General features: G+C 65.2%; 57 protein-coding genes and 1 tRNA gene (2 of these 58 running past the window's edge). 36 read left to right on the forward strand and 22 right to left on the reverse strand.

Features of this window, described 5'->3' with window-relative positions; all coding sequences use genetic code 11:
• Positions 1 to 1631, forward strand: the 3' portion of a protein-coding gene (gene malQ, locus AC07YR_RS01215; RefSeq protein ID WP_494732825.1) for a 4-alpha-glucanotransferase. Its footprint begins 490 nt before the window's first position; the window shows 1631 of its 2121 coding nt (coding positions 491–2121); the start codon falls outside the window, past its left edge; its stop codon occupies positions 1629 to 1631.
• Between the two features lie 16 nt (positions 1632 to 1647).
• Here malQ and AC07YR_RS01220 read toward each other — a convergent pair whose 3' ends face one another.
• The 3 genes from AC07YR_RS01220 to AC07YR_RS01230 form a co-directional block, all read right to left on the reverse strand.
• A complete protein-coding gene (locus AC07YR_RS01220; RefSeq protein ID WP_494732826.1) occupies positions 1648 to 2544 on the reverse strand; it encodes an HNH endonuclease in 897 nt (298 codons plus the stop codon).
• Positions 2545 to 2602: 58 nt separating this feature from the next.
• Positions 2603 to 2974, reverse strand: a complete 372-nt coding sequence (locus AC07YR_RS01225) for a SpoIIAA family protein (RefSeq protein WP_494732827.1) — start codon at positions 2972 to 2974, stop codon at positions 2603 to 2605.
• A 397-nt stretch (positions 2975 to 3371) separates the two neighbouring features.
• Positions 3372 to 4673, reverse strand: coding sequence for a class I SAM-dependent methyltransferase (locus AC07YR_RS01230; protein WP_494732828.1), 1302 nt, complete (start codon positions 4671 to 4673; stop codon positions 3372 to 3374).
• A 226-nt stretch (positions 4674 to 4899) separates the two neighbouring features.
• On the opposite strand from AC07YR_RS01230, the gene AC07YR_RS01235 reads away from it, so the two are divergent.
• Entirely contained in the window at positions 4900 to 5082 is a 183-nt protein-coding gene (locus tag AC07YR_RS01235) for a hypothetical protein (RefSeq protein WP_028269234.1), read from the forward strand.
• A gap of 81 nt (positions 5083 to 5163) precedes the next feature.
• On the opposite strand, the gene AC07YR_RS01240 is transcribed toward AC07YR_RS01235, so the two are convergent.
• Both AC07YR_RS01240 and AC07YR_RS01245 read right to left on the reverse strand, forming a co-directional pair.
• A complete protein-coding gene (locus tag AC07YR_RS01240; protein WP_055805752.1) occupies positions 5164 to 5355 on the reverse strand; it encodes a hypothetical protein in 192 nt (63 codons plus the stop codon).
• Entirely contained in the window at positions 5352 to 5825 is a 474-nt protein-coding gene (locus AC07YR_RS01245; RefSeq protein WP_436057685.1) for a hypothetical protein, read from the reverse strand. Before AC07YR_RS01245 ends, AC07YR_RS01240 begins: the two co-directional genes overlap by 4 nt.
• A gap of 113 nt (positions 5826 to 5938) precedes the next feature.
• Here AC07YR_RS01245 and AC07YR_RS01250 point away from each other — a divergent pair, with 113 nt between their 5' ends.
• From AC07YR_RS01250 to AC07YR_RS01265, 4 genes are all read left to right on the forward strand, one after another.
• The gene (locus tag AC07YR_RS01250) at positions 5939 to 6442 is read left to right on the forward strand and encodes a hypothetical protein (RefSeq protein ID WP_436057686.1); all 504 of its coding nucleotides are present in this window, start codon (positions 5939 to 5941) and stop codon (positions 6440 to 6442) included.
• 124 nt (positions 6443 to 6566) lie between these two features.
• A complete protein-coding gene (locus AC07YR_RS01255) occupies positions 6567 to 7319 on the forward strand; it encodes an HNH endonuclease family protein (RefSeq protein ID WP_494732829.1) in 753 nt (250 codons plus the stop codon).
• A gap of 77 nt (positions 7320 to 7396) precedes the next feature.
• Positions 7397 to 7954, forward strand: coding sequence for a Pr6Pr family membrane protein (locus AC07YR_RS01260; RefSeq protein WP_494732830.1), 558 nt, complete (start codon positions 7397 to 7399; stop codon positions 7952 to 7954).
• Complete coding sequence (locus AC07YR_RS01265; protein WP_494732831.1) at positions 7947 to 8576, forward strand: hypothetical protein; 630 nt, start codon at positions 7947 to 7949, stop codon at positions 8574 to 8576. Before AC07YR_RS01260 ends, AC07YR_RS01265 begins: the two co-directional genes overlap by 8 nt.
• Before the next feature lie 130 nt (positions 8577 to 8706).
• Here AC07YR_RS01265 and AC07YR_RS01270 read toward each other — a convergent pair.
• Positions 8707 to 8789: transfer RNA gene (locus AC07YR_RS01270), tRNA-Leu, on the reverse strand.
• 165 nt (positions 8790 to 8954) lie between these two features.
• Here AC07YR_RS01270 and AC07YR_RS01275 point away from each other — a divergent pair.
• Positions 8955 to 10259 (forward strand): M20/M25/M40 family metallo-hydrolase, encoded by a 1305-nt coding sequence (locus tag AC07YR_RS01275; protein WP_494732832.1) that lies wholly within the window; start codon positions 8955 to 8957, stop codon positions 10257 to 10259.
• 46 nt (positions 10260 to 10305) lie between these two features.
• Entirely contained in the window at positions 10306 to 11469 is a 1164-nt protein-coding gene (locus AC07YR_RS01280; RefSeq protein WP_494732833.1) for an acyl-CoA dehydrogenase family protein, read from the forward strand.
• A gap of 49 nt (positions 11470 to 11518) precedes the next feature.
• On the opposite strand, the gene AC07YR_RS01285 is transcribed toward AC07YR_RS01280, so the two are convergent.
• Entirely contained in the window at positions 11519 to 11752 is a 234-nt protein-coding gene (locus AC07YR_RS01285) for a DUF5703 family protein (RefSeq protein ID WP_055805730.1), read from the reverse strand.
• A gap of 39 nt (positions 11753 to 11791) precedes the next feature.
• On the opposite strand from AC07YR_RS01285, the gene AC07YR_RS01290 reads away from it, so the two are divergent.
• A complete protein-coding gene (locus tag AC07YR_RS01290; RefSeq protein ID WP_055805727.1) occupies positions 11792 to 12055 on the forward strand; it encodes a hypothetical protein in 264 nt (87 codons plus the stop codon).
• 42 nt (positions 12056 to 12097) lie between these two features.
• On the opposite strand, the gene AC07YR_RS01295 is transcribed toward AC07YR_RS01290, so the two are convergent.
• On the reverse strand, positions 12098 to 13033 hold the full coding sequence (locus tag AC07YR_RS01295; protein WP_436057693.1) for an aldo/keto reductase: 936 nt from the start codon (positions 13031 to 13033) through the stop codon (positions 12098 to 12100).
• 52 nt (positions 13034 to 13085) lie between these two features.
• Here AC07YR_RS01295 and AC07YR_RS01300 point away from each other — a divergent pair, with 52 nt between their 5' ends.
• Complete coding sequence (locus tag AC07YR_RS01300) at positions 13086 to 13919, forward strand: undecaprenyl-diphosphate phosphatase (RefSeq protein WP_055805723.1); 834 nt, start codon at positions 13086 to 13088, stop codon at positions 13917 to 13919.
• A gap of 15 nt (positions 13920 to 13934) precedes the next feature.
• Positions 13935 to 15212, forward strand: a complete 1278-nt coding sequence (gene mshC, locus AC07YR_RS01305; protein WP_494732834.1) for a cysteine--1-D-myo-inosityl 2-amino-2-deoxy-alpha-D-glucopyranoside ligase — start codon at positions 13935 to 13937, stop codon at positions 15210 to 15212.
• A 13-nt stretch (positions 15213 to 15225) separates the two neighbouring features.
• On the opposite strand, the gene AC07YR_RS01310 is transcribed toward mshC, so the two are convergent.
• A complete protein-coding gene (locus AC07YR_RS01310) occupies positions 15226 to 16131 on the reverse strand; it encodes a PAC2 family protein (protein WP_028269220.1) in 906 nt (301 codons plus the stop codon).
• Positions 16132 to 16342: 211 nt separating this feature from the next.
• Between AC07YR_RS01310 and AC07YR_RS01315 the strand changes: the two genes are divergently transcribed.
• From AC07YR_RS01315 to AC07YR_RS01400, 18 genes are all read left to right on the forward strand, one after another.
• Entirely contained in the window at positions 16343 to 17044 is a 702-nt protein-coding gene (locus tag AC07YR_RS01315) for an HAD family hydrolase (protein WP_494732835.1), read from the forward strand.
• Complete coding sequence (locus tag AC07YR_RS01320) at positions 17013 to 18224, forward strand: site-2 protease family protein (protein ID WP_436057696.1); 1212 nt, start codon at positions 17013 to 17015, stop codon at positions 18222 to 18224. The genes AC07YR_RS01315 and AC07YR_RS01320 overlap by 32 nt, the downstream gene beginning before the upstream one ends.
• A 103-nt stretch (positions 18225 to 18327) precedes the next feature.
• Entirely contained in the window at positions 18328 to 19395 is a 1068-nt protein-coding gene (locus AC07YR_RS01325) for a tRNA (adenine-N1)-methyltransferase (protein WP_055805714.1), read from the forward strand.
• An 82-nt stretch (positions 19396 to 19477) separates the two neighbouring features.
• Positions 19478 to 21259, forward strand: a complete 1782-nt coding sequence (gene arc / locus AC07YR_RS01330; RefSeq protein WP_494733022.1) for a proteasome ATPase — start codon at positions 19478 to 19480, stop codon at positions 21257 to 21259.
• 50 nt (positions 21260 to 21309) lie between these two features.
• Positions 21310 to 22929, forward strand: coding sequence for a depupylase/deamidase Dop (gene dop / locus AC07YR_RS01335; protein ID WP_494732836.1), 1620 nt, complete (start codon positions 21310 to 21312; stop codon positions 22927 to 22929).
• A gap of 83 nt (positions 22930 to 23012) precedes the next feature.
• The gene (locus AC07YR_RS01340; protein WP_028269214.1) at positions 23013 to 23216 is read left to right on the forward strand and encodes a ubiquitin-like protein Pup; all 204 of its coding nucleotides are present in this window, start codon (positions 23013 to 23015) and stop codon (positions 23214 to 23216) included.
• Between the two features lie 87 nt (positions 23217 to 23303).
• Complete coding sequence (gene prcB / locus AC07YR_RS01345; RefSeq protein WP_494732837.1) at positions 23304 to 24125, forward strand: proteasome subunit beta; 822 nt, start codon at positions 23304 to 23306, stop codon at positions 24123 to 24125.
• Between the two features lies 1 nt (position 24126).
• Positions 24127 to 24834: a proteasome subunit alpha gene (gene prcA / locus AC07YR_RS01350; RefSeq protein ID WP_055805706.1), complete on the forward strand. Its 708-nt coding sequence runs from the start codon at positions 24127 to 24129 to the stop codon at positions 24832 to 24834.
• A 1-nt stretch (position 24835) separates the two neighbouring features.
• The gene (gene pafA / locus AC07YR_RS01355; RefSeq protein ID WP_028269211.1) at positions 24836 to 26200 is read left to right on the forward strand and encodes a Pup--protein ligase; all 1365 of its coding nucleotides are present in this window, start codon (positions 24836 to 24838) and stop codon (positions 26198 to 26200) included.
• Between the two features lie 111 nt (positions 26201 to 26311).
• Positions 26312 to 27241, forward strand: coding sequence for an FKBP-type peptidyl-prolyl cis-trans isomerase (locus AC07YR_RS01360; RefSeq protein ID WP_494732838.1), 930 nt, complete (start codon positions 26312 to 26314; stop codon positions 27239 to 27241).
• A gap of 43 nt (positions 27242 to 27284) precedes the next feature.
• Positions 27285 to 27680: an FKBP-type peptidyl-prolyl cis-trans isomerase gene (locus AC07YR_RS01365; RefSeq protein ID WP_028269209.1), complete on the forward strand. Its 396-nt coding sequence runs from the start codon at positions 27285 to 27287 to the stop codon at positions 27678 to 27680.
• Between the two features lie 123 nt (positions 27681 to 27803).
• The gene (locus AC07YR_RS01370; RefSeq protein WP_494732839.1) at positions 27804 to 29804 is read left to right on the forward strand and encodes a helix-turn-helix transcriptional regulator; all 2001 of its coding nucleotides are present in this window, start codon (positions 27804 to 27806) and stop codon (positions 29802 to 29804) included.
• Positions 29805 to 29814: 10 nt separating this feature from the next.
• Positions 29815 to 30192, forward strand: coding sequence for a hypothetical protein (locus tag AC07YR_RS01375; protein ID WP_436057699.1), 378 nt, complete (start codon positions 29815 to 29817; stop codon positions 30190 to 30192).
• 32 nt (positions 30193 to 30224) lie between these two features.
• Positions 30225 to 30521, forward strand: coding sequence for a Sec-independent protein translocase subunit TatA (gene tatA, locus AC07YR_RS01380; protein ID WP_055805697.1), 297 nt, complete (start codon positions 30225 to 30227; stop codon positions 30519 to 30521).
• A 48-nt stretch (positions 30522 to 30569) separates the two neighbouring features.
• Entirely contained in the window at positions 30570 to 31364 is a 795-nt protein-coding gene (gene tatC / locus AC07YR_RS01385; protein WP_055806611.1) for a twin-arginine translocase subunit TatC, read from the forward strand.
• Between the two features lie 24 nt (positions 31365 to 31388).
• Positions 31389 to 34289: a DEAD/DEAH box helicase gene (locus AC07YR_RS01390; RefSeq protein WP_494732840.1), complete on the forward strand. Its 2901-nt coding sequence runs from the start codon at positions 31389 to 31391 to the stop codon at positions 34287 to 34289.
• A gap of 63 nt (positions 34290 to 34352) precedes the next feature.
• The gene (locus AC07YR_RS01395; RefSeq protein WP_494732841.1) at positions 34353 to 36029 is read left to right on the forward strand and encodes an amidohydrolase; all 1677 of its coding nucleotides are present in this window, start codon (positions 34353 to 34355) and stop codon (positions 36027 to 36029) included.
• Between the two features lie 421 nt (positions 36030 to 36450).
• Entirely contained in the window at positions 36451 to 37191 is a 741-nt protein-coding gene (locus tag AC07YR_RS01400; RefSeq protein ID WP_436057702.1) for a polyprenol monophosphomannose synthase, read from the forward strand.
• A gap of 117 nt (positions 37192 to 37308) precedes the next feature.
• On the opposite strand, the gene AC07YR_RS01405 is transcribed toward AC07YR_RS01400, so the two are convergent.
• From AC07YR_RS01405 to AC07YR_RS01420, 4 genes are all read right to left on the reverse strand, one after another.
• On the reverse strand, positions 37309 to 37656 hold the full coding sequence (locus AC07YR_RS01405) for an RNA polymerase-binding protein RbpA (protein WP_026266329.1): 348 nt from the start codon (positions 37654 to 37656) through the stop codon (positions 37309 to 37311).
• 261 nt (positions 37657 to 37917) lie between these two features.
• The gene (locus AC07YR_RS01410) at positions 37918 to 38919 is read right to left on the reverse strand and encodes an SPFH domain-containing protein (RefSeq protein WP_436057703.1); all 1002 of its coding nucleotides are present in this window, start codon (positions 38917 to 38919) and stop codon (positions 37918 to 37920) included.
• Positions 38920 to 39033: 114 nt separating this feature from the next.
• Positions 39034 to 39495 (reverse strand): NfeD family protein, encoded by a 462-nt coding sequence (locus AC07YR_RS01415; RefSeq protein ID WP_055805686.1) that lies wholly within the window; start codon positions 39493 to 39495, stop codon positions 39034 to 39036.
• A gap of 122 nt (positions 39496 to 39617) precedes the next feature.
• Positions 39618 to 40469 (reverse strand): putative RNA methyltransferase, encoded by an 852-nt coding sequence (locus tag AC07YR_RS01420; RefSeq protein ID WP_494732842.1) that lies wholly within the window; start codon positions 40467 to 40469, stop codon positions 39618 to 39620.
• Between the two features lie 122 nt (positions 40470 to 40591).
• Here AC07YR_RS01420 and AC07YR_RS01425 point away from each other — a divergent pair, with 122 nt between their 5' ends.
• Positions 40592 to 42676, forward strand: a complete 2085-nt coding sequence (locus AC07YR_RS01425) for a S9 family peptidase (RefSeq protein ID WP_494732843.1) — start codon at positions 40592 to 40594, stop codon at positions 42674 to 42676.
• Here the strand turns inward: AC07YR_RS01425 and AC07YR_RS01430 are convergent.
• Entirely contained in the window at positions 42673 to 43344 is a 672-nt protein-coding gene (locus AC07YR_RS01430; RefSeq protein ID WP_494732844.1) for a peptide deformylase, read from the reverse strand. The two genes, AC07YR_RS01425 and AC07YR_RS01430, sit on opposite strands and share 4 nt — an antisense overlap.
• A gap of 9 nt (positions 43345 to 43353) precedes the next feature.
• Positions 43354 to 44265 carry a hypothetical protein gene (locus AC07YR_RS01435; protein WP_494732845.1) on the reverse strand — a complete coding sequence of 304 codons (912 nt, stop codon included), beginning with the start codon at positions 44263 to 44265 and terminating at the stop codon, positions 43354 to 43356.
• Positions 44266 to 44323: 58 nt separating this feature from the next.
• Between AC07YR_RS01435 and AC07YR_RS01440 the strand changes: the two genes are divergently transcribed.
• The gene (locus AC07YR_RS01440) at positions 44324 to 44752 is read left to right on the forward strand and encodes a nuclear transport factor 2 family protein (RefSeq protein WP_494732846.1); all 429 of its coding nucleotides are present in this window, start codon (positions 44324 to 44326) and stop codon (positions 44750 to 44752) included.
• Between the two features lie 20 nt (positions 44753 to 44772).
• On the opposite strand, the gene AC07YR_RS01445 is transcribed toward AC07YR_RS01440, so the two are convergent.
• Genes AC07YR_RS01445 through AC07YR_RS01455 form a run of 3 tightly spaced genes read right to left on the reverse strand, consistent with a single transcriptional unit; the run spans position 44773 to position 47856 of the window.
• Positions 44773 to 45927 carry an FAD-dependent oxidoreductase gene (locus AC07YR_RS01445; protein ID WP_494732847.1) on the reverse strand — a complete coding sequence of 385 codons (1155 nt, stop codon included), beginning with the start codon at positions 45925 to 45927 and terminating at the stop codon, positions 44773 to 44775.
• Complete coding sequence (locus AC07YR_RS01450; protein WP_055806601.1) at positions 45920 to 46630, reverse strand: class I SAM-dependent methyltransferase; 711 nt, start codon at positions 46628 to 46630, stop codon at positions 45920 to 45922. Before AC07YR_RS01450 ends, AC07YR_RS01445 begins: the two co-directional genes overlap by 8 nt.
• A 14-nt stretch (positions 46631 to 46644) precedes the next feature.
• Entirely contained in the window at positions 46645 to 47856 is a 1212-nt protein-coding gene (locus tag AC07YR_RS01455) for a type III polyketide synthase (RefSeq protein ID WP_494732848.1), read from the reverse strand.
• A 148-nt stretch (positions 47857 to 48004) separates the two neighbouring features.
• Between AC07YR_RS01455 and AC07YR_RS01460 the strand changes: the two genes are divergently transcribed.
• The 3 genes from AC07YR_RS01460 (at position 48005) to AC07YR_RS01470 (ending at position 51739) form a co-directional block, all read left to right on the forward strand.
• Complete coding sequence (locus AC07YR_RS01460; RefSeq protein WP_436057711.1) at positions 48005 to 50395, forward strand: ATP-binding cassette domain-containing protein; 2391 nt, start codon at positions 48005 to 48007, stop codon at positions 50393 to 50395.
• 305 nt (positions 50396 to 50700) lie between these two features.
• Entirely contained in the window at positions 50701 to 51111 is a 411-nt protein-coding gene (locus AC07YR_RS01465) for a site-specific integrase (RefSeq protein WP_436057712.1), read from the forward strand.
• Positions 51112 to 51151: 40 nt separating this feature from the next.
• On the forward strand, positions 51152 to 51739 hold the full coding sequence (locus AC07YR_RS01470; protein WP_436057713.1) for a hypothetical protein: 588 nt from the start codon (positions 51152 to 51154) through the stop codon (positions 51737 to 51739).
• A gap of 121 nt (positions 51740 to 51860) precedes the next feature.
• On the opposite strand, the gene AC07YR_RS01475 is transcribed toward AC07YR_RS01470, so the two are convergent.
• From AC07YR_RS01475 to AC07YR_RS01485, 3 genes are all read right to left on the reverse strand, one after another.
• Positions 51861 to 52199, reverse strand: coding sequence for a hypothetical protein (locus AC07YR_RS01475; RefSeq protein WP_436057714.1), 339 nt, complete (start codon positions 52197 to 52199; stop codon positions 51861 to 51863).
• Between the two features lie 44 nt (positions 52200 to 52243).
• Positions 52244 to 52540, reverse strand: coding sequence for an antibiotic biosynthesis monooxygenase family protein (locus tag AC07YR_RS01480; RefSeq protein ID WP_494732849.1), 297 nt, complete (start codon positions 52538 to 52540; stop codon positions 52244 to 52246).
• Positions 52541 to 52663: 123 nt separating this feature from the next.
• Positions 52664 to 53140: a VOC family protein gene (locus tag AC07YR_RS01485; RefSeq protein WP_494732850.1), complete on the reverse strand. Its 477-nt coding sequence runs from the start codon at positions 53138 to 53140 to the stop codon at positions 52664 to 52666.
• Positions 53141 to 53276: 136 nt separating this feature from the next.
• Between AC07YR_RS01485 and AC07YR_RS01490 the strand changes: the two genes are divergently transcribed.
• Positions 53277 to 53909 (forward strand): LysE family translocator, encoded by a 633-nt coding sequence (locus AC07YR_RS01490; RefSeq protein ID WP_494732851.1) that lies wholly within the window; start codon positions 53277 to 53279, stop codon positions 53907 to 53909.
• 21 nt (positions 53910 to 53930) lie between these two features.
• Here the strand turns inward: AC07YR_RS01490 and AC07YR_RS01495 are convergent, their stop codons facing one another.
• Positions 53931 to 54299, reverse strand: a complete 369-nt coding sequence (locus AC07YR_RS01495) for a VOC family protein (RefSeq protein ID WP_436057716.1) — start codon at positions 54297 to 54299, stop codon at positions 53931 to 53933.
• Positions 54300 to 54431: 132 nt separating this feature from the next.
• Between AC07YR_RS01495 and AC07YR_RS01500 the strand changes: the two genes are divergently transcribed.
• On the forward strand, positions 54432 to 54745 hold the 5' portion of the coding sequence (locus AC07YR_RS01500; RefSeq protein ID WP_436057717.1) for a DUF3054 domain-containing protein. Its footprint extends 106 nt past the window's final position; 314 of the gene's 420 nt are visible here — the first part of the coding sequence; its start codon is at positions 54432 to 54434; the stop codon falls past the right edge of the window.

The raw sequence follows: 54745 nt of genomic DNA on the forward strand, positions 1-54745 counted from the left end.
GGCGTCTGGCGTCTGACCGGCAGTGGGGGCTGACAGCCCAGCTATATTCGGTCCGGTCGTCCCGTTCATGGGGCATCGGCGATTTCTCCGACCTTGTGGACCTTGCTGCGATTGCAGGAAAGGACGGCGCGGGTTTCGTCCTGGTGAATCCCCTGCATGCGGGGGAACCCCGGCCTCCTATCGAGGATTCGCCGTATCTGCCCACCACCCGCCGTTTCTTCAACCCGCTCTATATCCGCGTTGAGGACGTGCCAGAGTACGGATACCTGGACCCTGAAGCCAGGGCAGGCATCGAGAAGAACGCGGCATTGCTCCACACCGCCAATACGGCGGACGGCCTGCTGGACAGAAACGCCAGCTACCAGGCCAAGCTCGAGGCACTTGAGCTCATTTTCAAGGTCCGCCGCAGTCCCGGCCGTGTCGGCATGTTTGAAAACTTCTGCGCAGCGGAAGGCAAGGGCCTGGATGACTTCGCACTGTGGTGCACGCTCGCAGAGCGACTGCCGCCGTCGGCGCCCGAGTGGTCCGGCGAGGCACTGTCACCGGAGACCCCGTACTGCGACAACGTGCGGCTTGAGCAGGCGGACCGGCTGGAGTTTTACCGCTGGATGCAGTGGATCTGCGACGAGCAGCTGGCTACCGCCCAGCGGACGGCCAAACAATGCGGGATGGCCATCGGCATCGTCCATGACCTGGCGGTGGGCGTCAAGACAACGGGAGCAGACGCGTGGATGCTTCGCGGGGTGCTCGCCCAGGGTGTGACTGTCGGTGCCCCGCCGGACGTCTTCAACCAGCAGGGACAGAACTGGACCCAGCCGCCGTGGCACCCCGGACGGCTGGCGGCGGCCGGGTATAAGCCGTACCGCGACATGCTGCGGACGGTACTCCGCCATGCAGGCGGCATCCGCGTCGACCACATCCTTGGACTCTTCCGCCTCTGGTGGATCCCGGAAGGAGCCGGTCCGGACGAGGGCACGTATGTGTACTACGACCATGAAGCCCTCATCGGGATCCTGGCCCTTGAAGCCCAGCGGGCTGGTGCGACCGTTGTCGGTGAGGACCTTGGCGTGTTCGAGCCGTGGGTACGGGATTACCTGACGGAGCGGGGGATCCTGGGCACGTCCATCCTGTGGTTCGAACACAATGAATCAGGTCCGCTGTCCCCGGAGGAATACCGTCAACAGTGCCTGACCAGCGTCAACACCCACGATCTGCCACCGACGGCGGGTTACCTTGCGGGTGAGCACGTGACACTCCGCGAATCATTGGGCCTGCTCCTGCGCCCGGTCGAAGAGGAGCGGGCAGAGGCAGCGGCCGAACAGGAGTCCGTGCTGGCCCTTGTCCGCGAACGCGGGCTGCTTCCTGATTCGTCGGCGGACGTTCAGCGCACCGTCGAGGCGCTGTACGCCTTCACCGCCCTGACGCCGTCTGCCCTGCTGGGTGTCGCCCTTGTGGACGCCGTCGGGGAAACCCGTACGCAGAACCAGCCGGGAACAGACGCGGAACACCCTAACTGGCGCATCCCGCTTGCGGGGCCGGACGGTCCGGTGCTCATCGACGATCTGCCGGAAAACGGCCGCTTCAATTCTTTGGTGGGTGTGGTCCGGAACGCGCTCAAGGCGTCCGGCTAAGCCCGCCAGGGCATTCCTAGCGTTCTGGTCCCGGCGGATGCCCGGGATCAGTCCTTGCCGGTCCCAGGATCCGCAGTGCCTCGTTTTGCGACTCAACTTCCGCGGGGCGGAGGGTCTGTCCGCGCATGAAGCCGGCACCGGCCAGCATCTGGCGCAATTCCGAAAGCGCCCGCGGCGTAGTCACACCGATGTGCGCCATGGCATGGCAGTTAGCGCAGAGCGGCACCAGATCCGTGACGGGATCCAGCCGGTAGTTGCTGTCGAGCATCGAAAACGGCACGGTGTGGTGGACGTCGATGAAGTCCCTGCCGGCTTCGCCGTACGCGATTTCAAAGGAAAAGCCGCAGGCGGCACAGCTGGTCCCGTAGTGGGCGATGCAGGCGCGCCGCGCCTCCGGATTCCGTTCGTACCGATTCACCACAACTGTGCTGACCGCCCACGCAGGGTAGCTCCCTGGCAGCGGAAAGGTCGTCTCCTGAATCGGCGCCGGGCCTTCAAGCCGCCAGAGGTCACGGACCCGGGCTTCTGCGGCCGGGTCCACGACCTGGCCGTTGCGGACGTCGTTCCACGGCACTTCGGGAAGGTTAGTGCTGAGGGTCTCCAGCCCCACCTGGTCGCCGAGGGGAAGGAGGGAGTCGAACGCGACAATCAGGGGGGACAAAGGCCTTCCGGCAGCTCCGGAGCGCGGTCCGGGGCAGCGCCCCGCAGAGATCACCACGCCGTGCCCAAGCAGGCCCCGCCAGTTCTTTCCCCGCAACAGCAGCCAGGCGTCCGATCCATCGGGGATACCGGCCGCGCCCGCAACGCTCCAAACACTGTGGGACTGCCCGGTTTCCTGCACCTGCACGACGACGGATGTGTAGTTCCAGTCGTCCTCACGGTCCTGGTTCCACACCAGGAAGATGGCTGTCATGCGCCCATTCTTTCAGGGCTACCGCTGAGTGAACCCATTGGCCCTCCGAAGCGGAAGTTCACCCGCTGACGGAATGAAGCCAGTTGAGTGCTTCGTCCTCGTCCGTGAAGTACTCGCTCGGACAGGCCGGCAGCGGGAGACCCAGCAGGCCGTGGGCAATGACTCGGTCCACGGGAGTGCTGCCCAGGATGGCGAACGCGCTGACAGTGACCGCCGAGCTGTACACGCTGATCGCTTCCCTGCTGACTGAGCCCACGCCTGTGATCTCCAGTAGCACGCCGCCCCGCGTGCCCCCGGTCAACGCCAGCAGTTCCTCCCTGGTGCGCTGCCCGTCCTCCTCCGTGATCCGGGCGCTGGGCCGGAGGGTGATCCGCGATATGCCCTGGCTTACACGGCCCACGCTGACATTGGCCCCGGTGTTGTGTGTCATTGACTCCCCCAAAGGGGCAGTGCCCAGTGCAGCCGGGCGGCTGCAATTCCCCCGGCGTTTCAGGGCCGGGAAACCTGCCCCGGCGTCAATCTAACGGGGCAGGCCACCGTTGTCCATCAACCACGCAGGTTGCCACCGCGCATCATTTGCGGGGGACATGGTGATGCTCAAGAACATAGTCTGCAATCGCCAGCGCCGAGGTGTCCGCGGGGGAGGGGGCGTTCCGTAGGAGCGTTACCGGGCCCACTTTCTCGATCGCAAAGTCGTCAAGGAGGCTGCCGTCCAGTGACCATGCCTGGGCGCGGCGTGTGCGATCGCGATGCCGCCTCCAATGATGCCTACGCGTTCAGTCATTGATCCCGTCTTCCGGCCCGTTTCTTAGCTGAATTACACTCCATCAGATCCATGCGTGCCGCCGTAGCGGCGGTTCCGCTCCGCCGGGGCGTTGCACGAGCACCTGGTTCACTCCGGTCAGTCCGTCCTCGAAGCCCAGCGCACTGGCGGCCATGTAGAGCCTCCAGATCCGTGCCCGCCCGGGGCTGGCGGCGCTGACGGCCTCATCCCAGTGCTGCTCCAGGTTTCGCACCCAGGCCCGGAGGGTCAGGGCATAGTGCCGGCGAAGCGCTTCGACGTCGAGCACTTCGAGTCCGCCGGACTCCAGCGCACCGATCATGTCCGCGAGGCTGAGCATTTCGCCGTCGGGGAAGACGTAGCGGGGTATAAACGAGTCCGGGTCCGGGCTCGTCGGACCCGCATTCCAGGAGATGGCGTGGTTAAGGAGCCGACCGCCGGGACGCAGCAGTCCGTGGAGCTGGGATACGTAGCGGGAAATCTGTTCGCGGCCCACGTGCTCGGACATGCCGATGGAGCTGATCGCATCAAACGGGCCATCGTCCACGTCACGGTAATCCTGGACCCGGATGTCCACGCGGTCTGTCAGGCCGGCGTCCGCCACACGTTTGCGGGCAAGCCCCGCCTGTTCGTTCGAAAGGGTCACCCCTACGACATCGACGCCGAAGCGCTGGGCTGCGTGGAGGGCGAAACTGCCCCAGCCGCAGCCGACGTCCAAAACCCGCATGCCGGGCCGCAGTCCCAGCTTCCGGCAGACCAGGTCGATTTTGGCTTCCTGGGCCGCTTCCAGGCTGTTCGGGCCCGCAGATTCGTCCGTTTGGTCGTTCCAGACAGCGCAGGAGTAGACCATTGAGGGACCCAGGACGAGGGCATAGAAGTCGTTGCCCACATCGTAGTGATGCGAGATCGCTGCGGCATCGCGGCTCTTGGAGTGGCGCCGTCCGTGCCGGTGGATCTTGGATTCCTCCGGTGGCGGAGCAGGATTCGGACCAATCGCGCCCACCCTGACTGCGGTCTTGGCGAGTGTCCACGCTTCCTTTGCCGTCAGCGGCGGAAACGGCCCGGGCTCGGCGAACTTACCGGCCGAACTCAGCGCCGCGAAGCTGGCGAAAACGTCCCCCGGCGCGTCGATGTCCCCGGCTACGTAAGCCCGGCTGAGGCCCAGTTGCCCGGGCGACCAAATGATACGTCGCAGGGCCCGCTTGGAGCGGAACTCGAGGACCGGGGCGTCCTCCGGACCTGCCTCCGAACCGTCCCAGGCGCGCAGCCTCAGCGGGATCCCTTCAGTGCCGAGGACTACGGCCAGTGCTTCGGCCAGCCGTGATGCCACACCCGTTGTCTTCGCCATGTGCATTGCCTCTCATCCAAACTGAAACTGCTGCCTGCCCGTTCCTCATCCATGGTGGCGTGAGCTCCCTGCCGGTCCCCACGCACCTGTGGTTGTTCAATCTATGGTGCAACTCCCGACGGTGTCTTGGGCCTAACGACACCCCCTGACCTTCGGTCCAAAAACTGTCGACCCGCGCGCAAATTGGGAGGAGGATTAAAGGGCATTCACTATGAGGAGGTCAGGGATGTGCTATCCGTATAACAAGGACTTCCGGAGGGACATTCGGAAAGAGGACTCGAGGGAACCTGAGAAGCAGCCCGAGCCACGCGTCGAGGCGAAGGACTTCAAGTTCTGGGCCTTCCCGCGCCGGGAACGGAAGTTCACAGGTTCAGAGCCGGTGGTGGACCGCACCCCCGAGAAGGTCTAACGGAACCTGGACAAAGAAACAAGAAAAAGGCCCCGCTTTGCGGGGCCTTTTCTGTGGGCACTGGCTTCGTGGGGCTCCAGCCTAAAGGTCTTCCTTGGAGAGCGCCTTGGTCTCAGCCGGGGTGGACCGGCCCAAACGTTCGTCGAGTGCAACCCGCAGCCTTGCTGCGGCCACCTGGACCCTGTGCTCCGAAGGGGTCAGTTGCTTATCGCGGGACGCGGAGACGTGACGGGGTGTCCGGGATTTCTTTTGTTCCGGTGTGCTGGTGCTCATGGCCTTCCCTCCTCCGTTCGGTCCGTGCTCGTTGTTCCATTGTCGCCGATTGGTTCCGCGGAGTCCACGGCGTCGACGTCCTCGTCCCACGTGCCGTCGCCGCCGTTGGCCTCGGTCACCGATTGCCACGCAATATCCAGCAGCTCAAGCTCTTCTTCCCGGGCGAGGTCGCTCCGTGCGAGTACCGCAAGCGATGCCAGGCCAAGGGCCTTGGCATCCTCGTCGCCGTCGAGGGCCTTATCCAGTGCCCACTGCGTGCGTTTCCACCACTCGGCCCGGTCGTCGGCCCGTGTCCTTTGCCTGAGTGCCTGCGCGTCCGCCACAGCTTTTTGCCGCAGGGTCCGCCAGCCGATGAAAGCGGCAAGGACGGCACCGGCCAGGACCGCCAGCGGCCCCAGTGCGGCAACGATCTGCCACCACTCGGCAGGGGCCGAAAGCGCAGCTTCAAGGGGGGCAGGGGACAACGTCACATGTCCAGCCTAGGCCTTGGACGCCTGCCGGGCCGGCATTTTGGAAGCTGCAGCAGCGAGTCTCCTGACCCGTCGCGCCATTGGCCGGTACCGTTTATTTGGGGGTGCATGACATGGAGAACGGAGTTACGGACCGGCTGTGGGACAAGGCCGTGCAGGAGTTCATAGCCGCCTGCCGGCAGGAGAAGCTGAGCGACATTGCATTGACCAATGAAGGCCTGGACAACGGGCAGCAGCTGGCCGTGTCCGCCACGTATCTGTCCAGGAAAGGTCGCAGCGTGCCCGTCGGATTCCGATGGACGGCTGCAGAGTCCGGCCTCGCGGCCGAAATCTACGTGGGTAAGGCCAAAGCCCCCGCCGGCCTGGAGCTTGACGGACTGTTCAGGCTCGCGTTGCGAGCCGGCCTGTGGATGGAGCGGCGGCATGTCGCCTTTGCGCTCCTCGCGGTCACAGACATTCACTCAACGGCCGACGGCGTCCGCGGCCGCCTTGAGCTTGAGTACCTGAAGACGCTTGCCGGCGAAGGATCAGTTACACAGGCGCGGGACCTGACCCTGCAGACGCTCAACGATCTCGCGTACCTCTACGGCTCCCGCTCGGCATACGGCACGCCCTAGGCCCCGCCGTGTGCTTGTTGCGGACGGCGGCACTAAGCCGACTGGACTGCTGTGACGGGCGCCACCCCCACGCCTGCCAAGTCAGTGCCCGCAGCGGCGATAGCCTGAGCTGGACTCCGTATCAATGAAGGACAAGACGATTCCACGCCGCAGCTCCAAAGCACTGACCCTTGTGACAGCCGTTGTACTACTGGGAGGCCTGGCCGGCTGCGGCGCCGCGGAATCCGCCGGAACCGCAATCGCGGAAGCCCTCCGCAGCGCCGCACCTTCTGTTGACGGGAAAAATCCGGCCGCACAGCCGGCCATCGACCCCGATGAGATCGCTGCCGCCGTCGCCCGGCTCGCTTCCATCCCGGTGAAGGGGCGCGCTCCGAAGACCGGCTACAGCCGCGACCGGTTCGGTCCCGCCTGGGCTGACACGGACCACAACGGCTGCGACACACGCAACGACATCCTGGCCCGGGACCTGACCGGAGAGACGTTCAAACCCGGCACTCACGACTGCGTAGTTGCCACCGGAACCCTGGCTGACAGATACACCGGCAAGACAATCCGGTTTGTCCGCGGCGCGGACACCAGCTCGGCTGTCCAGATAGACCACATCGTGCCGCTGTCCCTGGCCTGGCAGACCGGAGCACAGCAGATCAGCGACGACCAGCGCAGGGAGTTCGCCAACGATCCCCTGAACCTCATGGCCGCCGACGGGACTTCCAACATGGCCAAGTCCGACAAGGACGCCGCCACCTGGCTTCCGCCGAACAAGGCCTTCAGGTGCGAATATACAGTCCGGATCACCGCGGTGAAGGCAAAGTACAAGCTTTGGGTCACCCCGCCCGAGCACGACGCGATCCAAGGCATCCTGACCGACTGCGCGTGATCCCGGGCGATGGCCCCGTTCCATCACCGGTACTTTTGACTCTGGGGACCGTCCACCCTTGGCACCACACTGGTGCAATGAGTGTGCTGCTGACACTGGTTCCCCCGGTTGAACGCAACGTGGGCGCCAACCGGGCCCTGCATCCGCACCGTCCGTGGATCCGCTTGGCGCGTGGCGGGGCCGGACTGGCCATGCTCGCCGCCCTCGCCCAGGAGCTCTTCGACGCGACGCAGCCCGGCAACTCCATCGACATTCCCCAGCTCATCTCCCACTTCACGTTCCAGTCGAACCTCGTCCTTGGGCTCGTGCTGCTTGTGTCGGCCGCACGCCCGCGGGTAGTCGCGGCGCTCGACTGGCTCCTCGTCACCTGCACCGTCCGTGGTCCGTGGCAGCGGCCCCTCCTGTGGCTCTGCTACCCGGTCGCATTCCTGATCTTCTCGTGGGGGCGCGGCGCCCTCGACGGCTGGTATCCCTACGACTTCCTGGACCCGAGGCTCGACGGCGGCTGGCCGGCAGTGATCGCCACGAGCGCCCAGGTGCTCGCAGCGTTCCTCATAGCCGGGGTGCTCGTGCATCTGGCCGGCAACGCCCGGGTAGGCCTCGCCCGCGAGGCCGGAAATGAACCCCATGCCTAGTCACCACTCCTGGCCAACCCGACTCGGGGTCATGCTCGTGGCAGTGCCCGCGCTGTTCCTCGCCGCGTGCTCCCAGCCTGCGGGCCAAAGCGGGCAGACCTCGTCGTCTGGCCCCTCCTCCGGCACGGGCAGCCCGGCCTGCAATCTCATCACCCCGGAGATTGCGGCGAAGGTCGAACCCGGGCTCATGCCTGCCGGCCAGAACAGCCCGGCCAGGCCGCCAGGCAGCAAGGCGTACCTGTGCACCTATTCGAGCAAGTCAAAAGAGGGAGGTCTGACGGCCCTGTCGGTGGCACTCACGTCTCCCGCGTCGGCCGCCGACATCTCCAAAGCCAAGTCGACGCCGGATTGCTCACCGGTCACCGGCATCGGCGACTTCGCATGCCTGCAGTGGACGGGATACTTCCGGGGTGAGGCCGGCGGCGCTTCCGCGAATGTCGTCCTCACAGCAGTCCGTGGCAACGAGACCCTCGAGATGCCCTACGTGGCATCACCGCCCATGGCCGGTTCCGGCGTCCCGGACGGCGACGCGATGGCCCGCGCGCTCTCGCAGGCTGCAGTGGACGCCGGCTGGGGCAACGGCGCTGCACTCAGCGTCCCCGCCGCTCCGCCGGCGGGTTAGCCCGGGCGGGTTAGCCACGGGCGGGTCATCACGATGCCGGCATGTTTCAGGAGCTCTCGTCATGCCATCATGCGCGCGACATCACAGAAAAAAACCCCCGGAATCCTTGGATTCCGGGGGTTTTCCCTTGTGCGCGGAGGGGGACTTGAACCCCCACCCCCTTTCGAGGACTAGCACCTCAAGCTAGCGCGTCTGCCATTCCGCCACCCGCGCAGGTGGTAATTCGGAGATCGTTTCCGCCTTTCAGCGTTTTGGATTTCTCCGAAGCAGCGAGAAAGACTCTAGCACGACTTTTCCGGAAACAAATAATCGAGGGTTGGAGGGGGCTTGTGGGTAGGCTGAAACCAGCAATCAGGCCGCCCCCACGAGGAGTGAAACATGACTGAAGTACGCCCCGAGGATGAAGTTGTCAGGATCTGCCAGGAACTGATCCGGATCGACACTTCGAACTACGGCGACGGAACAGGACCGGGGGAGCGTGCGGCCGCGGAATACACCGCAGGCCTCATCACCGAAGTGGGGCTGGACGCGGAGATTTTCGAATCGGCGCCCGGCCGCGCGAACGTTGTCACGCGGATTGCGGGCGAGGACCCCTCGGCCAGCGCCCTGGTGGTTCACGGGCACTTGGACGTTGTACCTGCACTGCGGGAACAGTGGTCAGTGGATCCCTTCGGAGCCGAGCTCAAGGACGGCCTGATCTGGGGCCGCGGAGCCGTGGACATGAAGGACATGGACGCCATGATCCTCTCCGTCATGCGGAACTTTGCCCGGACCGGGCGCAAGCCCAAGCGGGACCTGATCTTCGCGTTCTTCGCCGACGAGGAGGCTGGCGGTACCTATGGCGCCCGCTACGCCGTCGAGAAGCGTCCCGAACTCTTCGACGGCGCCACCGAGGCGATCTCTGAAGTCGGAGGCTTCTCCGCCACCATTGGCGGCCAACGCACGTACCTCCTGCAAACCGCAGAAAAGGGGCTCTCCTGGCTGCGGCTGGTGGCCCACGGCCGGGCGGGCCACGGTTCGCAGATCAACACCGATAACGCCGTGACACGCCTCGCCAGTGCCGTGTCCCGCATCGGCGAGTACAAGTGGCCGGTGGAGCTGACGCCGACCACCCGGCAGTTCCTCGACGGCGTGACGGAACTCACGGGCGTGGAATTCGATCCGGACGATCCGGAGAAGCTTCTCAAGGAGCTCGGAACCGTGGCGCGCTTCGTGGGCGCCACGCTGCAGAACACCACCAACCCGACGCTCCTCAAAGGCGGGTACAAGCACAACGTCATTCCCGAGTCGGCCGAGGCCCTGGTGGATTGCCGGACGCTTCCGGGCCAGGAACAGCAGGTGCTTGAGATCGTCAGGGAACTGGCAGGCAAAGGTGTAGAGGTGTCATACGTCCACAACGACGTGTCCCTTGAGGTGCCGTTTGCCGGCAACCTCGTGGACTCCATGGTTGACGCCCTGCACGCCGAGGATCCCGGCGCCAAGGTCCTTCCCTATACGCTGTCCGGTGGTACTGACAACAAGTCCCTGAGCAGGCTGGGTATCACCGGGTACGGCTTTGCCCCGCTCCAGCTCCCGGACGAGCTCGATTTCACCGGCATGTTCCACGGCGTGGACGAACGGGTCCCCGCAGACTCACTCAAATTCGGCGCCAGGGTGCTGGACAGGCTGCTGACCACCTACTGAACCCCACCCTGTTCCCAAACCACAGAAAGCTGACCTAAGCCAGGCCATGACACCGGACCAGATCCTCACCGAGCCCCTGCTGGAACGCATCCGGGGCCGTGCCGCACACTACGATCGGGAGAACTCGTTCTTCACAGAGGATCTGGAGGAACTCGCCGCAGCGGGATACCTCAAGATTTTTGTGCCAGCTTCCGACGGCGGACTGGGCCTTGGGCTTGCGGCGGCAGCGCAGCTGCAACGGAAGCTGGCGACGGCGGCCCCCGCCACCGCGCTGGCGGTCAACATGCATCTGGTGTGGACCGGCGTCGCCCGTGTGCTGGCAGCCCGCGGTGATTCGTCTCTGGACTTTGTCCTCCAGGAGGCCGCGCAGGGGGAGATCTTCGCTTTCGGGAATTCGGAGGCAGGCAACGACTCGGTGCTGTTCGATTCACGGACTGTGGCCACCCCGCATGCCGACGGCAGTTACAGCTTCACCGGGCGGAAGATCTTCACCAGCCTCTCTCCGGCGTGGACCAGGCTCGGGATCTTCGGCAAGGACAATTCGGCCCGGGCAGGCGAAGGCGAACTCGTCCACGGATTCATCTCCAGGGACACCGCCGGCTACGAAATCCTTGACGACTGGGACACCTTGGGTATGAGGGCCAGCCAGTCGAACACCACGGTGCTGGACGGCGCTGTGGTGCCCGCGGACCGGATCTTCCGGAAACTTCCGGTGGGACCGAACGCGGACCCGCTGATTTTCGCGATCTTCGCCTGCTTCGAGACCCTGCTGGCCGCGGTCTACACCGGCCTGGGAGAACGTGCACTGGAGCTGGGCGTCGACGCCGTCAAACGCCGGACGTCCTTCAAGAATGACGGGCGGAGCTACGCCCAGGATCCTGACATCCGCTGGAAGGTGGCGGAGGCCGCCATGGCGATGGACGCCCTATATCCCCGGCTGGCCGAACTCTCCCGCGACGTTGATGGCCTGGCGGATCACGGCGGCCAGTGGTTTCCCAAGCTCGTTGGCCTCAAGGTCCAGGCTACGGAAACTGCGCGCACGGTGGTGGACCTGGCAATCCGGGTCTCCGGAGGCTCCAGCTACTTCCGGGGGACTGAACTCGAACGGCTCTACCGCGACGTGCTCGCCGGGATGTTCCACCCCTCGGACGACGAGTCGGCGCACAACACCGTGGCCAATGCCTGGCTGGGGCCACTGGAGACGCCATAGCACCGGCCGTGCTGAATTGCGCCGGCACTACTAATCGGGGGGCCGGGCGCTACACCGTCCGCTGGACCTGAATGACTTTCCGGCGGAGCCAGAAGCGCCGTCCGCCGCCCAGATAGAGGACGCTGCGCTCCAGTTCCCATTTGCCGTACTCGGAGTGTTCAACCAGGCGCCGCCGGGCTTCCGGCAGCGAATCGTCAGGGCTGACCGTCAGTACGAGGTACTCGTACTGCCTCGCGTAGTCCCGCTCCCGCTGGACTGAACTGCTCAGAAAATGTTCTTTCATTGCTCTCCATTTTCGTCCATTTCCGACTAACGTGAAGTCATGAGCATCGATCCGCGTGTCGCGCTTCAGTCCCTGACCACAGCCCTTGAAGAACACCTGATCGCAGCCTCCGCCCGGCGGGGTGAAGGAGACCCAACGGTCGAAGCGGCGTTCTTTGCCGTTGCTGATGCCTTCGAAGTCTATGACGATTCACTCTACGAGGCCTACGGCGAAGTGACTCCGCTGGAGGTTATCGACGATGTGGATGACGACGACGAGCAGGATGCCGAGGACGACGAGGACCTCGAAATCGTCCAGGACTGACTACGGGCGCCGGCCCGCCCCAATGCTCACTAGTCGGACTGCCTACTCCGGCGCGGAAACGTCTTCCAGCGCCCGGGCGATTTCCGCAGGAACGTGAGTCAGTTGCGCGTCCAGGATCTCCTTGAGCTGCACGGGGGACCTGGCCCCCACGATTGCGGTGGCCACGCCGTGCTGCGACAGCAGCCAGCTCAGGGCAACATCGACCGGTGACCGGCCGAGTCCCCGCGCGGCCATCGCCACGGCCTCCACAATCCTGGACGCAGGCTGCCCCAGATACGGCTCCACGTAGCTGGCCAGCCTCTTCTGCGACGCCCGCGAATCCGCAGGAATGTGCCCGCGGTACTTGCCGCTCAGCACTCCGCGGCCCAGGGGTGCCCAGGCAAACAAGCCCAGGCCGGCGTCCTCGATGGCCGGAATGAGCTCGGATTCAGGCTTGCGTTGGAGCAACGAGTACTCCGACTGGCTTGCCACCAGCGGGAAGCCGGCCACCGCCGCGGCCTTGGCCGTCTGCCACCCTGTGAAGTTCGACACACCGGCATACCGGGCGCGGCCTGAGCGCACGGCAAATTCCAGGGCCGACAGCGTCTCCTCGAGGGGGACGTTGGCATCCCACGCCTGCGCAAACCAGATGTCGACATAGTCGGTGCCGAGCCGGGCGAGGCTGGCATCAAGCCCGGACAACATCCCGTTACGGGAGGTATCGACGCTCCGCCGGCCGTCCGACGTCGAAATTCCCGCCTTGGTGGAAATCACCACCTCCGACCGGGACACGACGTCGCCAAGCATGGACCCCAGGAGGGCCTCCGCCTGGCCGTCGGCGTAGGACGCGGCAGTGTCGATCAGGGTTCCGCCGGCGTCAACGAACGAACGCAGCAGTTCGGAGGCGTCCTGCTCATCCGTCTCCCGTGCCCACGACATGGTTCCAAGGGAGAGTGAGGACACGCGCAACCCACTGTTGCCGACATAACGCTGCTGCATAGCAGTTAGCTTACGGGGATTCACCCGGGTCCATGACGTAGGGTCTATAAACGTGAACTGGTTTGAAGCGGCCCTGCTGGGTCTTGTCCAAGGGCTGACCGAATTCCTCCCGATTTCCTCAAGCGCCCACCTGCGCATCGTCGGTTCGTTCCTTCCCAATGCGGCGGACCCGGGAGCAGCGTTTACGGCCATCACGCAGCTCGGAACCGAGACTGCGGTGATCATCTACTTCTGGCGCGACATCGTCCGGATCGTCAAGGCCTGGTTCGGCTCCCTGACGCGGCGCGTGCCGTCCGACGACCCGGATGCCCGCATGGGCTGGCTGGTCATCCTGGGCAGCCTTCCCATCATCGTCCTAGGCCTGATCTTCCAGGACCAGATTGAGTCCGTCCTCCGCAGCCTCTGGATCGTGGCCACCATGCTCATCGTCTTCGGCCTCATCCTCGCCGTGGCGGATGCTGTAGGCCGCCAGGAGCGCGACCTGACGAACCTGACGTACAAGCACGGCATCCTCTACGGGTTCGCGCAGGCGATGGCGCTTATCCCCGGCGTGTCGCGCTCCGGCGGAACCATTACGGCTGGCCTGCTGATGGGATACACCCGCGAAGCCGCGGCCCGGTATTCGTTCCTCCTCGCCATTCCGGCAGTGTTCGGCAGCGGCCTCTACCAGCTGTACAAGGTCGTATCCAAGGAAGGGATCACGGGCCCCTTCGGCCTGCCGGAAACAGCCTTGGCCACCGTGATAGCCCTCGTTGTTGGCTACGTCATCATCGGCTGGTTCCTGAAGTTCGTCTCCACCCGCAGCTACCGGCTCTTCGTCTGGTACCGCATCTTCCTGGGGCTGGCGCTGTACTTACTGCTCGGTTTCAATGTCATCAGCGCCTAGCACTAGGCTTGGTCTGTGAAATCCTGGATCTCCCGCCCTGTCCCTCAGCTACCGGGCCGAATGCCCGCTGTTCGGATTTTCGACACCGCCGAGGGGGCCTACAGCACCCTGGCGGCGACCGGTGAGCAATCACTTTATGTCTGCGGAATCACCCCGTATGACGCCACCCACATGGGGCACGCGTCCAGCTATGTCGCCTTCGACCTGCTGAACCGTGCGTGGCGGGACGGCGGCCAGCGCGTCGCCTATGTCCAGAACGTGACCGACGTCGACGACCCACTGCTCGAGCGGGCAACGGCCACGGGCGTGGACTGGCGCGACCTTGCCGCGAGCCAGATCGACCTCTTCCAGACCGACATGGCGGCCCTGAACGTTTTGGCGCCCGACCACTACGTCGGGGCGGTCGAAGCCATCCCGGAAATCGTTCCCGCGATCGAGCGCCTCCTGCACCTGGGCCTGGCCTACCGCGTCGCCGGCACTGCCGGTGAGCCGGACGGCGACGTCTATTACGACGTCGAGGCCGCCAGCAAGCAGTCAGCAGACGCCGGGGCCTGGACACTGGGATCGGTGTCCGGGCTCTCCGAAACCGAGATGCTTGAACTCTTCGCGGAACGTGGCGGCGACCCCGGCCGCGGAGGCAAGCGGCAGGCCCTTGACCCGCTGCTTTGGCGGGTGGCCCGTGCCGGGGAACCCAGCTGGCCCGGCGGCGAACTGGGGGAGGGCCGGCCCGGCTGGCACATTGAGTGCACGGTCATCGCGCAGAAATACCTTCCCGCACCGTTCACCGTGCAGGGTGGCGGATCAGACCTGATCTTCCCGCACCACGAGATGGGCGCTGGTCACGCCTATTCGCTGGCCGGGGTTCCCTTGGCACAGCACTTCGCCCACGCCGGAATGGTGGGACTCGACGGCGAAAAGATGAGCAAGTCCAAGGGAAACCTGGTGCTCGTATCCAAACTCCGGGCTGCCGGCGAGGAACCCGCGGCCATCCGCCTCGCAATCCTCGCCCACCACTACCGCACTGACTGGTCGTGGACGGACGCCGGCTTCGCCGAAGCAAAGGCCAGGCTGGAGGAGTGGCGCAACGCCCTGACAATGGCCCCGCAAGGATCAGCCGCGGCCCTTATCGCCGAAATGCGGGCCCAGCTCGCGGACGACCTCAATGCCCCCGGCGCACTCTCGGCCGTGGACCGCTGGGCCGCCGACGCGCGGAAGCGGTCGGTTGCCGGCTCGCCGATGGACCAGGCGCTGGTCAGTGACGCCGTTAACGCACTGCTCGGCGTCGAACTCTAGACCTCGCCAGGCCCTACTGTTTGTCCTTGCCGCGGCGCTTGAGGTACCGCTCGAATTCGCGGGCAATCGACTCCCCGCTTGCTTCGGGAAGGTCCGCGGTGTCCTTGGCCTCTTCCAGTTGCCGCACGTAAGCAGCAATCTCCGGGTCTTCCGTGGCGAGCTCATCCACCCCGCGCTCCCAGGCATCCGCCTCTTCCGCAAGTTCGTGCGTATCGAGCGGCACTTGGAGCAATTCCTCAATCCGGTGAAGGAGGGCGAGCTGCGCCTTGGGCGAGGGGGCCTGGGCGACGTAGTGCGGTACCGCCGCCCAGAGGGACACGGTCGGCAGCCCCGCAAGCAGCGCCACTTCCGAGAGCACGCCGACAATACCCACCGGTCCCTCGTACTGCGATGCCTCCAGGTTCATCCGTTCCCGCAGCGCGCTGTCGTCCGTGGACGTGCTCACCGGAATCGGACGGCTGTGGGGCACGTCGGCGAGCAGGGCGCCCACCAGAATGACGTAGTCCACGTGCAGCGCCTCGGCATGGACCAGCAGCTCAGCCGTGTAGGCCCGCCACTTGTAGGACGGCTCCGTGCCCTGGACAAAGATCACATCGACATTCGCGTCCGGGGCACTGGCCTTGTAGATCCGCGTGGACGGCCATTTGATTTTGCGTTCCCCGGATGAGGTACGGCGGATGGTGGGCCTAGTGAACTGGAAGTCGTAATATTCGTCAGCGTCAATCGAGGCCACCTTCTTGCCGCCCCACAATTTGTTCAGGTAGCGCAGGGCGTCGCTCGCTGCTTCACCGGCATCGTTCCACCCCTCGAAGGCGGCGAGCATTACAGTGATGCGCTGGCCTTCTGGCACGGGCTGCAGCAGCCGTTCCGGCTCGGGCGTGGCACCCGGTTCGCTGGTGTCTCCGTCGAAGCTATTCATTTCTTCACCCTACGTCCAAGACCCCGCCGGGTGCATGGAATGAAGCGCCACAAATCTTCGGCGGGCCGCATCCGTACCGCGCCACACCGCAGCGTCCCGCAGGATATTCGCCAAGGGCGTACTGCCGGCTTGCTCCGGATGTCAGCACCGTAGACTTGGAGCCATGCGATCCTCAGCCTCCCAGCCTCTTCTCAAAGCCGCTTTATGGGACATGGATGGCACCATCGTCGACACCGAGCCGTACTGGATCGAAGCCGAGCATGCGCTCGTCGCAGCCCATGGCGGGCAGTGGTCCCATGCCCAGGCCATGCAGCTGGTGGGACAGTCCCTGGTTTTCTCCGCCGGCGTTCTCCAGAAGGCCGGAGTCAAGCTTGAGGCCCGGGAGATCATCGACTCACTGACAGCCCAGGTCGTCAGCAAAGTCCGCAAGTCCGTTCCGTGGCGGCCGGGAGCCCGTGAATTGCTGGACCAGCTCCACGAGGAAGGTGTCCGGTGCGCCCTGGTGACGATGTCCGAAGGGCCCCTGGCGCGCGAGGTGGTCGCGGCGCTGCCGAAGCCCTACTTCGAATTCCTGGTCACCGGGGACACCGTCACCCACGGCAAGCCCCACCCCGAGGCTTACCTGAAAGCCGTTGAACTTCTGCAGCAGGAAGACCCCGCGCTCACCATCCACGACTGCGTGGCGCTGGAAGACTCAGCACCGGGAGTTGCTGCTGCCATGGCCTCGGGAGTAGTCACCGTGGCGATCCCGCACATCGTTCCGCTGCCCGCCGACCCCGCCCGGGCCACCTGGCATTCCTTGGAAGGACGCACCGTGAGCGACCTGCAGCAGCTGGTGGCCCGCCGGGGCGACTTCGCGGCGGGGGACATCGGCCTGGAGGATGCAGCAGTCCGGAGCCACGGCCTTGACTGAACCTACGCGCGGCGGGGACCCGAAGGCACCCAACGGCCGCAGGGAAGGCATATCACTGGGCCGCATCGCAGGGATCCGGGTGGTCCTGGCTTATTCGTGGTTCATCATCGCCGCGTTCACGGTGATTGTTTACGGACCCGTGCTCGAAGGGCAATACCCGGATATGGGCATCGCAGCCTACTACGTGGCGTTCGCCTATGCGCTTCTCCTGCTCATCTCAGTCCTGGTCCATGAGCTCGCGCACGCCCTGACGGCCAAGATCTTCCACTGGCCCACGGAGAAGATCGTACTCAACCTCTGGGGCGGCCACACCCAGTTCGAGGGCTTTACCGCCACGCCCGGACGCTCGGTGCTGGTGGCCATGGCCGGGCCTGCTGCGAACTTGGCCCTGGCCGGCGCCGGCTGGCTGTTCATCCTCGCCGCGGACCCCTCCGGTGTGGCGGGCATCCTGTCCAACATCTTTGTCTGGGCGAACATGCTCATCGGCATCTTCAACGTCCTCCCCGGCCTTCCCCTCGACGGCGGCCGCTTGGTAGAGTCCGCCGTCTGGAAAGCCACGGGAAGCCAGGAAAAGGGCACCGTGGCCGCAGGCTGGGCAGGCCGGATCATCGTCATTGGCCTCGCTGTCTGGTTCGTCCTGCTTCCGCTGGCGCGCGGTGACCGCCCCGACGTGTCGCTGATGCTCATCACGGTACTCGTGGGCAGCTTCCTCTGGATGGGGGCCTCGGCTTCCATCCAGCACGGACGGCTCCGCAGCCGGCTGCATCTCGTCAACGCCGCCGCCCTCGCCGAACCGGCCATCGGAATCCCGGAATCCTCCACGGTGGCCGACATCCTTCGGCTGTCCCCCCAGGGAACTCCGGTCATTGTCCTGTGCGGACCGGACGGACGGCCCGCGGGAATCGTCTCCGATGTCGCCGTCGCCTCCGTTCCTGCGGGGTCGGCAGCAGTGACGCCGGCAACCGCGGTCTCGCACGCCCTCGGAGCAGGCGCCTACGTGCCCGAGTGGTCCCAGGGCCAGGAACTGGTGCAGTTCCTCGCCCAGCTCGAAGGACAGGAGTACGCAGTGGTCGATCACCACGGCAGGGTGACCGGCCTGCTCCGCCAATCCGCCGTAGTGACTGCCATTACAGGCAAGGAAATGCGCCGCGGCGGGCGCGCCAAGGCGCAGAACCGGTAGAGTTACCTGCCGGTCGTGAAATACCGGCGCCCCGGGCCCGGCGACTGGTGCCAGGCCATCCTGATGCACGGCCACACAGGTTTACAAAAGCGAGGAATATCCCATGAGCAGCGAAACTGCCGCCAACAACATCACGCCGGTCGACACCGCAGACGCCGCCGGCACCACCGGGGCAACGCCGGTGGGCGCTGCCCGGCGTCGCGGACCGTTCCGCGAGGGCGAACGTGTGCAGCTGACTGACGAGCGCGGCCGGATGAACACCATCACCCTGGAGGCCGGGGGAGCATTCCACACCCACCGGGGCTTCCTCAACCACGATGAAATCATCGGCAAGGTGGACGGTTCAGTGGTCACCAACAACGTGGGCCAGCAGTACCAGACCCTGCGCCCGCTGCTCTCGGACTTCGTGCTGTCCATGCCCCGCGGAGCTGCTGTGGTGTACCCCAAGGACGCCGGCCAGATCGTCACCATGGCGGACATCTTCCCCGGCGCCCGCGTGGTGGAGGCCGGCGTAGGTTCAGGCGCGTTGTCGATTTCGCTGCTGCGCGCCGTCGGAGACAACGGCTACCTGCATTCCTTCGAACGCCGCGAGGAATTCGCGGACATCGCCCGCGGCAACGTGGAAACGATCTTCGGCGGCCCGCACCCCGCCTGGAAGATTTCCCTCGGCGACTTCCAGGAGGAAGTGGTCCGCAGCGAAGCTCCCGGTTCAGTGGACCGCGTGGTGCTGGACATGCTGGCACCGTGGGAATGCCTCGACGCGGTTGCCACGGTCCTTGCCCCCGGCGGTGTCTGGATCAACTACGTGGCAACCGTGACACAGCTGTCCAGGACGGCGGAGGCCATCCGTGCCGACGGCCGCTTCACCGAGCCCGATGCCTGGGAATCCATGGTCCGCGGCTGGCACCTGGAAGGCCTGGCTGTGCGGCCGGACCACCGCATGGTCGCCCACACCGGCTTCCTGCTGGTCACGCGCAGGCTCGCTGACGGCGTCACCGGCATCTCGGTGAAGCGGCGGCCGTCCAAGACCGACTTCAACGAAGAGGACGTCAATGCCTGGACTCCGGGCGCAGTGGGGGAGCGGCTCGTCTCGGACAAGAAACTCCGCCGCGCTGCCCGCGATGCAATTGCCGGAACCAATGTGAAGGACGATCCGGAGGTCACGAACTAGTCCGTATTTCGGATGTCTCCAGCAGTACCCGGCTTCTTGGGGCTATGGTCTTAATAGAAGCGCAGGAAGGGGCTGATGCATGATGGAAACTCCGAACAACGACTCCTCATGGACACCGGACGAAGCCGCAGGGGCTGTGGAACCTGAGAATGCCCGCTATGTGGCAAACGAACTCTCAGTTGCAGACCGGCAGGTGAACATCCTCCGGGACAAACTGCGGCACATAGACCGCCAGCTTGCTGCCGCGACGCAGAACAATTCAAAACTGGTGGGCATGCTGGAAACCGCGAAGGCGGAAATCCTGCGTCTTAAGAACGCCCTGGACCAGGAGGGCCAGCCGCCCTACAGCTTTGGCACCATTCTGCAGCTGAACCCCAAACGGCAGCCCACTGCCGGCAACAGCGGGCAGGCCGCCACGGAAGAGTCGGTGGATATCTTCAACGCCGGCCGCAAAATGCGCGTCGGCGTGAGCCCTCTGGTGAACATGAACCAGCTGGCCGTGGGGCAGGAAGTCCTCCTCAACGAAGCCCTGCTGGTGGTAGCCGGACTCGGCTACGAACGCGCCGGAGAACTGGTCACGCTCAAGGAAATGCTGGGCACGGACCGTGCCCTGGTGGTGGGTCGCGCTGACGAGGAGCGCGTCATCCGCCTGTCGGGGGCATTGATGTCGGAAAAGCTCCGCGTCGGCGACGCCCTTTCCATCGATTCCCGGACAGGGTATGCCCTTGAGAAGGTTCCGCGCTCCGAGGTGGAGAACCTGGTGCTCGAAGAGGTCCCGGACATTACGTACGAGGACATCGGCGGCCTGGGCCCGCAGATTGAGCAGATCCGGGATGCCGTTGAACTGCCGTTCCTGCACCCGGACCTCTACCGCGAACACGGACTGAAGGCTCCCAAGGGAATCCTCCTCTACGGTCCGCCCGGATGCGGCAAGACGCTCATCGCCAAGGCGGTGGCCAATTCGCTGGCCGCACGGGCAGCCGAGCGGACCGGCAACGTGGACCTGAAGAGCTACTTCCTCAACATCAAGGGCCCGGAACTGCTGGACAAATACGTGGGCGAAACGGAGCGGCACATCCGCCTGATCTTCTCTCGAGCACGGGAGAAGGCATCGGACGGCAGCCCCGTCGTCGTGTTCTTTGACGAGATGGATTCGCTGTTCCGCACCCGCGGCACCGGCATTTCTTCCGACGTCGAAACCACCATCGTGCCCCAGCTCCTGAGCGAGATCGACGGTGTTGAACGCCTGGACAACGTGATTGTCATCGGCGCGTCCAACCGAGAGGACATGATCGACCCGGCCATCCTTCGCCCCGGCCGGCTGGACGTCAAGGTCAAGATCCAGCGTCCGGATGCGGAGGCCGCCGCCGACATCTTCTACAAGTACATCACCACGGACCTCCCGTTCCACGAGTCCGATCTCGCCGAACACGGCGGCGACGTACAGGAAACCGTCGATGCCATGGTCCAGCGCACCGTTGAAGCGATGTACTCCACCGAGAAGTCCAACGAGTACCTCGAGGTGACCTACGCCAACGGGGATACCGAGATGCTCTACTTCAAGGACTTCAACTCCGGCGCCGTTGTGCAGAACGTGGTGGACCGTGCCAAGAAGTACGCCATCAAGGACCTTCTGACCACGCAGCAAAAGGGCCTCCGCATCGACCACCTGCTGCGCGCCGTCGTCGACGAATTCCGTGAACATGAGGACATGCCCAACACCACCAATCCGGATGACTGGGCACGCATCTCAGGCAAGAAGGGTGAGCGCATCACCTACATCCGCACCATCGTCCAGGGCAAGGCAGGACAGGAGCCCGGTAAATCCATCGAGACAATGCCCAACACGGGCCAGTACCTGTGACGCCTCGCCGCGACGGGCTACCAGGGGGGCCGCTGCCGGTAGGCGGCGCCATGCGGGTGATGGGATCGGAGACGGAATACGGCATCCATGCCCCATCGGCCCCGGGCGCCAATGCCACGATGATGTCCGCCCGCGTGATCCAGGCTTACGCCCAGCTGACCCGGCAGCGCGCCGCCGGCGGCGCCGAAACCCGGTGGGACTACACCGATGAGGAGCCGCTGCACGATGCCCGCGGCTGGACGCTGGAGCGGAACCAGGCGGATCCCAGCCAGCTGACGGACCAGCCACCGGTCCTTGACGCCGAAGCGGTGGCGCTGGCCTACGGACGGCAAGAACTGGAGCAGGACGGCGAGGACGAAACCGGCTCGCTCCTGATGAACATGGTGCTGGGCAACGGCGCGCGCTTGTACGTCGACCACGCGCATCCTGAGTATTCCAGCCCTGAGGTCACGAGTCCCACGGATGCGGTCACCTGGGACGCCGCCGGGGACGTCGTTGCACTCTCCGCGGTGCGCAGAATGGCGACCGATCCGCAGCTGCCGCCGGTGAACCTCTACAAGAACAACACCGACAACAAATCGGTGTCCTACGGCTCGCACGAGAACTACCTCATGCCGCGAGTGGTCCCTTTTGGCGACATCGTCCGCGGGCTGACGCCGTTCTTTATCACGCGCCAGGTCATGTGCGGCGCCGGCCGCGTGGGCCTTGGCCAGGACAGCTCCCGGCCGGGGTACCAGATCAGCCAGCGGGCCGACTTCTTCGAGGCGGAGGTGGGCCTGGAGACCACCATCCGCCGGCCCATCATCAACACGCGGGACGAGCCGCACGCCACGGCGGACAAGTACCGCCGGTTGCATGTGATCATCGGTGATGCGAACCTCAGCCAGGTGGCCAATTACCTGAAGTTCGGCACCACGGCAATGGTGCTCAGCCTGATAGAGGCCGGGCTGGCACCACGCATCGAGGTCCACGAGCCGGTAGCTGCCCTCCAGACCGTCAGCCACGACACCTCGCTGACGGCCACCCTCCGGCTCCTGGATGGACGACGGGTCACGGCCCTGGACCTGCAGTGGATCTATTACGAAGCCGCCGCCAAGCTCGCCCAGGACACCGGAGTGGGCGATGCAGTGGACGGAGACGGCCATACCCACGCCCTCCTGGAACGCTGGGCGGCAACACTGACCGATCTCGACAGCAACCGAACCGCCGCTGCCTCGTCCGTGGAGTGGCTGGCCAAGCTTTCCCTGCTGGACGGATACCGGCAGCGGGACGGACTGGAGTGGAACGACGCCCGGCTGGGGCTTGTGGACCTGCAGTGGGCCGACGTCCGGCCGGAAAAGGGGCTGTACCACCGGATGCTCGCCCGGGGCCGCATGGACAGGATCGTCGACGACGAAACGATCGCCCGTGCGGTCACGGAACCGCCGTCGGACACGCGCGCCTATTTCCGGGGGCGCTGCGTCAGCAACTTCAGCAAAGACGTTGTCGGCGCCAGCTGGGACTCGGTAATCTTCGATGTCCCCGGCCACGGACGCCTCCAGCGAGTGCCTACCCGCGAGCCGTTGAGGGGCACGGAAGCCCTCACCGGAGGCCTGTTCGAGAGGCACAGGGACGCCGGATCGTTCCTGGCCGAATTGCTGGGACAAACTCCGCCTCCGCCACCGGCATAAAGCACCCCACCACGGCTTAAGGCGTGGCAATATGGGCTTACAGGATGTCCCCTCTCATCGGGGACGGAAAGAAGGAGAAGGAAATGGCAGGCCAGGAGCAGCAGCAGCCGCAGTCACGCGATGACGAATTCGAAGACGACGCCCCCGCCACGCCGCCCGCATCCGGGGACGCCCAGGCATCGGCAGCCACCCAGGGTGTGGACGATCTTCTTGACGAAATCGACGGCGTACTCGAATCCAACGCCGAAGAATTCGTCCGGGCCTTCGTCCAAAAAGGCGGCCAATAGGGCCCAGGCTGCCACCGCCTGAACCGAAGGGACGGCAGCCCGGACGGCCGAAGAGACGTTGACCCACCACGTTGAAGGAGTGCATCAGTGCAGGACACCACAGCCAACCAGGTAGCTGCCAACGCGACGTCATCATTCACTGAACACCTCCAACGCAACAGGCCCGGCTTACTTCCCTTCAACCAGCCACTGCCTGCAGCTTCCGCCGGTTCACAGCCGCTGCAGGTGCCGCACGCCACCACCATCGTCTCGCTGACGTACGGCGGCGGTGTCCTCATGGCCGGCGACCGGCGCGCCACAATGGGGAACGTCATCGCGAGCAGGCACATTGAAAAGGTCTTCCCGGCCGACCGGTACTCGGTGCTGGGAATTGCGGGCACCGCAGGCATCGCCATCGACCTGACGCGGTTGTTCCAGGTGGAACTGGAACACTACGAAAAGATCGAAGGAACGCTGCTGAGCCTCGAGGGCAAGGCCAACCGGCTCGGCGCAATGATCCGCGGAAACCTGCCGATGGCCATGCAGGGCCTGGCCGTGGTGCCGCTCTTCGCCGGCTTCGACCTGCCGGCGGGCATCGGCCGCCTGTTTTCCTACGACGTCACCGGCGGACGATATGAGGAGCAGGAACACCATGCCGTGGGTTCCGGTTCCATGTTTGCCCGGGGAGCCCTGAAGAAACTCTGGCGGCCGGGACTTACCGAGGACGAAGCGGTCGCTGTCGCCGTGGAAGCCCTCTACGACGCCGCGGATGACGACTCGGCAACTGGCGGGCCGGACCCCGTCCGGCAATTGTGGCCGGTTGTCTACACTGTGGGCCGGACAGGCGCCAGGCGCATCCCCGACCATGATCTGGCTGCCGTAGCGGGCGCCATCATCGAGGCCAGAACTGCCGCACGGCGGGAGGCCTGATATGACTCAACAGTTTTATGTTTCGCCCGAACAACTGATGAAGGACCGTGCGGATTTCGCACGGAAGGGAATTGCCCGGGGCCGCTCCGTCGTGGTGATCAGCTGTGAAGAGGGGATTGCCCTCGTCGCGGAGAATCCGTCGCCGTCGCTGCACAAAATCGGCGAAATCTACGACAAAATCGCTTTCGCCGCCGTCGGCAAGTACAACGAGTTCGAGAGCCTGCGCCAGGCGGGTGTCCGGTACGCGGATGTCCGCGGCTACTCCTATGACCGGGAAGACGTCACCGCCAGGGGACTGGCCAGCGTCTATGCGCAAAGCCTCGGCGCCGTGTTTACGGCCGAACAGAAGCCGTTCGAAGTTGAGCTCGCTGTGGCGGAAGTCGGGGGCAGTGCGGCGGACGACCACCTGTACCGGCTGACGTTCGACGGGTCAATCGCTGACGAAAAGCGCTTTATCGTGATGGGCGGCCAGGCCGACAAAGTCGCCGAGACCGTCGAGGGCGGGTGGCAACGGGAACTGAACTTCGCCGGTGCCATCAGGCTCGCTATGAAGGGGCTCGTCACGGACAAGGAGGCCGGCGAATTGCCGGCGTCAGCCTTGGAAGTGGCGGTACTGGACCGCGCCTCTGAGAGCACCCGGGGATCCCGGCGGGCTTTCCGGCGCCTCGGCGACGACGAAATCGCCGCCCTGTTGTCTGAGGAGAACTGAAATGGACAAGCGCATTTTCGGCATTGAAACCGAGTTCGGGATCTCATACTCGAGCCCCGACTCGCGTCCGCTCGCACCTGAGGAGGTGGCACGCTACCTCTTCCGCAAGGTGGTCAGCTGGGGACGTTCATCCAATGTCTTCTTGACCAACGGTTCCCGGCTGTACCTCGATGTGGGGTCCCACCCCGAGTATGCAACCGCCGAATGTGATGACCTGGCGCAGTTGATCGCCCATGACCGCGCAGGCGAGTTGATCCTGGACGACCTCGTGGACGAGGCACAGGAACGACTTGCCGCCGAAGGTTTCAACGGCACGGTCTACCTCTTCAAGAACAACACCGACTCTGCAGGCAATTCCTACGGCAGCCATGAGAACTACCTCATACCCCGCCGCGGGGAATTCTCGAGGCTGGCGGAGATCCTGATTCCCTTCCTGGTGACGCGCCAGCTCATCGCCGGGGCCGGAAAGATCCTGAAGACCCCGCACGGCGCGACCTTCGCTTTTTCCCAGCGCGCGGACCACATCTGGGAAGGCGTTTCTTCGGCCACCACCCGGTCGCGGCCCATCATCAACACCCGGGACGAGCCCCACGCGGACGCGGAATTCTACCGCCGCCTGCACGTGATCGTGGGTGACTCCAACATGTCCGAAACCACGGCCCTGATGAAAGTCGGCACCGTGGACCTGATCCTTCGGATGATCGAGGCCGGCGTGATCATGCGGGACATGCGGATGGAGAATCCGATCCGCAGCATCCGTGAGATCTCCCACGATCTCAGTGGCAGGGCGCTCATCCGCCTTGCCAACGGACGGCAGTTGACGGCGCTGGAGATCCAGCGCGAGTACCTGAACAAAGTCACGTCCTTCGTCGCTGAAAACGGCGCACACAACCAGCACGTGCCCCTCATCCTGGACCTTTGGGAACGGACGCTCACTGCCATTGAGAGCGGGGACACCAGTACGATCGACACCGAGATCGACTGGGCCATCAAGAAGAAGCTGATGGACAGCTACCGTAACCGGCACGGACTCGGGCTGGACGCTCCGAGGATCGCCCAGCTGGACCTCACCTACCACGACATTTCGCGCACGCGCGGCCTCTACTACCTGCTGCAGTCCAGGGGAGCCGTCCGCCGGGTGGTGGATGACACAGCCGTCAAGGACGCCGTCGATGCGCCGCCGCAGACCACCCGCGCCAAGCTCCGCGGCGACTTTGTCCGCCGTGCCCAGGAACTGGGTCGCGACTACACGGTTGACTGGGTGCATCTGAAGCTGAACGACCGGGCCCACCAGACCATCCTGTGCAAGGATCCGTTCCGCAACGTGGACGAACGCGTGGACGCCCTGCTGGACTCTATGGGCTGATACCCAGCTTCAGGGGCTATTCTGGATGGGGCCGTTTATCCGGCCCCGACTGCGTTGCCGCGCGCACCACTCGCGGCATCGCATCCATCTTGCCCCGACGAAAGTTCTTACGTGCGCCGACTACTAGCAATTCTCATTCCCGGACTGCTGCTGATCACCGCCTGCGGCGGATCGCCTGCAGCCCCGGAGCCCACCAGCCAGTCTGCTGGCGAGACCGCCAAGCTCGACTCCCTGAAGCTTACGGACAACGGGGACAAGAAGGCACCCGGTGTCGAATTCGACAAGCCTCTGGACGTGAAGGAAGCCACCGTCAAGGTGGTCACCGAGGGTGACGGGGAGCGCCTGAAGGCGAACCAGATCGCCGACATCTCGATCCTCGCCGTCAGCGGCAAGGACGGCAGCACCCTTGAGGACACCTTCGCCAAGGACCCCGAGCCGCTTGAGCTGAACGACGCCCTCAAGACCGGGAACGCCGTGATCTACAACGCGTTTGTGGGCGCCAAAATAGGCTCGCAGCTTGCCCTCGCCGTGCCGGGCCAGGCCGCCGCGGAAGGCGCCGAGGCCGGCCCCACGCAGCTGCTTGTTGTGAAGGTGCTCTCCGCCAAGGACGCCCCTAAGGTGCTGGACAAGCCGGAGGGTGAGACGGTCACGCCGCCTGCCGGACTCCCTACCGTCAAGGAAAACGACAAAGGAATCCCGGAGATCTCTGTTGACGGTGTGAAGGCACCCACTGAGCTGGTGTCCCAGGATCTCATCAAGGGGACCGGCCCGGCGGTCAAGGAAACCGATACCCTGACCGTCAACTACGTCGGTGTCACCCTGAACGGCGGCACGAAGTTCGATTCCAGCTTCGACCGCGGCGAAAAGGCCAGCTTCCCGCTGACCGGCGTCATCAAGGGCTGGACGCAGGGCCTGGCCGGCAAGAACGTAGGCTCCCGGGTCCTCCTCGTGATTCCGAAGGACCTTGCTTACGGCGATGCCGGACAGGGCGAAGCAAAGGGCGACCTCGTGTTCGTCGTCGATATCCTCGGCGTCAAATAAGCCACTCAACCTCCAAGCCAACCCAAACTAAGAAGGAGCAAGCATGTCATTTGGACAACGCAATTTCGACCGCCAGAAGCCGGAAATTGACTTCCCCGAGGGGGATGTCCCCACCGAACTGGTGATCACCGATCTCATCGAGGGCGACGGAGCCGAAGCCAAGCCGGGCGACACCGTCTCCACCCACTATGTCGGAGTCGCCTGGTCCACTGGCGAAGAATTCGACGCGTCTTGGGGCCGCGGTGCACCGCTGGACTTCCGCGTTGGCGTTGGCCAGGTCATCCAGGGCTGGGACCAGGGCCTGCTGGGCATGAAGGTCGGCGGCCGCCGCCGCCTGGAGATCCCCTCTGAGCTCGCCTACGGTTCCCGCGGCGCCGGCGGAGCGATCGGACCCAACGAAGCACTGATCTTCGTAGTGGACCTCGTCGGAGTCCGCTAAACGGACGACGGTCCGGCGCCAGCCGGACACGCCTGAGGAAGCGCGGTAACAATCGGAAGGAAATTTCCGTTTGTTGCCGCGCTTTCGGGGTTAAGGCGCAACAGCTTTAGTAACGTAGCCAAGGTGTCCGCCTCACGTACAGAACGCCTCCTGAACCTGCTCATCGCGCTCCTCAACACCCGCTACGGCCTGCGGCGCAGTGAACTGCGCAACAAGGTGTACCACGACACGAGCAGCAGCGAGGTTGCCTTCGGCCGCATGTTCGAGCGGGACAAGAGCGACCTCCGCCAGTTCGGCTTCGACGTCGAAACAGTGATGGACCAGGGCTGGGGCTCGGACGATCCTGCCACAACGCGCTACCGCATCGGCAAGGAGTCCAACCGGCTCCCCGACGTCAGCCTCACCTCCGCCGAATGCACGGTGCTCATACTGGCGGCGCAGCTCTGGGAGCAGGCCGCACTCGGATCGGCAGCGCAGGACGCCATGCGCAAGCTGCAGGCGGCCGGCGGCCTCACGGAGGCCGAACTGCCGGCCGGCGTTCAGCCCCGGATCAAGCCCGCCGGCCAGGCCTTTGAGGACCTCATCAGGGCGATGCACGCCCAGCATCCCGTCAGCTTCGCCTACCTGGCCGGCAGCACGGGCCGTGAAGAAGCCCGGACCGTTGAGCCCTGGGGTCTGGGCAGCCGCTTCGGGCAGTGGTACCTGGTGGGCTTCGACCGGGCACGTAAAGCGAAGCGCTTCTTCCGCCTGTCCCGCTTTACGTCCGCCGTAGCCGTCCAGGAGAAAGACCACTACTCGCGTCCGCAAGGCTTCAACGTCCGGCTGGAACTGGATTCCCTCCCCGAGCTGCCGGTGCAGTCCTCGGTGGTGGACGTGGCGGAAGGCAGGGTGCTCGGCCTGCGCAAGCGCGCCACCGAAGCCCCCGCAGACATCCCGCTGGAGGCGCCGCTGGAGGCGTCCGACGCCGGGTGGGACCGGCTCAGCGTCCCCTTCAGGGATGCTGAGGTGCTGGGTGAGGAACTCGCCTCCTACGGGCCCAACGTGGTAGTCCGCGCGCCGGCCGAACTGGTATCGGCAGTCCGGAGGCGGCTGAAAGCTGCAGCGGACTTCGTAGCGTCGCCGGCGCCCGCGATCGTCTTTTCAGAAGCTGCCCCGGCGAAGCGCCCGCGTAAGCGAACGTCCGAGGACCAGCTCAAGCGGATGCTTCAGCTGGTGCCGTTCCTGGTCCACAACCAGGGCCTGCATATCACCGAGGTTGCTTCCAGTTTCGGCGTGACCCGGAAGGAACTGGAAGACGACCTGCGGATCCTGATCTGCTCCGGCCTGCCCGAGGGGTACCCGGATGACCTCCTGGACATCCAGTGGGAAGACGACCACGTCTTCATCACCCAGGACCTTGACCTCAACCGTCCGGTCCGCTTCACGGTGGACGAGGCCTGCGCTCTCCTGACGGGCCTGGAGACCCTCAACGGCCTGCCCGAGCTCGCAGAGGGGAGCGCCCTGGAGTCCGTCACGGTGAAACTGATGGCGGCGGCGGGCGAGGAGGGCCTGAAGGCAGCGTCCATCGCCGGACCCCAGGTGGGCCCGGCTAATTCCGCATACCTTTCGACGATCCGGCAGGCCATCGCGGACGGCCTGCAGTTGCACCTCGCCTACTTCTCCGCGCAACGCGACGCCATGTCCGAACGGGACGTCGACCCGCTGCGGCTCTATTCACTGGACAACACCTGGTATTTCGAGGCCTACTGCCACAGCGCACAGGGGCTTCGGAACTTCCGCCTGGACCGCATCGAGAGCCTGGAACCAAACGGCCGGCCCGTGACCGAAGCTGCACAGCCCGCCGAGGGTTTCCCGGTGAAACTCTTCACCCCGAACGACGACGACACTCTGGTCACCGTGGAACTGGCTCCGCAGGCCATCGGGCTTGCCGACGACTACTACTCGGAGCGGACGGCTCCGCTTCCCAACGGCGGTCTCCTTGCCGAAATCAGGTTCGGCAGCACCGGGTGGCTGCCGACGTTCGTTGCCCAGCATGGCGGAGCCGTCCGTATTCTTGCGCCCGCCAGCCTGGCTGAGGCTGCCGGTGACTGGATCGGCGCGGCCCTGGCCCGCTACGGCGGCTAGACTACTCAGCATGCCTTGGTGGTCTTGGATCCTGATCTGGATAGCGCTCGTAGCCGTTTCCCTTCTTTTTTACGTGCTGTTGGGAATAAGGCTGTTCAGGCAGTTCATGGCCACGGCCAGGGACCTGGGTGCCGCCGGTGAACGGTTCGGCGCACCGCTCGCCAACCTCACCGACCCTGCACCGTTGCTGGGCCAGACGCCCGACGGGGAGCACGACCCGGGACGGCACCCATTGGCCGGTTCAGCGGTTTTTGCCTCGCCGATGCAGATGAGACATGATTACCTCACGTCCAAATCCTCCCGCAGGGATGAACGCCGCCGCCGGCGGGTTCAGCGCAAAGCGGACCGTGGCCAGCCCCAGGCGCTGCGCGACATCGATTTCGGTTAGACGTAGGATGTATTTCGAGGAAAGGACTTCCAGTGGGACGACTCTTTGATGGCCCTTGGCCCATCGTCATTATTATCATCGTGGCTCTGCTTCTTTTTGCTGCCCCCAAGCTTCCGGCCATGGCCCGCAGCCTCGGCCAGTCAATGCGGATCATTAAATCCGAGGTCAAGGAAATGAAGAACGACGGCAAACCCGAGGCCAAAGACGGCACGGACCCGGTTGAAGGCAAAATCGTCAACCACCCGCAGTCCCGGCCGCAAAACGGTGACACCGGCAGCGGCACTGGCAGCGCCGACGGCACCGACGTTCCGCCGTCGAACCGCGTTTGACCTGAAGTGGCACTGACGAAGGGCCGTAAATCCAACCCCGAGGGCCGGATGGCCCTGATGGACCACCTTAAGGAGCTCAAGAACCGGCTCATTAAGTCGGCTATCGGACTTGTGATCGGCGGCATCGGGGGCTGGATCCTCTACGACCCGGTTTTGAGCGCGCTGAAGGAACCCGTCGATCGGATCGCCGAGACAACTGGCGGCACCTCTTCGGTGAACTTCTCCAGCATTGCATCGCCGTTTGACTTCAAACTGCAGCTTTCGCTGCTGATCGGCGCGGTCATCTCGAGCCCCATCTGGATCTACCAGCTGTGGGCCTTCATTACCCCCGGCCTTACCAAGAAGGAACGGCACTACACGCTCGGCTACATGGCCGCAGCGGTGCCGCTCTTCCTTGCCGGCGTCTGGGTTGGCTGGATGGTGACGCCGCAGGTGGTGCGCGCGCTGACCCAGTTCACTCCTGCCGGGTTCTCCAACCTCATCGATGCCCGCGACTATGTCGACTTCGTCACCCGCATGGTCCTGTTCCTTGGCCTCGCGTTCCTCGTCCCCGTCGTCCTGGTGGGCGTCAACATGGCCGGCATTATCAGGGGCGAGACCATCCTGAAGGCCTGGCGCATCACGGTCTTCCTGGTGTTCGTGCTGGCCGCCGTCGCGGCACCGGGAGCGGACGCACTGTCCATGTTCCTGCTCGCAGGCCCGCTGCTTGCATTGTTTTTCGCCGCCATCGGACTCTGTATCTTCAACGACCGGCGCCGGGATCGTAAGGCTGCAAAGATCGCCGCCGAAACTGACGCGACGGCAGACATCGCGACGCCCGGGTCGGAACTGGGGAAACTGTAGCCCCTCGCCCACTAGGCTGGAAGTATGTCCTCCACAACCGGGCCACAGTCGCCATCCGAACTCTATCGGGCCAGTGCCGAACGGACCGCAGAAGCCAACACCTACCTCGGCGCATTCGTCCGGACGCTGGATTTCGAACTCGACGATTTCCAGCGCCAGGCCTGCAAATCCCTGCAACAGGGCAGGGGAGTGCTGGTCGCGGCCCCCACCGGTGCCGGCAAGACCATCGTGGGGGAGTTCGCCATCTATCTGGCACTCCAGCGCGGGCTCAAAGCTTTCTACACCACCCCGATCAAAGCGCTGAGCAACCAGAAGTACTCGGAGCTGGCGGACAAGTACGGCCCGGAAAACGTAGGGCTCCTGACAGGCGATACCAGCCTCAATGGCGACGCCCCGGTGGTTGTGATGACAACCGAAGTCCTGCGGAACATGCTCTACGCGGATTCAGACACCCTGGACGACCTCGGCTTCGTGGTCATGGACGAGGTCCACTACCTCGCTGACCGGTTCCGCGGCGCCGTCTGGGAAGAAGTCATCATCCACCTGCCGAGCGAAGTCCAGGTGGCTTCGCTGAGCGCCACAGTTTCCAATGCCGAGGAATTCGGCGCCTGGCTTGACACCGTCCGCGGACACACCGACGTCATCGTTACCGAGCACCGGCCGGTGCCGCTCTGGCAGCACGTCATGGTGGGACGGGAGATCGTGGACCTCTTCGCGGGCGAAACGACATTCGATGAGATTGCCCCCGAAGGGGAAGCGAACCCCGGCGCAACGGCCATGACGGCCATGACGGCCAACGTAGCCCTCGAACGGGGGTTTGAAGTGAACCCCGACCTGCTGGCCATGGCACGCACCGAGAGCCAGATGAATTCACGGGCCCGCTTCGGCCATGGCGGACGCAGCCAGCGTCGCCAGCAGAGCCAGCGCGGCGACAACCGCTCCCAGGCAGCCCAGCAGGGTGCCGTCCGCAAGGCCAGCCGCCCCCAGGTCATCGCCAGCCTGGACCGGCAGGACCTGCTGCCCTCCATTACCTTCATCTTCTCCCGCGCCGGCTGCGATGCTGCAGTGGCCCAGTGCGTCGCAGCCGGCTTGTGGCTGACTACCGAGCGGGAACAACAGATCATTGCCAGCCGCGTTGACGAAGCGGCACAGGACATCCCCTCGGACGATCTGGACGTACTCGGATTCTGGAGTTGGCGCGACGGCCTCCTGCGGGGTCTGGCAGCCCACCATGCAGGGATGCTCCCGACGTTCAAGGAAGTCGTGGAGAAGCTCTTCGTCGAAGGCCTGGTCAAGGCGGTCTTCGCCACCGAAACCCTGGCGCTGGGCGTCAACATGCCGGCACGTTCCGTGGTCCTCGAAAAGCTGGACAAATTCAACGGCGAAGCCCACGTTGGCATCACCGCCGGCGAGTACACTCAGCTCACCGGCCGCGCCGGACGCCGCGGCATCGATGTCGAGGGCCACGCCGTGGTGCTCTGGCAGCCCGGGACGGACCCCACAGCAGTGGCAGGCCTCGCGTCCCGCCGCACCTACCCGCTGAACTCGAGCTTCCGCCCCACGTACAACATGAGCATCAACCTCCTGGCGCAGTTCGGCAGGCCGCGTGCCCGGGAAATCCTGGAGTCCTCCTTCGCCCAGTTCCAGGCGGACCGTTCCGTGGTGGGCCTGGCCAAGCAGGTCCGGAGCAGGGAGGAGTCCCTGGCCGGCTTCCAAAAATCCATGACATGCCATCTCGGTGATTTCACCGAGTACTCCCGGCTTCGGCGGGAACTTTCGGACACGGAAAACGCCGCCTCCCGCAGCACTTCGAAGGCCCGCAAGTCCATTACCGAGGACTCCCTGAGCAGGCTCCTCCCGGGCGATGTGGTGGACGTGCCGACAGGCAGGGCGCCCGGTCTGGCTGTGGTGCTCGGCTCAGACCACAACTCCCGCGAGCCGCGTCCCGCGGTGCTGACGCTGGACAACCAGTTGCGCAGGATAGGCATCCAGGACCTTGAAGGACCCATCACCCCGGTGACCCGGGTCCGCATCCCCAAGTCGTTCAACGCGAAGGTCCCCAAGTCGCGCAAAGACCTGGCGGCTTCGGTCCGGAACGCCATCCGGGAAAACCGTCCCCCGGCGCCCGGAAACACCCGCAACACTGATTTCGGCAGGGCGGCGGCCCTGCCGGACCAGGAGAAGCGGATTACCGAACTGCGGCTGGCGCTCCGGTCCCATCCGTGCCACGGCTGCAGTGAACGCGAGGATCACGCACGCTGGTCGGAGCGCTGGTTGAAACTCCGCCGCGAAACGGACGGACTGGCCCGCGAAATCCAGGGCCGGACAAACACTATCGCCAAGACGTTCGACCGGGTCTGCGACCTTCTCTCCAGTTATGGCTACCTCGAAACGTCCGATTCGGGAAGGGTGACCATCAACGCCGACGGCCAGAAGCTGCGCCGTATCTACGGCGAAAAGGACCTCCTTATTTCCCAGTCCCTCCGGCAAGGTGCGTTCAGCGACCTTGACGCCACCGAAGTGGCGGCACTCGCGAGCGTGCTGGTTTTCCAGGCCAAGCGGGAAGAACGCGGGCTGCGGCCCAGGATGCCCAGCGTGTCCCTGGAGACCGCCGTTGACATCGTCGTTCGGGAATGGTCTGTGCTGGAAGATGCCGAGGAAGAGAACAAGCTTCCGTTGACCGGTGAGCCGGAGCTGGGGCTCGTGTGGCCCATCTTCAAGTGGGCCAAGGGCAGGCACCTCCAGGAGGTCCTCAGCGGCACGGACCTGGCAGCCGGCGACTTTGTCCGGTGGGTCAAGCAGGTCATCGACCTCCTGGACCAGCTGGCGAAGATCCCCGGCCTGGATCCGAGGCTCTCACGGCTCTGTTCGGAGGCCATCATCCTGGTGCGCCGCGGGGTGGTCGCCTACTCCACGGTGGTGTGACCCCAACGGTCCCCGCCAGCACATTTCCACTACCTTCAAGGCTGCTTAGGAGCACCACACAACATGACTGACGCACGGGCGGACCAGCCGGCCGGAGAACGCAAAGTGACGCTTTACCGCAATGGTTCCGTCTACACCGCTGCCGACCCCTTTGCCACGGCACTGCTGGTGGACGGTGACACCGTGGCATGGGTCGGTTCAGAGCAGGCAGCAACATCCATCGCCGATTCGTCCATGGACATCGTCGACCTTCATGGCGCACTCCTGGCCCCCGGCTTTGTTGACTCACATGTTCACCTGACCGAAACGGGCATTGCCCTGGACTCGCTGCAGCTGGGCGCAGTGCGCTCGGCCGCCGAACTCCTGGATGCCGTGGCTGCCTCCGTTGCGGGGTCGTCAGCCGCTGCCGGTGCCACCGTCCTGGGCCATGGCTGGGACGAGAGCAACTGGTCCGACCCGGCACTGCCCAGCCGCGAGGAACTGGAACGTGCGGCAGGGGGCAGGCGCGTGTATCTCTCCCGCGTCGACGCCCATTCCGCGCTGGTGTCATCATCCCTGGCCGAAGCAGCCGGCCTAGCCGGGTTGGACGGCTACTCGGCCGGCAGCCAGGTGAAACGCCAGGCCCACACGTCGGCCAGGCTTGCCGCGCGGCAGCTGCCGGACGAGGCCCTGCGAAGCTACCAGTCGCGCGCCTTGGCCGAAGCCGCCGCAAACGGCTATGTGGCAGTGGCGGAAATGGCCGCGCCGCATATCGGCAGCCCTGCAGACCTGCGGATTGCCGCTGGTTGGAACGGCCCGGATGCACTCGGGAAGCCGATGCCCGAGGTCCTGCCGTACTGGGGCCAGCTGGCCGGGTCCGAGGAAGATGCCCGCGCTATCCTGGCAGGCCTCGGAGCAGGCGTGCGCGGACTCGCCGGGGACCTGAACGTTGACGGTTCCATTGGGTCCCGCACTGCCGCACTCAGGAACGACTACAGCGATGCCCCGGGAGAGCGCGGCAGCCTCTACCTGTCGGTGGACCAGGCAGCCGCCCACTTGGCCGCCTGTTCCATGCTGGGTATCCAGGGGGGCTTCCACGTCATCGGAGACGCAGGACTCGACGCGGCCCTGGACGCACTGGACCGGGCGGCCGCGGAAGTGGGGGAGCAGCGGGTCAGGGCCGCCGGCCACCGGTTCGAACATGTGGAAATGGCCGACGCCGACGCAATCGGCCGGCTGGCCAAATACTCCGTGACAGTCAGTGTGCAGCCGGGATTCGACGCGGCGTGGGGCGGAGCCGGGCGCCTTTATCAGGAACGTCTGGGGCACCGGGAGCGCGGGATGAATGCTTTTGCATCGTTCTATGCTGCAGGAGTTCCCATCAGCTTTGGCAGCGACAGTCCTGTCACTCCGCTCAACCCTTGGGCAAGCGTCCGCGCCTGCCTTGAGCACAGCAACCCGGACCAGCGCATCTCAGCGAGGGCGGCTTTCCTTGGCCACACCAGGGCCGGCTGGCGGGCAGCCAAGTACCGCAACCCGATGGCCGGCCAGCTGGTTCCGGGCGCACCGGCCAGTTTCGCGGTCTGGGAAGTGGAGGAACTCATGGTGCAGGTCGCGGACGGCCGGGTTCAGTCCTGGAGTACGGACCCCCGGGCGCGCACACCCTTGTTGCCGGCGCTGGACACCGGCAGCGATCCTGTGTGCCTGCAGACCGTCCGGGACGGAAAAGAGTTGTTCACAAACGGCTCCCTGCGGTCATAGGCCGGAAAGCTTACCGGCGCGCCGTATGCTCCTGACCTGCAGTTATGCCTAAAACTGCAGGTCAAACCCGGGTTGACACTGCCGGGGCTGTCCGTAGCATTGAGTCGCAACGGACGGAACCAACAGTCAAGGGGCTCCGTCTGGCCGCGTGACTCGCCAGCAGGTGCCCAGCCCGGACCTGCCGTCGGGCCAGACCGTGGCAGTCCCGGGGGCAGGTCCACTTTGCAGCAGAAAACAGTTCCGCCGAGGCACATCGAATCCGGACGCAACTGGCCCGAGGCATGTGGACCTGCCCGCGGCCCGCCCGCGTGACGCGCCCCGCCAGCGCAAACTCCCTATAATGGTGACTTGCGCCTTAAAGCCCTCACTTCTGTTCGGCTTCGTGGCGCGTGACCGCTCCCATCAAGGAAAGGGCCTCGCTGTGCGTGTCCTCACCATCATCCCGACCTATAACGAGCTGGAATCGTTGCCCAAGACACTCGCACGCCTGCGCGCGGCCGTCCCGGCTTCCGATGTGCTGGTGGTGGACGACAACAGCCCGGACGGCACCGGACAGCTTGCGGACGGCATCGCCGCGGAGGACAGCCAGGTCCACGTTCTGCACCGCGAAGGCAAGGCCGGCCTGGGAGCCGCCTACATCGCCGGGTTCAAGTGGGGGCTGGAAGCCGGGTACGACATCCTGGTGGAAATGGACGCCGACGGATCCCACCAGCCCGAGCAGCTGCAGCAGCTCCTGGACGCCGTGGAAGAGGGCGCAGACCTAGCCATGGGCTCCCGCTGGGTGCCGGGCGGCAGCGTGGTCAACTGGCCCCTGTACCGCCAGGCCATCTCACGGATCGGCAGCACGTACGCCCGCCTTATGCTGGGCATCAAAATCAAGGACGTCACAGGCGGCTACCGCGCCTTCCGGCGGACGACGCTTGAGAAGCTCAACCTGGACCAGGTGGACTCCGTCGGCTACGGATTCCAGGTGGACCTCGCCTGGCGGGTGGCCAAAATGGGCCTGAAGATCGTGGAACGACCCATCACGTTCGTGGAGCGGGAACTCGGAGCTTCCAAGATGAGCGGCAACATCGTGGTGGAAGCCATGATCAACGTCACCAAGTGGGGACTCACCGCCCGCTGGCGGAAGCTCACAGGCCGCGGTTCGGCCACGTCCTAGTCGGCCCGTGCTGAACATCGGGCACTAGCCGGACACAAGAAAAGGGCCGGGCCCGTAACCTCTCCAAGAGGTTACGGGCCCGGCCCTTGCGTTCTCGACTTCGCGGGGGGCGCTGGTCTAGGCCGAGCGCCGTTCGCCGCGGCGTTCGCGAAGGATGGTCAGACGGTCTTCGAGGATCTGCTCGAGCTCGGGCAGTGAACGGCGTTCCAGGAGCATGTCCCAGTGCGTGCGCACGGCCTTCTCGTTGCTGTTGACGGGGCGTTCGCCGTCAACGAGCAAGGCTTCCTTGCCGGTCTTCGAAACCCACACCGGAGGAATCTCGGCTTCGGAGGAGAAGGTAACGAAGACCTGCTCGCCGTCCTCGCAACGATACTCAACCCGCTGGCGCGGAGCCGGCTCAACACCGGATTCGGTCTCCATGCTCTGTGCGCCAAGACGCATGCCCCGGAGGCTGCGATCGCTCATGATTTCTCCCTTTGGTCGGTTCGCGGAGCCAGGCTCCGCGCTAGCCGGGGCAGCTCACGCCTCGGACTACTGTTTGCACTGCCCTGCATCATTAGACACAACGCTTTGCCAAGCTTGATTGTTCCAGCAGGTCTGAACCGGCCGGACAAATATCCCATTATACGGGCTAACTTCCCGGCGCGTAAAGCCGGACGCTGCCGCAGGCGCAAGGAGGTGCCCGCAACGCGGACACCTCCCGCGGCCAATGCCGGACGTTGTTGCCTACAGAGGCTGCCGCGGGTCCGCGGGCTGCGTGCCCCCGTGGTTGGCGGCGGTGCCGCCGCCAGTGCCGCCGTCGTCCGCCTTGGTATCACTGCCGCCGCCGAAGAGACCGCCGGTGCGGGGATCAGCATTGTTGCCTCCGAGGACATTGCCGATGCCCTTCAGGGCCTCCCCGACTTCGCTGGGGATGATCCAGAGCTTATTGGAGGAACCTTCGGCCAGCTTCGGCAGTGTCTGCAGGTACTGATAGGCCAGGAGCTTGTTGTCCGGGTTGCCCTTGTGGATGGCGTCGAATACTTTCTGGATGGCCTGGGCTTCACCGTCGGCGCGGAGGATGGCAGCCTTGGCATCACCTTCGGCCTTCAGGATGGAAGACTGGCGCTGCCCTTCCGCCGTGAGGATGGCCGACTGCTTGGTGCCCTCGGCCGTGAGGATGGCTGCGCGGCGGTCGCGTTCGGCACGCATCTGCTTTTCCATCGAATCCTGGATGGAGTGGGGCGGATCAATGGCCTTCAGTTCCACACGGGAAACCCGGATGCCCCAGCGGCCGGTCGCTTCATCCAGTACGCCGCGAAGCTGGCCGTTGATCTGGTCGCGGGAGGTCAGGGCCTCCTCGAGGTTCAGGCCGCCAACAACATTTCGGAGTGTGGTGGTGGTCAGCTGTTCGACCGCCTGGATGTAGTTCGCAATCTCGTAGGTGGCTGCCCTGGCGTCCGTGACCTGGAAATAGACCACGGTGTCAATGGAAACGACGAGGTTGTCCTCGGTGATAACCGGCTGCGGGGGGAATGACACAACCTGCTCGCGAAGGTCCAGGAGCGGCAGGAGCCTGTCCACGAAGGGAATCAGGATGGTCAGGCCCGGTAGCAGGGTCCGCTGGTACTTACCGAGCCGTTCCACGACGCCGGCGCGGGCCTGCGGGACGATCCGCACCGACCGGACCAGCACTATTATTACGAACGCAACGAGAACCAGCAGCACGATTGCGACTGCGATATCCATACATCACCTATTCCCCAGTTATGTGCCTTGCTATTTTGCGGCGGTGGTCCGCCGCGTGCCCGGCGCCGGTGGCGGCGGCCGGAAAAATGTCCTTGCGTGCTGGCGCTGCCGGTCCTACTGGACGGCCGTCTCCGGCTGTGGCGCCACCACCGCGGTGGCTCCTTCGATGGCCGAAACCACTACTCGCTGCCCGGCGTTCAGGACGCCGTTCTCCGAGCGTGCGCTCCAGACGTCCCCGCCGATCTTGACCAGCCCGGAGGAGGTGCTGACCGTCTCCATGACGAGGGCGGACTCGCCGATCAGGCGGTCGATGTTGGTCCGCTGCTCCGCAGGGCCTTTCTTCAGGTGCTTCAGCGCAACCGGACGGACGAAGACCACCATCAGCAGTGAGACTACGCAGAAGACCACGATCTGCAGCCAGAAGTCGGCACCGGCGAAATCAGCCAGCAGTCCGGCCAGCGCTCCGCCTCCCAGCATGATGAAGAAGAGGTCCAGGGTGAGCATCTCCACCACGGCAAACGCCAGGAAAACGGTGAGCCACAGTGCCCACCAGTTCTCGTTAAGCCATTCAAACATGCGTTCCCCCTCCGTCCCCGGGGCTGCGGACGCAGGCCCTCAGTAACTGTCCTTCCATCCTAGACCGAAGCGGCGGGGCGCAGGAGGGGACCGTTTGGCACGTTCGGAAAGTAGTCAAGTCGTTATGCGGGCGGCTGCTCCAAGGGTTCAAACACGCTGATCCGGAACCGGGCCGAGACCTGCGTGAGGGGCGGCAGCGCCGCGATGATGGCGTCCAGGGCTGCGGGATCCAAGTGGTGTCCGGCGGGCCCCATCAGGGCCAGATTGCCGACGTCGGCCGGTTCAAGCCCTAGATCCAGGTCCAACTCCCGGGTGGAGCGCTGGGCGAAGTGTCCGGCCAGGGAGGCGGCAAGCCGCTCCTCCTTGGCCGGCTCGATCCCGAGCATGCCGGTCTGTCCCGCTATTTCAGCAAGATGGCCTGACCGCGGGGTCACCACGATCAGCCGCCCGCCGGGGCGGAGCACGCGGGCGAATTCCGCGGCGTTCCTCGGCGCGAAAACGACCGTGACGACGTCAACAGCTGCGTCCGCGACCGGAAGCGGCTGCCAGACGTCGCTGACCAGGTTGACGGCGTCGGGATTCATCCGGGCCGCGCGCCGCAGCGCGAATTTGGAAATATCCAGGCCGATGGCGGACGCGGGGGCCACCGCCAGCAGCGCATTCAGGTAATGTCCGGTTCCCGTTCCGGCATCCAGCACCGCAGCGTCCGCCCCGCGAAGCGCGGCGGCGGCCAGTTCCGCGACCGCGTCGGCAAGCGGCCGGTAATGCCCGCTGGACAGGAAGTCGAAGCGGGCGGCCACCATAGCGGCGGTATCGGCTTCGAAGACAGTGCCCTTGCCCACCAGCAAGTTGAAGTAGCCCTGCCGGGCCGCGTCAAAACTGTGGCCCTCCGGGCAGGCCAGCCGGTTTCCGCGGAGGGTAAGGCTGTTCCGGCAGACGGGGCACAGGAGCAAACGGGCGGCGTCGGGAAGCATGCACCCAATCCTAGGGCCGCGGCGGGGGGCGCCGTCCCCGGCGCTCCACGGCCTGAAGCACCGCGACCGGGCGCGGCGTGAGTTATTTCACAGGTCATGCGTGAGCCGTTAGGCTCACAGGCGTGAAGCCTGAACATCTGCCCCTGCTGAAGTCCGTTTCCGCCCCCGCCGTCCACCCTGACGGCAGCCGGGCCGTGGTTTCGGTGGTCCGCCCCGATTTCGACGCCGACACCTACGTGGGCCAGCTCTGGACCGTGCCGCTGGATCCGGAGAAGCTGCCCCGCCGGCTGACCCGCGGTTTCCGCGACACTGCCCCGGCTTTTTCGCCGGACGGGCTGGTGCTGGCGTTCCTGCGCGCGACGGCAGGCGGGAGGCCGCAGCTTCACGTCGTGGAGGCGGCCGGCGGCGAACCGCAGGTCCTGACCAACGCCAGGCTCGGCGTCTCATCCTTTGCGTGGTCTCCCGATTCGCGCAGCATTGTCTTCGGTGCCAGAACGCCCGACGACGGCCGGTACGGCACGCTGGACGGCGTATCCGCCGGTGCTGAGGACGCAAGGCTGATCACGGACTACAAATACCGGATGAACGGCGTCGGGTATACGGCGGACAAGCCCCTCCAGCTCTTCATCGTGGAGGTCCCCGAACTGGACGACGAACCGCGCGTGGCGCCGGTTGGCCGGGCGCTGAAGGCCCGCAAGCCCGCAGCGAAAGATCCGGCGGCGGGCCCCGGTCCGGCGGCAGACGCCGACGCCCGCGAAGCCGCAGCCGATGCGGCGGCGAGCGAACTGCTCCCGGCCGCGCGGCAACTGACCTTTGCCGCGGCAGACCACAGCGGTGAATCGTTCAGCGCGGACGGACAATCCGTGTACTTCGTTGCGGCCCTTCACGAAGGCAGTGACCGTGACCTGGAAGCCGGTGTGTACCGGGTGGCAGCCTCGGGCGGTGAGCCGGAATCCATCAAAGCGGCCAACAGCGGGCGCCAGACGATCGGTGCCGCACGCCAGTCCAGGAACGGGAAGTGGCTGTTCTACACCGCCCAGGAACTCGGCGAGTCCGGCCAGGACTTTGTGGCACGGAATACGGCCCTGTACGTGATGCCGGCGGAAGGCGGCGACGCCAGCGTCCTCAGCGACGTGGAAATGATGGACCTTGCCGGAGGCTCCGGGGAACTGGAGCTCCGCGGACCCGATTCGGTACTGCTCCTGAACAACGCGCAGGGAACGGTTGAGTTGCTCGAGTTTGGAGCAACAGGCAACCACTCGCTGCTGGTCCACGGAGACCGGGTCGTCACAGGCGCTGCGTCCGCGGGCGGCTCACTGTTCGTCAGCCTCTGCGACGCCGCCACAGCGGGGGACGTCGCGGCGCTGGAGGGCGGCCAGCTGAGGCTGTTGACGGATTTTTCGGCCGAACTGCGGCTTCAGGCCGAGATTATTGAGCCCAGGGAACTGACCTTCGATGCGGCTGACGGCTACCCGGTCCACGGCTGGCTGGTGCTGCCGACCGGAAAAGGTCCGCACCCCGTCCTGCTCAACATCCACGGCGGGCCTTTCTCGCAGTACACCGTGGCCCTGTTCGACGAAGCGCAGGTATACGCCGCGGCCGGCTACGCGGTGCTCATGTGCAACCCCCGCGGCTCTGCCGGTTACGGCCAGGCCCACGGGCGTGCCATCAAGGAAAAGATGGGAACCGTGGACATGCTGGACGTCCTGTCCTTCCTCGACGGCGCGCTGGCAAAGTTCCAGGAGCTCGACGGCGGTTCGCTCGGGATCATGGGAGGTTCCTACGGCGGATACCTCACGGCGTGGACCATCAGCCAGGACCACCGTTTCAAAGCGGCCATCGTGGAGCGCGGATTCCTCGATCCGGTCAGTTTCGTCGGCTCCTCGGATATCGGCTGGTTCTTCGGCGGCGAGTACACCGGAAGCTCAGCGGAACAGATGGCCGCCCAAAGCCCCATGGCCACCGTCCGCAACGTCCGCACGCCGTCGCTGGTCATCCACAGTGAAGAAGACCTCCGCTGCCCGGTGGAACAGGGCCAGCGATATTTCACGGCACTGAAGCAGCAGGGTGTGGACGCTGCGTTCCTTGTCTTCCCGGGCGAAAACCACGAGCTGTCCCGGTCCGGCACCCCGCACCACCGGAAGCAGCGCTTCGAGGAAATCCTGCGCTGGTGGTCCCGCTACCTGCCCACCCGGTCCAACCCCTAGTCCGCGGGTTCGTCCGGCAGGAAACCCAGCTCCTGCCGGGCGAGGCCAATGTCCGGGTGGGCCCACCGCGCACCGTATTCCGCGTTGTTGCTCAGGGAGCGCAGCTCGGCTTTGTCGATGTAGAGCACACCCTGCAGATGGTCCGTCTCGTGCTGGACGATACGCGCCTGCCAGCCGGAGAAATCCCGCTGCAGCGTGGTTCCCGATGCGTCGGTGAAGTCGAGGCGCACTGACTCGTGCCGCGACACCACGGCCTGCAGGCCCTGGAGCGAAAGGCAACCTTCGAAGAAGGCCGCGGCGCCGGTCCCCACTGGGGAATAGCTCGGATTGATGACCGTAAAGAACTCCAGCGGTGTCCGGTTTCTGACAGCGGCAGTATCGGCGTCGACGTCGTATTGGTCCTCGAGGACGGCGAGCTGCAGGGGAATGCCGAGCTGCGGGGCCGCCAGGCCGACACCGGGCGCGTCATGCATCACCTCACGCATCAGCGCGATGAGCGCGGCGAGTTCGGCGCTGTCCAGCTGGCCGTCGTACGGTGCAGCTTGCTGCCGGAGCACCGGATGGCCGGCCTGCACAATGGGCGGAAGCACCCCGGCGGCGAGGATCTCCTGGACGGTTTCCCTGATCCGGGCGTTGCTGAACGGGGTGGGGTTCGCGACATGAAGCATGGGAAAAGCCTAGTGCGCCGTGCAGGCCGCCGTGACGAACGCGTGGATCCGGCCCGTCAGGGCGGCACCGGCAGGAACCTTGAACACGCCGCGCCGTCCACCGACATCGAGGCGCAGGGGCAGCAGGGTTCCCACCTTGTCTTCAGCGACGGCATGCGGATCGCAGCGGGCGGGGCGGAACCGGAGTCGGAACTCGCCGGGGCTCCCGCCGGCAGCAACCATGACTCCGCGCGGCCACGGACTGTTCGGGGCTTCGGCGAGAAGGGTGGTGCCCTCGACGCTTTCGATGGTCAGGGTGCGCGGTGTCCCGGCTTCGGCCGCGCGGGGCGTCACTTGAAGGCGTACGACGGCGGTCCGGCCGTCCGCCGCAACCTCCAGTTCCGGGGCGAGATCCATCCGGGCGATGCGCCCGGCTTCCTGCGCAAGGCAGAGTTCAGCGCGGTTACGTGGCAGGACTCCGAAGGGGTCCGCTGCCGGCAAATGCACGTCGCTGGATGTAGAGCCCTGGCGGAAGGACACCTTGACCTCCGCCGGTGCCGCGCCGGCCGAGGTATCTGCGTCGGCATCCGCCCCAGGGCTGCCGCAGGCTGGCGCCGGCAGCATGGCCGGCAGGCTTTTTGTCTGGCCCGGTGGCACTTCGGTGCCCTCCGGCATTGCCCGCCAGGATGTGCCCGCCGGGAACAGGGAACTGGACACCTCAGCACTGAAGACCGTTAGCGGCACGGACGACGTGTTGCTGAGCTGGATCTCGATGATCTGCCTGCCGTAGTTGTCCCTGAACTGGTTGAGTTCCGCCGTCAACGGTGCGGCCACCTCCGCCTCCGTGCTGCAGCCCTGCAGCGCCGGAACTGCCACCGCAGCAGCGAGTACGACGGCGGCTGTTGCTGACCACCGTCGCTTCCCTTGCGCTGCGCCGTCCATGCCAGCAGTCTAAAGGCCCGTTGAATCCGGGCGCCTGGCCATGGGCTACCCTCGTTCCATGACCGAACAGACTCCGCTCAACTGTGTCCTAGGATTCGTCCGCGCCATTGAGGCCGGCGGCGCCGCTGAAGTGGACAGCTTCCTGGCCGAGGACTTCACGCTGGCAGAAGCGCCGCACCTGCTCGCGCCGGAAGGGTCCACTCGCAGCCGTGCGCAGGTGCTGGCGGGGGCGGATCAGAGCCGCCAGGTGGTGTCCGGACAGCGTTTCGACGTCCGGCGGACCACATGCGAAGGAGGCCGCGTGGTCCTGGAAGCGGACTGGTCGGCCACGCTGCTGATGGACCTGCGCTACTGGGACGCCGGCGAAACAATCCGGGCCCGCACCACATCGGTCTTCGAGGTCCGCGACGGAAGAATCACCAGTCAGGACAGTTACGACTGCTACTTCGGCAGTGATTCAGAGGCGGACCCGGCAGGTGCGGAGTAGTCCGCTGCAGCGGTGAATCCCTAGTGCATGGTGAACCGGGCGGCCACGCGTGAATTGACCGCCGGCACGCCCGCCGCACATCCGATCAGCCGGTTCCTGACTGTCCACCACGGATGCGCCAACGGCCTGCCCAGCACCATGTTGATTTCCGCCTGCCGGGCAGCCTTAGCGGCCGCCCGCAGCCTGTGACCTTCAAACGACCGGAGATCCCGCTCCAGCCCGGTCCGCGCCAGCCGGCGGAGGATGACCGGCACCAGTTCAGCAGCATCCAGCCAGCCCAGGTTCATGCCCTGGCCGCCTATAGGGCTGATTTCGTGGGCGGCGTCACCGATGACCGTGATCCTCCCGTGGACCATGCGCTCCACCAGCCGGGTACGGGCGCCGAAGCTGCTCAGCATCGAACTGGTGCCGGCGTCGACCGCGATCCCGGTCCGCTCCTGCACGATCCGCGCCAGGCTGCCGGGAGTCGGCGCACCCGGAATAGCGCCAGCAGCGACCAGGGCGCCCGGCAATCTGGCCACCCAACGCCGCACTCCGCCCGGCAGCGGAAAGGACTCCACGATGCCGGCGGTTTCCAGGAAAAGGGCTGCGTCCGGGCCGAACGCCGTGTTGTCGGCGAAGTCTCCCATCAGGTACCTGTCGCGATACACCTTCAGCCGGGCGGGGGCGTCCAGCAGCTGGCGGACAGTGGAGCGCACCCCGTCCGCGGCCACTGCCAGGGACGCATGAATCCTGGATTCCCCGCCGGCGGTGAGGACGTCCACCGCAACTGACGTCCCGTCGTCGTGAATTCCCGTTACGGTTGCGCCGCGGAGAAGCGCGCCGCGGTCCAGCTCCCGGACGCGCCGTTCCAGGGCGGCTTCCGTTCGCGCCTGCGGAACGGACAACACGAACGGGTAGCGCCGGGACACGGAGTCGAAGGACATTCCCGCCACTTCCACGCCGCCCCCGATGGCAACTCCGCGGCGGATCCGGACGCCCTCCGCTACCAGGCCGGACGCTACGCCGATGCAGTCGAGGGCTTCCAGCGACGGGGGATGGATGCCGATGGCGCGGGAGTGGGCGTTGGGCACCGCGCGCTGTTCCAGGATCCGGACCGACACGCCGTGCTGCAGCAGGAGGGCCGCCAGGAACATCCCCACCGGCCCGCCGCCCACCACGACGACGTCAATCACCGCGATTGGTCCGGTCCAGAGTGAGCAGGTTGCGGAAGGGGAAACGGGGCGCAACGGCCCAGCCCGGGGGAGCGGCAGCCTGGAGTTCCGCCGCCGTGTAGCTGCGGCGGATGGACGTCAGCCCGTCGTCCCTGATGAAGGATCCGGGAAACGGCCACGAAACGGCGTAGAACAGCGCGTACGCGGCGGGGCTGCGGCGGATGTCGTTGTGGAGGACGTGGCCGCGGGATAGCAGCGCCGATTCGGCAAGGAACTGCGGTAGTTCAACTGTGTCCAGGTGGTGCAGGACGTGATTGGACAGGACGACGTCGTAGCGCTGTCCCTCGGCTACCAGGCCGGCAGTTGACGCCTGCCGGAACGTCACGCCGTCGACGCGCCTGCGGCGCAGGGCGAACTCGAAGGCCCGGCGGTCCGGATCAATGGCCGTGATCTCCACCCTCCGCCGGTCCCTGGCCGCCCACGCCGCCAACATTACGGGCACGTCCCCGCCGCCGCAGCCGATGTCCAGCAACGTCGTCACTTCTGTGGCTGAGAGAACGGGCCGGAGATGGGTCCGGTAGATTCCGCGCCACCCGGCAATGGCCCTGTTCACCACGGAAAACTGCGCGTACGTGCGGTCCAGCCGCGCCGGATCACAGCCGGGACGGTCCATTTCCTCAAGGGCGTGGACGTCCCGCTCGCGCAGCCATCCCGAGCCAGCCATCAAACGGGCTGCCATCAGAGGAGCGACGGCTCTGTCCGTGCTGCAGCAGGCAGTACTGAGGACTCCCCGGCTGCCTCGGGTGAAGATCCTGCGAGCGGTGCACGCACCTTGGTGAACATCGCCGTTTCCACCGTGAGCCCCGGCCCGAACGCCATCGAACAGATGCGTTCGTCGCCGTCCTGCGGCGGGAGTCCGGCGATGTGCTTGAGGACAAAAAGCACCGTGGCGCTGCTCATGTTGCCGAATTTGCGGAGGGTTTCCCGGGCAGGAACCAGCTGCTCGTCCGTGAGCTCAAGCCGGGACTGCACCTTGTCCAGGATGCTCCGCCCGCCGGGGTGGATGGCCCAGTGGGTGATGTCCCGGTAGGGGAGTCCCCGCAGGGATTCGTCGCGCGCAAGCAGCGGCTCCAGTGCGCCGATGATGTGGTCGTCAATGATGTGGGGGACGTAGTTGCCCAGCACCATCTCGAAGCCTTCGTCGCCGATGTTCCATGCCATGGATTCCTCGCCGACCGGAGTGAGCACAGTCTCGAAGTGGTCCAGCCGCAACAGGGGGTTCCCGTTGGGGATGTCCCGCGCCGAGACGACCGCGGCAGCGGCGCCGTCCGCAAACAGGGCCGAGCCCATGATGGTGTCGGGGTCGTTGGAGGTGCGGACGTGGAGCGAACAGAGCTCGGCACAGACCACCAGGACCACGGCGTCGGGGTCCGCCTCGCAGAAGGATTTGGCGGCACGCAGGGCCGGAAAAGCCGCGTAACAGCCCATGAAGCCAAGGTGGTAGCGCTGCACAGCCGGGTTCATGCCCAGTGCGCGGACGATTTTGTAGTCAGGACCCGGGTTGAAGAAGCCGGTGCACGAGACCGTGACCAGATGGGTGATATCAGCTGACTCGACGCCGGGACAGGCATCAAGCGCGGCTTTGGCAGCCTCCACGAAGAGTTTGGTGGCTTCGCGGCCGAAGATGTCGTTCCTGACCTTCGTACTGGGACTCAGTACCAGGCCGGTATCGGGGTCAAAAAATTGTGGATCGTCGGCACGGCTCTCTTTGGTCAGCTCCGTGACGGCAGTATGGCGGGTGTCGATGGCGGCGGAATCAAAACAGGTGTTCACGAGCCGCGACCCCAGCCTGGTCAGCCCCGGCTGGGCAGCAAACACATCACGGGCCTCGGACTGAATGAGTACGGTGGGCGGGACAGCAGTTTCCAGGGACCTCAGGTAGACCGTCATGGTTCATTCTCAGTGAGCTTTCGCCTTAAGACAATGGTGGCTACCATACGGTAGGAAGCCCGGCGGACCCCTTGAGGCTGGTTAGATTGAGCCAGGTGACCGCCCGGCGAATGCCACGAGGCGGCCCCGATGAGCAGATGGAGAGACGATGACCATGGCCACCACGTCGGACCCGCAGTCGTCCGCGCTGCATGTAGCCGACACTCACGACCTGATCCGTGTGCAGGGTGCGCGGGAGAACAACCTCAAGGACATCAGCCTGGAGCTCCCTAAGCGGCGCCTGACGGTGTTTACGGGCGTCTCCGGATCGGGCAAGAGTTCACTGGTCTTCGCGACAATCGCCGCCGAGTCGCAGCGGATGATCAACGAAACCTACAGCGCGTTCGTGCAGGGCTTTATGCCCAACCTGGCGCGGCCCGACGTCGACTTCCTCGAGGGCCTGACCACGGCCATCATCGTGGACCAGGAGCGGATGGGTGCCAACCCGCGCTCCACGGTCGGCACCGCCACCGACGCCAACGCCATGCTGCGGATCCTCTTCAGCCGCCTGGGCAGCCCGTACGTGGGCCCGCCAACGGCATACTCATTCAACGTGCCCACCCGCAAGGCCAGCGGCGTCATGTCCACCGACCGGGGCGGCCGCGTCGAGAAGAGCGTTGTCAGCCAGGCTGTTTACCTGGGCGGCATGTGCCCGCGCTGCGAGGGCATGGGCAATGTCAGCGACATCGACCTCACCGCCTTGTACGACGACAGCAAGACACTCAGCGACGGCGCCCTCATGGTTCCCGGCTACTCGATGGACGGCTGGTACGGCCGGCTGTTCGAGGGAGTCGGCCTGCCAATGGACAAGCCGATCGCCAAGTTCACCAAGAAGCAGCTCGACACGATGCTGTACGCCGAGCCCACCAAGATCAAGGTGGAGGGCATCAACCTCACCTACGAAGGCATCATCCCCAAGATGCAGAAGTCGATGCTCTCCAAGGACCCCGAGGCGATGCAGCCGCACGTGCGCCGGTTCGTCGAGCGGGCCGTGACGTTCCAGACCTGCCCCGACTGTGAAGGCACGCGGCTGACCAAGAACGTCCTGACCTCGAAGATCCAGGGCAAGAACATCGCCGAGCTCTGCGAGATGCAGATCACCGACCTTGCCGACTGGGTCCGTGACCTCAACGAGCCCTCAGTGGCGCCGTTGCTCAAAGGACTGCAGCACCTGCTCGACTCCTTCGCCGAAATAGGCCTCGGCTACCTCTCGCTTAACCGGCCGGCCGGGACGCTGTCCGGGGGAGAGGCACAGCGGACCAAGATGATCCGCCACCTGGGCTCGTCGCTCACCGACGTCACCTATGTCTTCGACGAGCCGACGATCGGCCTGCATCCGCATGACATCGAGCGCATGAACCGGCTCCTGCTCCAGTTGCGCGACAAGGGCAACACGGTGCTGGTGGTCGAGCACAAGCCGGAGACGATCGCCATAGCAGACCACGTCGTCGACCTGGGACCGGGTGCAGGTACGGCCGGCGGAACGCTTTGTTTCGAGGGAACCGTCGAGGGGCTGCGGGGGAGCGATACCACCACCGGGCGCCACCTCGACGACCGGGCGGTCCTGAAGGACGCTCTTCGTACGTCAGCCAGCAAACTGGAGATCCGCGGCGCATCGACGCATAACCTCCAGGACGTGGACGTCGATGTCCCGCTCGGCGTGCTCTGCGTCGTCACGGGGGTAGCGGGCTCCGGGAAGAGCTCGCTGATCCACGGCTCTGTTGCCGGCCGCGACGGCGTGGTGGTCATCGACCAGGCAGCCATCAAGGGCTCGCGCCGCAGCAACCCTGCTACGTACACAGGCCTCCTCGAGCCGATCCGCAAGGCGTTTGCCAAGGCCAACGGCGTCAAGCCGGCGCTCTTCAGCTCCAATTCCGAAGGCGCCTGTCCCGCCTGTAACGGTGCCGGTGTCATCTTCACCGAACTTGGCGTTATGGCCACGGTCGAGTCGCCCTGCGAGGACTGCGAAGGCCGGCGGTTCCAGGCATCGGTCCTGGAATACACGCTGGGCGGCCGGAACATCGCGGAGGTGCTTGAGATGCCGGTGACCGAGGCGACGGTTTTCTTCGATTCAGACGACGCGAAGGTTCCGGCTGCCCATAAGATCCTCGCGCGGCTTTCCGACGTCGGGCTCGGCTACCTCAGCCTGGGCCAGCCGCTCACCACGCTGTCCGGCGGTGAGCGCCAGCGGCTGAAGCTGGCCGCCCAGATGGCCGAGCAGGGCGACGTGTACGTCCTCGACGAGCCGACCACCGGCCTCCACCTTGCCGATGTCCGGCAGTTGCTGGGTTTGCTGGACAGGCTTGTCGACTCCGGCAAATCTGTCATCGTGATCGAACACCATCAGGCCGTCATGGCTCACGCTGACTGGATCATCGACATCGGCCCGGGCGCCGGGCACGACGGCGGCAGGATCGTTTTCGAAGGAACCCCGGCAGAACTCGTTGCAGGACGCTCGACGCTGACCGGCGAGCACCTCGCGGCTTACGTCGGCGGCTGAACGTCCGAGCTTCATGGTGAACGGAACGCGGTTTAAGCACGGCACGATCAGCCGTAACCACGACACGGAAAACGGGCGGAAAACAGGCCCCCTCTCGCCTGGTCGGACTTCTCCCCTCTAACGCCGATAATCTACATTATGTAAAGTAGTACTCTGCGTATCTCATCAGGTGAATCATTCAGGCCCTCTCCCGCGGAATTCCGCGCCACGCGTTCGAGGCGCCTTTCGCGGCGGCGTTCAGGGGTTTTCTCCGACTCCAATCGATGTTCCCGGCCATGACTGGGTGGGCCGGGCTTGTGCGCCGAATGAAAGAAAAGACGCCTCTGACCTGCGCGGTCAACATCAACGACACCACCGGCACGATCACGATCTCCCTCGGCACGCATCCAGTGCCTGTCCCGCCGCCTTTCGCGGAACTCCTCAGCGAGCACGTCCGGAACCGCCCCAACCTCCGAACAGCATCAGGTGCAGAAAGCCACTGGCTCTTCCCCGGAACCAGGGCAGGCAAGCACCTCCACCCGAACACGATCATGCTCAGGCTCCGTGGCCTCGGAATTGAACTCCTCGGATCACGGAACACGGCACGGGACGAGCACCTCTCCGTCACCCCGCCACCACTGGTCGCCAAAGCACTCGGCTACAGCTACCAGGTCGCATTCCTCCACGCAGATGCCGCAGGAGAAGCTTGGACGCGTTATGCCAGTGAGCGCACGTGAATAGGGCGCCATTACGCGAGCTCGTGCGAGACTTCCAAGCATGGTAACTGCCGCCTTCTACTTTGGGACCCTTGAGGACCAAGCGACGCTACTCGACTACTTGGGAGAACCGGACAAAGTCACTTTGCATCCGTGGCCAGTTGTTCGAAATCCCCTGGATGCCCTCAGCCGTGAGGCCGCCCTCGCCACCCCGCAGGTGATGGTAGTCAATCGGGACCTCGGCCCACCGGTGCCGATCCGCCAGGGTGACGGCGTGATGGATCAGCCGACGAAAGCCGGCGTCTTCAACAGGCTCAATTGGGACCGGTTACACCCTGCCCACGACGAAGCTCTGGTGGACCCGAATGCCTCCCCAGTGCTTCTCTGGGTCCCCGCCGAAATCGGCAGTGAAGTCATAGGCGTCAGCCAGCTCGGATCGCAGGCCGACGCAATGGCAGCAATATCGACGGATTATGAACGCTGGGTCAACCGGACGACCGGCTGGATACGACGCAAGGGAACGAAAGTCTGGGGCCTTGAGCAAGGCACGGTTCGGCCAGATCTCAATATTCAGCTCGGCTTCATCAACAGTGTCTACGCACTTCCCGGAGCTCTTCGAGCACTCGAGCAAGGCGCGGCCGGACGCTAACGAATCGCAGCTACACCCAATAATGAGCGCCTGTTCCGAGGCGAATACGCACCAACTCGATACGCAGGGGTGCCAGTAGTTCGGAATTTGGGCATCCCCCGCGGGATCAGGATCTGCGGGATCAGGATGTGCGTTCGTCGACTATCCGGTCTATTTCCTCGTCGTCAGGGCACGGTTGATCATCGATGGGACATGGCCCCGGTCCGAGCGCCCGCCCAAAGACTTCCATGCACATCGAGCACAGGATCTGCGGATCACGGGCGATCGTCATCTCCGGTTCCTCATAGCCGCACATTGCCCGCCGCCAGTCCAGATCCCGGCAACAGACAATGTGGACCACTTCGTCAGGGTCCTCGCTCCAGCCGTACTTGACCTTCCATGCCGGAGCGCGGCGCGTTTCCGTCGCACCGCCCTCGCCTGGCGTCGAAGGTTTTGCAGCATCGCCCTTCGTTTCCGTCATCGCGGTCCCCCTCCGTTGACGTTGAGCAGGATTCCCTCCCGCTCTCAACCGATGCTCGCGGCCTCATCCAGGGTGTGCGGTTCAAAGTGTTCCAGCAACCCTCGCATGGCGTCATATCCTTGTGTGAAGACGTCCGAGGCGCGCCACACTTCAACCTGTTCGAGCGACTCCCACGGGCCCGTGCTGATAAACCTGTTGGGAACATCGCGGTCGTGCATCAGGATGGCTTTTGCCCCGGGGAAATCCTCTTGTGTCTTTCTGGCGAGGTCCCGCCAGGCCTGCACAAAATCATTCTCCCTGCCGGGCTTCACCAGCCAGATTCCGAGCGTGTAAACAGACATCGCGAATGCCTCCATTCAGGTGCCGGGGTAAGTATTCCCGATTATCGTCCGGCAGTCCCTGGCCGGGTAGGGCCGGATGGCATGTGGTCCACTCCCCTGTCCCGGGCCCGGGGCCGGGTTCGTTCAGGCCCCGTCGTAAGCGGCCTGAAGTTCGGCGATCTCAAGCTTCCGCATACCCAGCATCGCCTGCATGGCCCGCTGCGCACCGTCAGGATCAGGGCCTCCCAACAGTTGCCCCAGGACGGACGGCACCACCTGCCACGACACTCCGAATCTGTCCTTGAGCCAGCCGCACTGGCTTTCGGTGCCACCTGCGGTCAGCGCCGACCAGTAGCGGTCCACTTCTTCCTGCGAGGAGCAGTCGATCACGAAGGAAACAGCTTCGTTGAACGTGAACGCCGGGCCCCCGTTGAGCGCAAGGAACTTCCGGCCCTCGATTTCGAACTCCGCCGTCATCGCCTGGCCGGCGGGGCCGGGTCCACCCTCGCCGTAACGCGCCACGTTGAGGATTTTGGAGCCGTCGAAGACCGAGACGTAAAAGTCGGCGGCTTCCTCGGCCTGGGTATCAAACCACAGGCAGGTGGTGATCTTTTGGGTCACAGTGTTCCCTCATCTCGCAGGCAGCGCCGGAACGGATTCCCGACGGCGACGCTTCAGTCGCGTTGCGAGCCTAGCCGGGCCCGGTTGCCGGCACAATGGCCCGCCCGAGCCGGACCGCCCCCCGTTATCATCGAGTATGTCCGTCGCCGACGCCCTCCTCCAGTTCGCCCTCGTCGCTGCCCTGCTGACCATAATTCCCGGGCTGGACACCGTCCTGGTGCTTCGCACGGCAATCAGCAACGGCCGCGCTCCTGCTTTTGCAACGGCTGCGGGAATCTGCACCGGCACCGTTGCCTGGGGTGTGGCTGCCGCCCTCGGTGCGTCCGTATTGCTGGCTGCCTCGGAGGCCGCCTTCACGATGCTGAAGGTGGCCGGTGCCTGCTACATGGCATGGCTGGGCGTCTCGATGTTCATCAGGACTTTCAGGAGCAGCCCGGCGTTGCCGGCGGCATCGCCGCAGGGCGGACCGGGCGCCAGGAGCGCCTGGCTGACGGGCGTCACCACCAGCCTGCTGAATCCGAAAGTGGGTGTCTTCTACATGGCCATGATCCCGCAGTTCCTGCCCCAGGATGTGCCGCCCCTGCTCATGGGCATACTGCTCCCCCTCGTCCATAACGTTGAGGGCATGCTCTGGTTCGCCGGCATCATTGTTGCCACGCAGTATGCCCGGCGCTGGCTGCAGTCCCCTGGGGCGGGCAAAGCCACCGACCGCATCGCCGGCGTCGTACTTGTCGCTTTTGCGGCGAAAATCGCGGCCAGCAAAGCCTGATACTTCCACCGGAACTAGCCACTAGTGCGGCAGCTGGCTGACCAGTCCAACGGTGTTGCCCTCGCTGTCGCGGATGAAGGCCATCCACTCGTCGGTCCCTGCGGGGCCCAGACGGTCGTCTGTGTGGCTGAAGATCACACCGGGTTCAGCGACGATCTCCACTCCCCTGCTCCGGAGCCGGGCCACCGAGTCCCTGACGTCGGCGACCGCCAGGTACACCAGGGCCGACGGCGCTCCGGACTCGAGCAGTAGCCGGACGCCGTCAAGGTCAAAAAACAGCAAACCGGGCGGGTCGAACACGGCACGGGGCTCCGCACCGAGCAGCGCGGCATAAAATTCCGCAGCCCGCTGGAGGTCGCTGGCATGTTGCGCGATCTGGACAAGTCTCATGCTGCCGTCCGGGATTAGCTGGCGGGTGACGCAATAAGGCGGCGGGGAATGGGTCCCCGGTCACAGTGTACGGCCGCCCCGGGCGCTCACGTCAGGTCGTAGCAGCGGGAAACCGGAACTACTGTTGGAGATATGCCTTCCAGTACTGATCCAGCCCCCGTCCGCGTCACCACCGCCAGGAATGCGGTGCTGCTTGCCGCCCTTGCCGACGCTGCCCTGATCCTGACGTTCGCAGCCATCGGCCGGGACGCCCACCATCGCGGGGATGTGATCACCGGGGTTCTCCTGACCGCCTGGCCGTTCCTGGCCGGAGCGGCCATAGCGTGGCTTGGGCTGCGGGTGTGGCGGGCGCCGTTGCGCGTATGGCCCGCGGGCGTCGCCGTCTGGCTTGGGGCCGTGGCCCTGGGGATGGGGCTGCGGGCAGTGACCGGACAAACGGTGGTCCT

The organism is Arthrobacter sp. GW460-12-1-14-TSB2, assembly GCF_059423525.1.

What these genes read in the sequence shown, in the direction of transcription:
- AC07YR_RS01220 (WP_494732826.1), bottom strand. Translation starts at nt 2,544, where the DNA reads ATGACAGCCATCTTCCTGGTGTGGAACCAGGACCGTGAGGACGACTGG.
- AC07YR_RS01225 (WP_494732827.1), bottom strand. Translation starts at nt 2,974, where the DNA reads ATGACACACAACACCGGGGCCAATGTCAGCGTGGGCCGTGTAAGCCAG.
- AC07YR_RS01230 (WP_494732828.1), bottom strand. Translation starts at nt 4,673, where the DNA reads ATGGCGAAGACAACGGGTGTGGCATCACGGCTGGCCGAAGCACTGGCC.
- AC07YR_RS01235 (WP_028269234.1), top strand. Translation starts at nt 4,900, where the DNA reads ATGTGCTATCCGTATAACAAGGACTTCCGGAGGGACATTCGGAAAGAG.
- AC07YR_RS01240 (WP_055805752.1), bottom strand. Translation starts at nt 5,355, where the DNA reads ATGAGCACCAGCACACCGGAACAAAAGAAATCCCGGACACCCCGTCAC.
- AC07YR_RS01250 (WP_436057686.1), top strand. Translation starts at nt 5,939, where the DNA reads ATGGAGAACGGAGTTACGGACCGGCTGTGGGACAAGGCCGTGCAGGAG.
- AC07YR_RS01255 (WP_494732829.1), top strand. Translation starts at nt 6,567, where the DNA reads ATGAAGGACAAGACGATTCCACGCCGCAGCTCCAAAGCACTGACCCTT.
- AC07YR_RS01260 (WP_494732830.1), top strand. Translation starts at nt 7,397, where the DNA reads ATGAGTGTGCTGCTGACACTGGTTCCCCCGGTTGAACGCAACGTGGGC.
- AC07YR_RS01265 (WP_494732831.1), top strand. Translation starts at nt 7,947, where the DNA reads ATGCCTAGTCACCACTCCTGGCCAACCCGACTCGGGGTCATGCTCGTG.
- AC07YR_RS01275 (WP_494732832.1), top strand. Translation starts at nt 8,955, where the DNA reads ATGACTGAAGTACGCCCCGAGGATGAAGTTGTCAGGATCTGCCAGGAA.
- AC07YR_RS01280 (WP_494732833.1), top strand. Translation starts at nt 10,306, where the DNA reads ATGACACCGGACCAGATCCTCACCGAGCCCCTGCTGGAACGCATCCGG.
- AC07YR_RS01285 (WP_055805730.1), bottom strand. Translation starts at nt 11,752, where the DNA reads ATGAAAGAACATTTTCTGAGCAGTTCAGTCCAGCGGGAGCGGGACTAC.
- AC07YR_RS01290 (WP_055805727.1), top strand. Translation starts at nt 11,792, where the DNA reads ATGAGCATCGATCCGCGTGTCGCGCTTCAGTCCCTGACCACAGCCCTT.
- AC07YR_RS01295 (WP_436057693.1), bottom strand. Translation starts at nt 13,033, where the DNA reads ATGCAGCAGCGTTATGTCGGCAACAGTGGGTTGCGCGTGTCCTCACTC.
- AC07YR_RS01310 (WP_028269220.1), bottom strand. Translation starts at nt 16,131, where the DNA reads ATGAATAGCTTCGACGGAGACACCAGCGAACCGGGTGCCACGCCCGAG.
- AC07YR_RS01315 (WP_494732835.1), top strand. Translation starts at nt 16,343, where the DNA reads ATGGATGGCACCATCGTCGACACCGAGCCGTACTGGATCGAAGCCGAG.
- AC07YR_RS01320 (WP_436057696.1), top strand. Translation starts at nt 17,013, where the DNA reads ATGCAGCAGTCCGGAGCCACGGCCTTGACTGAACCTACGCGCGGCGGG.
- AC07YR_RS01325 (WP_055805714.1), top strand. Translation starts at nt 18,328, where the DNA reads ATGAGCAGCGAAACTGCCGCCAACAACATCACGCCGGTCGACACCGCA.
- arc (WP_494733022.1), top strand. Translation starts at nt 19,478, where the DNA reads ATGGAAACTCCGAACAACGACTCCTCATGGACACCGGACGAAGCCGCA.
- dop (WP_494732836.1), top strand. Translation starts at nt 21,310, where the DNA reads ATGCGGGTGATGGGATCGGAGACGGAATACGGCATCCATGCCCCATCG.
- AC07YR_RS01340 (WP_028269214.1), top strand. Translation starts at nt 23,013, where the DNA reads ATGGCAGGCCAGGAGCAGCAGCAGCCGCAGTCACGCGATGACGAATTC.
- prcA (WP_055805706.1), top strand. Translation starts at nt 24,127, where the DNA reads ATGACTCAACAGTTTTATGTTTCGCCCGAACAACTGATGAAGGACCGT.
- pafA (WP_028269211.1), top strand. Translation starts at nt 24,836, where the DNA reads ATGGACAAGCGCATTTTCGGCATTGAAACCGAGTTCGGGATCTCATAC.
- AC07YR_RS01365 (WP_028269209.1), top strand. Translation starts at nt 27,285, where the DNA reads ATGTCATTTGGACAACGCAATTTCGACCGCCAGAAGCCGGAAATTGAC.
- AC07YR_RS01375 (WP_436057699.1), top strand. Translation starts at nt 29,815, where the DNA reads ATGCCTTGGTGGTCTTGGATCCTGATCTGGATAGCGCTCGTAGCCGTT.
- tatC (WP_055806611.1), top strand. Translation starts at nt 30,570, where the DNA reads ATGGCCCTGATGGACCACCTTAAGGAGCTCAAGAACCGGCTCATTAAG.
- AC07YR_RS01390 (WP_494732840.1), top strand. Translation starts at nt 31,389, where the DNA reads ATGTCCTCCACAACCGGGCCACAGTCGCCATCCGAACTCTATCGGGCC.
- AC07YR_RS01395 (WP_494732841.1), top strand. Translation starts at nt 34,353, where the DNA reads ATGACTGACGCACGGGCGGACCAGCCGGCCGGAGAACGCAAAGTGACG.
- AC07YR_RS01405 (WP_026266329.1), bottom strand. Translation starts at nt 37,656, where the DNA reads ATGAGCGATCGCAGCCTCCGGGGCATGCGTCTTGGCGCACAGAGCATG.
- AC07YR_RS01410 (WP_436057703.1), bottom strand. Translation starts at nt 38,919, where the DNA reads ATGGATATCGCAGTCGCAATCGTGCTGCTGGTTCTCGTTGCGTTCGTA.
- AC07YR_RS01415 (WP_055805686.1), bottom strand. Translation starts at nt 39,495, where the DNA reads ATGTTTGAATGGCTTAACGAGAACTGGTGGGCACTGTGGCTCACCGTT.
- AC07YR_RS01420 (WP_494732842.1), bottom strand. Translation starts at nt 40,469, where the DNA reads ATGCTTCCCGACGCCGCCCGTTTGCTCCTGTGCCCCGTCTGCCGGAAC.
- AC07YR_RS01430 (WP_494732844.1), bottom strand. Translation starts at nt 43,344, where the DNA reads ATGCTTCATGTCGCGAACCCCACCCCGTTCAGCAACGCCCGGATCAGG.
- AC07YR_RS01435 (WP_494732845.1), bottom strand. Translation starts at nt 44,265, where the DNA reads ATGGACGGCGCAGCGCAAGGGAAGCGACGGTGGTCAGCAACAGCCGCC.
- AC07YR_RS01440 (WP_494732846.1), top strand. Translation starts at nt 44,324, where the DNA reads ATGACCGAACAGACTCCGCTCAACTGTGTCCTAGGATTCGTCCGCGCC.
- AC07YR_RS01450 (WP_055806601.1), bottom strand. Translation starts at nt 46,630, where the DNA reads ATGGCTGGCTCGGGATGGCTGCGCGAGCGGGACGTCCACGCCCTTGAG.
- AC07YR_RS01455 (WP_494732848.1), bottom strand. Translation starts at nt 47,856, where the DNA reads ATGACGGTCTACCTGAGGTCCCTGGAAACTGCTGTCCCGCCCACCGTA.
- AC07YR_RS01460 (WP_436057711.1), top strand. Translation starts at nt 48,005, where the DNA reads ATGACCATGGCCACCACGTCGGACCCGCAGTCGTCCGCGCTGCATGTA.
- AC07YR_RS01465 (WP_436057712.1), top strand. Translation starts at nt 50,701, where the DNA reads ATGAAAGAAAAGACGCCTCTGACCTGCGCGGTCAACATCAACGACACC.
- AC07YR_RS01470 (WP_436057713.1), top strand. Translation starts at nt 51,152, where the DNA reads ATGGTAACTGCCGCCTTCTACTTTGGGACCCTTGAGGACCAAGCGACG.
- AC07YR_RS01475 (WP_436057714.1), bottom strand. Translation starts at nt 52,199, where the DNA reads ATGACGGAAACGAAGGGCGATGCTGCAAAACCTTCGACGCCAGGCGAG.
- AC07YR_RS01480 (WP_494732849.1), bottom strand. Translation starts at nt 52,540, where the DNA reads ATGTCTGTTTACACGCTCGGAATCTGGCTGGTGAAGCCCGGCAGGGAG.
- AC07YR_RS01490 (WP_494732851.1), top strand. Translation starts at nt 53,277, where the DNA reads ATGTCCGTCGCCGACGCCCTCCTCCAGTTCGCCCTCGTCGCTGCCCTG.
- AC07YR_RS01495 (WP_436057716.1), bottom strand. Translation starts at nt 54,299, where the DNA reads ATGAGACTTGTCCAGATCGCGCAACATGCCAGCGACCTCCAGCGGGCT.